Genomic DNA, 55867 nt, shown 5'->3' on the forward strand with positions numbered 1-55867 from the left:
TGGGCGGGCTGCCAAGCAACACTGACATCACTCTCGCGCGTTGAGCCCGTCGCGTTTCCCACCACACTCACCGCCCTGCTTGACGACACCGCCCACGAACTGGGGATGACGGCACCGCGCTTAGTATCGGGTGCCTTTCACGATTCGATTCACCTCGCCAACCACTGCCCAACGGCGATGCTGTTTGTGCCCTGCCGCGATGGCCTGAGTCACCACCCCGATGAGCATACCGAACTCAGTGATGCCGTCGCAGGTACTCAGCTACTGGCCGCCAGCCTGGCGAGCTTAACCCGATAAGTAGAGCCACATGGCCAAGGGCACCGACGGTACTCGCCGCAATGCCGCCACTGGCGAAAGTTACCTACCGCACCAAGAACCACGCTATCGCGAAATAGCCAGCTTCTTGCGTGCACCGCTCGCCGACTCCTTGGAGGAGCTTGATATTGCCCTGGTCGGCATTCCGTTTGATGGCGGCGTCAGCAATCGCCCTGGCACCCGACACGGCCCTCGTGAGATTCGCAACCAGTCGAGCATGATGCGCAGCCTGCACCATATCACCCGGCTGGACCCGTTTGCCCAGGCACGTATTGCCGACATCGGGGATGTGCGCTTTTCATCGATCTACGATCTTAAGCAGGTCTCTGATGATATTGCCGCTTATTACATTGCTATCCACCGAGCAGGGGTTATCCCGCTAAGCGCCGGGGGCGACCATTCAATCACCTACCCTATCCTGCGCGGCTTAGCGGCCGACGGACCGGTAGGCTTGATTCATATCGATGCGCATACCGACACCTGGGACGAGTTTCAGGGCTCGAAATTTCACCACGGCGGCCCCTTCCGGCTCGCCTGCGAAGAGGGCCTTATCGATCCCAAACGCACGGTACAAATCGGCATTCGCGGTGCCCAAAACACCACCCAGGGCTGGGACTACTCCGCGGCTAGCGGCATGCGGGTGATGTGTATGGAGGAAGTGGATGCGCTGGGTATTGAAGCGACGATCGCCGAAGCACGGCGCGTGGTAGGGAATGGCCCGGTTTATCTATCTTTCGATATCGACAGCATCGACCCCGCTTTCGCCCCTGGCACCGGCACACCGGAAGTAGGCGGTCTCACCAGCCTGCAAGCCCTGCAGCTAGTGCGCGGCTTTCGCGGCCTGCCGCTTATCGGTGCCGACGTGGTGGAAGTCTCCCCACCCTTCGACCCCAGCGGCAACACGGCACTGCTTGGCGCTACCATCATGTATGAGCTTTTGTGTTTGATTGCTGAGCAGGTTGGCTCGGAGAGGGATTAATCTCCAGCAAAACGCTATGAGTGAAGTGGCTGAATCGAATAATGGACAGTGTTTTTATCAGTTTGTGCGTATTTAATTTGCGCTAATGGCAGCCGGTGTAGTTGACTATTTATTGTTGATCGCGGTTTTAAGCCAGCGGGCAATCATAGCGGTGACAATAATGGCAAAGAGTAACCGTGCCCATAAGATACCTGCTATATCGGCCCCCAGCATCAAGATCAGCAGTGTGTCTTCTATGACGCTATGACAGAGGCCGAGAAAGCACAGTGCTAACGAGCTATCACGCTTGCTAAGAACTCCGTTTTGCACGTCACGAATCAGCAGCCCTGCGCCGTAGCTTAATCCCAACGTAAAACCAATCACCGTTACATTAGCTGCCGAACGGCCAATGCCTAATAGTTTGAGTAGCGGTAGCAAGCCAAGATGAATCCAGCGCTCCATGCCAAGCTTTTTCAGAAGTTTTAACAAAACAACCAGCGCTAAAATAATCACAAAAATAAGCGCTAACGTTTCAAGCTGTGCCACCGCCCAACCGCTTAACGTTGGGGCTGACGACAAACTTGGCTGCCATACCAATGCTGCTGGCGCTTGTAGCAAGCCAAAATACGAATAAAAGCAGTGTAAGAGCCAAGCAAACAGCAGAGCCCCACCTACACGCAGGACTAGCGTAGCCCACCATGGTACGCCAGCGCGCTTGGCCACAGCCCCTTCAACAGGAATAGAGTGCCCTACCAGCATTAATGCACCCAGCACTGTTACTTGCTCGCCGCTTAAGTGCATATCACCGGCTACTTGAAGAAATACCGCAATAGCGGTGTACAAGTTGGTAAAGAGCGCCGCCGCCCACACAACGCCCAACTGCTCGGGCAAGCCAACTACGCTCATTAATGGAGCTAACACAGTCCCCAGCCAGCCGATAACCCCCAAAAGCTCTAACCCTTTGACGATAAGCAACGCCGGAATCAGGATTTTGAGAAGCGTCACGTACACACGCAACGCGTCTTGTAGTAGAAGAGTTACTCCAGCCAATAAATGGTGAATTTTGACCCGCATTAAGCACCCATTGCCATCGTTTGAACAAACGTTATGATAATGAAAGTGACGCAGAATCTTCTTTTCAATGCAGCGCTAACAATTGATATTCGTTCTTTATAAGCTCAGAAAGAGAATTTTATTTCATGAATGCCATTGATCGACGAATTCTTGACCAGCTTCAACGTGATTCTGGCCTGACCAACCAAGCACTAGCAGATGAGATAGGGCTTTCACCCTCCGCCTGCTTAAAGCGCGTTAATCGATTACGCGACGCTGGAATCATTGAGCGGGAGGTGGCACTAATCAACCCTGACGCCCTAGGGCAGTGCCTGCACATGGTGGTTGAAGTCACCATGGAGCGGGATAACAAATCACTCTACAGGCGTTTTTTAACAACAGCGCTGAGCGCCCCTGAAGTGAAGCAGTGCTATCAGGTAACCGGGGAGTGTGATTTTGTATTGATAGTGACGGTGGCTGATTTAGATGAATACGACTGCTTCTGCGACCGAGTGCTCTATGGCGATGACAACCTGCGCAAGTTTCGTACACTACTGTCGCGTAAGCGGCATAAGTTTGATACATCCGTACAACTCAGTCGTTGAGAAAATAAACTGGCTTTCAGAGCTTAAATTCAGGTAGTGCTGTATTTGAACCCTGTCCCTCAAGCGTTGCCACGACGGTACTAAGCATTGTGGTAAGTTCACGCGACAGAAAGCTAGCGAATCGCGGATTGTCTAGCGTTCGCGCCAACGTGTCAGTAGGTAGAAATCTCGTCATTTCAGCGTGGAAGTCTGTGCCTGAAATGATGCTTGGCAAACGTTCAATCATGCCGCGCGCCTTGGCTGAGTAACCTTCAACGCTGTAGTCCAAAATTTTACGCTTAAGCAAATCAAGGTTAAGCGTTGCGCCCTGCTGTTTTAACCACTGTAGATCCCAGATATCCCGGTGGCGTATATATTTTTTCGTATTTACCAGCGAGACGAGTTTATCTGCCATGATCTCATCGTCACTCTCAGTGACCACCAAAAGATCGCTATAACCATCCGGCAGAAAAGAGTAATTAATCTGTATAGCATGCGCCTCACGGGTGTAAGCAGGAATATTGGCGATCTCCAATTTGATTCGCTGCTTAGGAATGTCTGGGCGCATCGGCGCTGTCACAACGGCAACCTGCCATTTGTCGACACGAACATCAGCGTAACGAGGATCGTCTCTTAGCTCTTTTGGTGCTTTCACCGTGACCTCTAGGCGATAGCGACGACTAACGTACTCTTCAATACACTCTTTTATTCGCATAAAGTCTTCGCGTTTAAAGTCTCGGTCTCCTGCAAAATCAAGATCCTCACTAAATCTGGGTGATCCGCGGCATAGTCGCAAGCAGGTACCGCCCTGGAACGACAGCGCGTCGAGCAAGCCCTCCCGATCAAGGGCATACAAAATATCAAAGTGGAGCAGCTCCTTTTCAATCACCGGACGCATCGCTATACGCGCGGGATCCTCCATTGCTTTCGCCACTAGATTTTCATAATCACCAGGCTCAATCCGGCTCATTTAGCACCTCGATATCAACTAGGTGAGTATTTCTGCCTACGCGTTTAAGGTCAGCCCACGCGGCTTCCGGTGTCGCAATTTTGAGGGGGCGGCCAATGTCCTTCATGCGGTCCATCAGCTCGGTGATTGGACGCCGTGTGTGGGTAAACTCAATGGTGCCATAAGGCGTTCGGTAGGTTCCCTTTCGGCCGGTCGTCATAATAGTCAGCCGATCAACCGGAATCTGTGAGATGGCGCCGTATTCAGATAAAGCAGACTCTAAAGAAACATAGCTGTATTCGCCGCGGCGCATGGCACGGGCGATACGCTCCAGCCGAAAAGCATCTGGGGTTCGAGATAGCGCATAGTGATAGATACCCCGCGCAACGCCTTCAAGCACCCCATGACGGCGGAGGCGGTTCACGCCCTCTTGCAGTGTTTTCGGGCTATCCTCATGGAACAGTTTGGCGAGATCTCGCAGCGTGAAGATATTGCGCCCCTGGCGATCCCAAGCATCCAAGTGGTGACGAGCGATCATTTGATCCATAAGTAGACACCTAGGCTATATATTCATAGTCTACCTGTCTACTTACAAGCTTTCAAGCCATCTTTACCCAGCTAAGCGGTCAACCCAATACCGCGCAAAATCACCGAAGTCACCGACTGCACCGCTTTTTCGAACTGCAGGTCGCTCAGCGGTTGGTCGTCGTTGAGCAGGCAGATTTGGTAGTCGAAATCGGCGTAGTGCTGGGTAGAAGCCCAGATCATATAGAGCAGGTAGGAAGGTTCGACAGGATTGATCTGGCCCGACTCTACCCATTCGCGGATTTTTGACTCTTTCAGCTTGGCCCATTCATAAAGGTTATCGCGCAGACGCTCTTTGAGGATGGGGGCTCCCTGCATCACTTCGGCGGCCCATACTTTTGAGCCGTGGGCGCGGTTGCGGGAGTGGGTCATCTTGGCGCGAATATAGGTGGACAGCACGACACGGGGATCATCGTAAAGCTCGAAACACAGCGCATCCTGTTTCCAGACCTCAAGAAGGGCTAACAGGACATCTTGATACAGCGCTTTTTTGGTCGAGAAGTAATAGTGCACATTGGACTTGGGGAGTTCTGCCAACTGCGCGATTTCGCCCATGGAGGCACCGGCATAGCCTTTTTCAGCAAACAGCTGCTCCGCCGCCTGGAGAATCTTTTTTACGTTGGTTTGCCGAATTTCGTCCTGAGTTCTCGCCACGCTATTCTCGTCCCTATACGCATGAAGTACGCACCAAAAAAAGCACCATCGCAGGGCGACGGTGCTGAGAAGATGTCCTAGTTACCCGAGAACGTCAACTTTGATTGGCAGGAAAGGAGAACTCCGCTCGGGTCGCTTCGCTCACCGACGGCCAGCGCTGGGAAACCGCTTTGCGGCGGGTATAAAAACGCACTGAGTCCGGCCCATAGGCGTGAAGGTCACCAAACAGCGAGCGCTTCCAGCCGCCAAAGCTGTGGTAGGCCACCGGCACGGGCAGCGGTACGTTCACCCCTACCATGCCGACCTCGATAGCGTCGGTGAAGCGACGAGCGGCCTCGCCATCGCGGGTAAATAGACAGGTACCGTTGCCGTATTCGTGATCGTTAATTAATTGCATGGCGTCGTCCAAACTACCGACCCGCACGATGCACAGCACTGGCCCGAAGATCTCTTCCTGATAGATGCGCATCTCGGCGGTCACGTTATCGAACAGGCAGCCACCCACAAAATAGCCCTCTTCATGGCCAGCCACTTTAAGACTGCGGCCATCAGCGACGAGGGTTGCACCGGCGTTAATGCCATCTTCGATGAAGCCTAGCACCTTATCCCGGTGCTCTGCCGTTACCAGCGGGCCCATATCCAGGCCTTTATCAGTGCCAGGGCCCACTTTCAGTTGAGCGATTTTAGGCAACATGGTTTCGACCAAGCGATTGGCCGTTTCATCGCCGACGCATACCGCCACTGAAATCGCCATGCAGCGCTCGCCACAGCTACCGTAAGCCGCGCCCATTAGCGTGTTAGCTGCGTTTTCCAGGTCAGCATCCGGCAGCACCACGGCGTGGTTCTTCGCCCCGCCCAACGCTTGAACCCGCTTACCCGCGGCAGAACCGCGCGAGTAAATCGCTTCCGCCACTGGCGTGGAGCCGACAAACGAAATGGCTTTAACAGCTTTGGCATCCAAGAGTGTTTCCACTGCCTCCCGACCGCCGTGAATGACGTTCATCACGCCTTTAGGCAGCCCCGCTTCCAGCAGCAGTTCGGCCACGGCCATCGAGGCGGACGGATCTTTCTCCGATGGCTTCAATATAAACGTATTCCCGCAGGCAATCGCCATCGGGTACATCCACAGCGGCACCATGGCGGGGAAATTAAACGGGGTAATGCCCGCCACCACACCTAAAGGCTGAAAGTTAGACCATGCATCGATGCCCGGACCTACGTTGTGGGAGTACTCGCCTTTGAGCAGTTCCGGGACACCGCAGGCGTACTCGACGTTCTCAATACCGCGCTTGAGCTCGCCCATTGCATCTTCTGGGGTTTTGCCATGCTCTTCGCTGACCAGTTGCACTAGGCGGTCAGCGTGCTCTTCCAGCAACTGCTTAAAACGGTACATCACCTGGGCGCGCTTGGCAGGTGGCGTATCGCGCCAAGCGGGGAAAGCCTCCTGGGCCGCGCTAATGGCACGCTCTACGTCGGCAGCATCCGCATCAGCGACTTGGCGCATCACTTTGCCCGTTGAGGGATTGGTGACATCCAGTGTGCGCTTGCTCTCGACTAACTCACCGTTAATCAGATGGGAAACAACACTCATGTTTAAACTCCGAAACAGATTAGGCTAACGAATCCAAGGTAGTCGCAACGGCGTCGAACAGGCGCTCAAGTTCAGCCTCAGTGGTGCCAAACGGAGGGCCAAACTGCAGCGTGTCGCCGCCGTAGCGCACGTAGAAACCCGCTTCCCAGAGCGCCATGTGGGCATCCCGTGGGCGAATGATGGGATCGCCGTCACGGGGCGTTAGCTGAATAGCACCGGCCAAGCCGTAGTTGCGGATATCCACAACGTGGTTGCGGCCTTTTAGCGCGTGCAACTTCTGCTCAAAGGCGGGCGCGATGGCGCTCACCTGAGCGGGGAAGTTTTCACGTTCCATCATTTCCAGCGCCGCTAACCCCGCAGCGCAGGCCACCGGGTGGGCGCTATAGGTGTAACCATGGGAGAACTCAACCGCGTGCTGGGGGCCGCCAGCCAGCATAAAGGTGTCAAATATCTCGCTCGAGGCAATCACCGCGCCCATGGGGATAGCGCCGTTGGTGATCTGTTTCGCCACGTTCATGATATCGGGCGTTACGCCAAAGGCTTCCGCGCCGGTAGTCGCACCACAGCGGCCAAAGGCAGTAATGACTTCATCAAAAATCAGCAGAATATCGTGTGCGGTGCAGATTTCGCGCAGCCGATCGAGGTAGCCTTTGGGTGGCACAATCACCCCTGCAGAGCCGGACATCGGCTCGACAATCACCGCCGCAATGGTCGAGGCATCGTGGAGGGCGATTTGATCGAGCAACGCATCGGCAAGATCGGCACCGGTTTCCGCTTGGCCGCGGGTAAAAGCGTGGCCCGCCTGAAGGGTATGCGGCAGATGCGTTACATCCAATAACTGACCGTAGTGTTTCCGGTTGCCACCGATACCGCCCAGGCTGGTGCCGCCGATATTCACCCCGTGATATCCCTTGGCACGGCCAATCATGCGGGTCTTTTCAGGCTTACCTTTTAAGCGCCAATAGGCTTTCGCCATTTTGACCGAGGTATCAGCCGCCTCTGAACCCGAGTTGGTGAAAAACACATGGTCAAGCCCGGTAGGCGTAAGGCTGGCAACCTTTTCCGCCAGCTTGAACGCCAACGGATGGCCAAGCTGAAAGCCTGGTGCAAAGTCGAGGTTACCTAACTGCGCCGCCACGGCTTTTTGAATTTCTTCGCGGTTATGCCCCGCGCCGCAGGTCCATAGCCCGGAAAGCGAATCGAACAACTTTCGGCCCTGGTCGTCGATGTAGTAACGCCCTTCCGCCCCGGCGATAACACGCGGGTTAGCGTGGAAGTCGCGGTTGGCGCTAAACGGCATCCAGTAGTGTTGATTAAGGGCCGTTTTCGAGGGTGAATCCCCCATCGAAGAAGGTGAGGATTGCGTCTTGGTTTTGCTTTTTATTCCAAACATGGTGTCTAGCTCCATCGCTATGAGACATGGTCTCAGCATGCGCCACCACACACGTTTGTAAAATTACACTTTTCTTTTGTTCACGTTAGAGAATGTATACGTATCACCGGCTTTTTTGTCTCTACTCTAGCAATGAGCCAAATAATAAATCGGGGAGTCGCCAGCTTCTTCCGTGCTCAATAAAAGGAATTGATATGAACTCGCTTATTGAACCGAAAATCGCCATCGCTGACTTACGCACTGACAGCGATCGACTTTGGGAATCGCTAATGGAGTTGGCCAAGCTAGGTGCCACCGCCAAAGGTGGCGTTAACCGTCAGGCGCTCACCGATTTAGAACGCCAGGGGCGGGATCTGTTTATTCAATGGTGCCGCACTGAAGGCTGCACTATTCGTATCGATAATATTGGCAACATTTTTGCTCGCCGGGAAGGCAGCGACCCCAACGCCAAAACCGTGATGGCGGGCAGCCACTTGGATAGCCAGCCTACCGGCGGCAAGTACGATGGTTGTTTTGGCGTGCTCTCAGGCTTGGAAGTGATTCGCACCCTTAACCAGCACAGCATTACTACTCAGTCCCCTATCGAAGTCGTCGCCTGGACCAACGAAGAAGGCTGCCGCTTTCCGCCCTGCATGATGGGTTCCGGCGTATTCACCGGTGAGCTGGAGTTTGAAACCATGATGGCCCGCACCGACGCCGATGGCGTGACCGTTAGCGATGCCTTGGACGCCATTCACTACCGCGGCAGCGACAGCGTCTCGCCAAGCGAGATAAAAGCCTACTTTGAGCCGCACATTGAGCAAGGCCCGATCCTGGAAGATACCGACACCACCATTGGCGTTGTTATCGGCGGGCTTGGCCAGAAGTGGTTTGATTTAACCCTGACCGGGCTGGAAGCCCACGCGGGCCCTACGCCGATGAACCTTCGACGCGACGCCATGATGGGTGCTGCGGAAGTTACTCAGGCGCTCAACCGTATTGCCCATGAGCATCAGCCCCACGGGCGCGGCACGGTCGGCTTTATGACGCTGCACCCTGGTTCGCGTAACGTGATTCCCGGCCAAGTCAAAATGACCCTGGATATGCGCCACTGGGAACCAGAAGCGCTGATCACGATGGGCCAGGCTGTCGCCGAGGCAGTCGAAGAGATTTGCCAACGTCATGGGCTGGCGTATGAATTAACGCCCACGGCGGATTTCGCGCCGGAATACTTCAATAAGGAATGTGTTGATGCGGTGCGCCAAGGGGCAGAGAAGCTCGGTCTATCGCACATGGATATCATCAGCGGTGCAGGCCACGATGCGATGTTTGTGGGCCGCGTCGCCCCCGCCGCCATGATCTTTATTCCCTGCAAGGATGGCATCAGCCATAACGAGATCGAAAGCGCCACGCCAGAGCATGTGCATGCAGGCTGTAACGTTCTGCTCCACGCCATGCTGGATGCCGCTGGCCTCGACTAGATTTCACAGAACGCTACCGCACAGGGGCGTGCGGTAGCCGGTGGCTTAAAGCACCACTTCATAACCTTCAAACTTGGGCGGGCCAAGGTAGATACCTTCTGGCGCTTTTGCGTTGGCATGCGCTTTGCGGAACGCGTCTGACTTGGTCCAGTCGCGGAAGGCTTCTTCGGATTCCCATACGCTATGGGAAATAAACACGGTGTGGTCTTCCTGGCTTTCACCTTGCAGCATTTGGAACTGCTTGAAGCCCGGCACTTCATCCAGATGGGAGTCGCGGTTGCGCCACACTTCTAGAAAGTCCTCTTCACGGCCTGGGGCAATCCGAAAACGGTTCATGGCGATATACATGGTGACGCTCCTGTTGGAAGGGTTCTGCTGAATGGATTACGCAAATGCTGGCTTGATGGTAACGTCCTGGGGTGATGACGAACAGGTGTAGCGACGAATAGCCCTCAACCGCCAGGTATCGGTCTTGTTAATGACTAAGGCACCCCTCCAGGTCGTTTGGTTCAAACGCGATTTACGCATTCACGACCATGCGCCGCTGGCTAACGCCGCCGCGGCGGGCCCCGTGTTGCCACTCTTCGCCATCGAGCCCGGCCTGTGGCAGGCACCAGACAGCGCCCTGCGCCACTGGCAGTTTGCCGCTGACTCGCTTATCGACCTTTCAAGCGCGCTGGAAACCCTTGGCCTTCCGCTGTGTATTTGGCAGGGTGATATCGTTGATGGTTTGAACGCCCTCAAAGCGCACTATGGCGAGTTGGTGCTGCATTCCCACGAAGAGACCGGTAACGTCTGGAGCTTTGCCCGCGACCTTCGCGTTAAAGCGTGGTGCCAGCAGCACGACACGCCCTGGCATGAAGCACGCCAGCACGGCTTCGTGCGTGGTTTAAAATCCAGAGTGGCTGACCGCAACGCCTGGGAAAAGCAGTGGGAAACGTTAATGACGGCGCCCACCGCCACTGCCCCGCAAAACGCCCAGGCTGCTGAGGGTTGGCAAGCCTTTCACCACATTGACGCCGAACAGCTTCACGGCCTGACGCTAGGGTTTGATACCACGCCCTGCCCCGAGCGCCAGCCCGGTGGCCGCAGCGAAGGCCGCGCAATATGGCGCAGCTTTATCAACCAGCGCGGGCGGCGCTACCGCGGCTCACTTTCGAAACCGCTGCTGGCTTGGGAATTTGGCTCACGGCTTTCGCCCCACTTGGCCTGGGGCACTCTTTCTATGCGCGAAGTGGTGCAGTCGCTGCGTCGCCAGCGGAAAAAGCATGCGGAAGACACGCCGTGGTCACGCTCGCTGCGCGCCTTCGCCTCCCGGCTCCACTGGCACTGCCACTTTATTCAAAAGCTCGAAAGTGAGCCGAGTATAGAGTCGCAAACACTGCACCCGGCGCTGCGCGGCCTGCGGGAGCGCGACCCGGAACACCACAACCTGATTGCCTGGAAGCAAGGCCAAACCGGCGTGCCGCTGGTCGATGCCTGCATGCGCAGCCTGATTGCCACCGGTTGGATCAACTTTCGCATGCGCGCCATGCTGATCTCCCACGCCACCTTTGGTCTTGGGCTGCACTGGTACGAACCAGCATTACATTTGGCGCGGTTGTTTACCGATTTTGAGCCCGGCATTCACTACCCCCAGGTGCAGATGCAAGCAGGCGCCACGGGCACCAATGCACTACGGGTGTATAACCCCATCAAACAGGCGGAGGATAACGACCCTAGCGGTGAGTTTGTCGCCCGCTGGGTGCCGGAACTAGCGCCACTGCCGTTAGAGTGGCGCGCCAAGCCCTGGGCGCTGCCGGAAAGTCTACGCAAACGGTTCGGCTTTCAGCCCGGCGAGCACTACCCGCTACCCAACGACTTTGAAACCGAAGCTCGCCACTGGAAGAAGATGCTATATGAGCTTCGCCGCACCCCTGAGGCCAGAGAAGCCAGCCAAGCCATCGTGGATAAGCTCGCCAGCCAGCGTCGAACGCCCGCTCAGCGCGCTAAAAAAGCAAAACCCGCCAATCGACAACAGCTTTCGCTGTTTGATGAGGGCGGGTTGGAGGATATGTAGCGGTTACTCTAAGTATGGCTAGCTAGTTTGTTACCAGAAGGTGTGGCCGCATCGGGGAACAATACGGCATGGCATATGCACCATGAGAAGGAGCCTGTTGTTCACCATATTGCTGATATTCGTGGCGAACTGCTTCAGTAATGCTTACTGCAAAGGCCAGATACGAGTCCTATGCTCGTACTTATTAATTGTGGTGCCATCTATCTCTCCACCATTGAAGGTTTTCTAAGCATTCCTCCAACGGCTTTGATCCTTCTTCCTTACTTCTCGTAAGGCTAATAATTGTCGGCATTGACATTGTTCCAGTTGGCTGTTGCTCGTCTGGCTTTCTTGAATTAATAAGATGATTAAAGGTTGCTTGCTGAACTTCCTCAGAATATTCCTCTATCAATCTCGATAGCACAGGATTGATAAGATCCCTTATTGCCTCTCCGAACTGAATTGCTTCCTGCTTGGAGGGAATTACCCCTTTGTGAATTACGCTATTTCGAAATTTAATCTTTGAATTAGATAAAAGGGTCGGCGGTGATTTAAAAGCCATAAGATAAGAAGCAATATAAGCACCTAATTGTCGCTCAGATTGAGAAGACATCATTTTCCATGCTTCGTTAAAAGCACCATCTTCTTGTTTCTCTTGAAGAAATATTACACGGACGAAAAACTCATAGAATCGTTCTAGCGCAGCAGTGAATGATGCAACAGATTCCCTGTAGTAACCGTCAATTAAAGCATATGCACCTATCTCAAAAAGCAACTCAAACTTTTGCTGTTGTAGAATGGTGACTGTTTTGTGGCCTTGAGGGCATGTGAACTCGTATCTTCCATCATCTTTGAGTTCAACATATGTAGGGTATGGAGGAACTGGAAGTTTATCTTCGCCAAATGTGCAATCCATACAAGTAAATGGCAATCTCATTCAGACCTCCTGTGTACAATTAAGGCCAAGCTTTGCGACAATTTTGGAGCCACGAGGCGGTGGATAAATTGTCAGACAACAGCGCATTGTTAGGCGATTCGTTCACACAAGTGACCTACTTCGGGACACTTTAAGAGAAATGGATTTAACCCATTGGCTTCCTTTGGAATCCACAAAAGCCTGAACTCCTTTTGGCTCGCATAAAGGTCAGGCGGCTTTACAAATCCAAGTGGCCCGGGCGGCCGCTCCATGCCGGTGTAGAACCTGTCTTTATAGATCACTTTTCCAGCTGCAGCTTCTCTAATCGAAGCTACCCCTTCAATGACCTCTGATGCGGCAATAAAGAATTGTCTAGGATTGGTTATTTCAACGCAGTACCTGCCAAAAGTTTCGCCCAATTTTTCAGGCGAAAATTCAGTGGTTGTACAGAGCACGTAAGCATCAGTAAGAACTGATTTCCTAGTATTGTTGCTTAATGTAATGTTGCTGCACCCTGGTCCTATATTAATCCCACTTCTTCTCGCGATCTCGACCAAATCCGGATCACTACTGCCACCTACTGCATGACCAGAATTGTAGGTTTCGTGAGCCTCTTCGGAGTCTCCTTGCTCGGGATTCTCATAAGCTCTGCACGTCTCCAATGTACTTAGCCAAACATCACCACACGCGAGCGCATCAGCTTGCCATTCCTCCTGAAAGAACCGATATACCGATTGGTTGTGCTGATGAAGCAGAACAAGCGCCCGAGATGAGTTTTCTGACAGTCCATGATCCTTTAGCTCTCGGCGCTCCCGTTTCAGTCTGCTTTTTCTACCCATGTGTAAGCCCCCATCGCCTAATACCCGTGATCTGGCGCGAAAGTATGTAGGCGTATTTTTTGCGCCCTTTGCTAAAGGCACGCCAACATACTTTTATCGCTCAGGATCGGTTTGTTAGCGCCACCCCGCTGCGTGCCTATGTTGATATACAAACTGAATAGTCCGAAGCAGTGGGTACTGCTCCGGTATTGCGGCCTTAGCAATGCGCATACCACCAATATCAGCGGTAATCTCGGAGAGCAAATCGGCGGACGTCATAATACGCCCGCCAGCCAACGTCTTGACATTGATGTTACTAGCGAAGCCAAGAACAGCTATTTGCTCGATCTCTGTCGGTAAATCTATCCCAGCAAAAATTCCAGGAATATATTTCCTGCCAGCCTCAAACTTCTTTGCATAGCGTGCTTCGCGCACAGCCCATGTATTCGCATCCATAGAGGGTTCAACATGAACTAGGTGTTGGCGCTGCGGGCAAAAGGCGACAACGTCCAGCTCGCATTCATAGCCGCCTTTGACACGCTTTCCAACCTGTACGTTACGACGGACGAAGTACCCTCGAAACTCGTACCATTCCGCTACCAACTGCTCAAGATGATTCATACTCTTTTAAGTCCATTTTCATCCGCCTTTTGATTTCTAACTCATTGCTTAAGTCCGGCGCGCTAAGGGGTATTAGACAGCTCATCCTATGATTGGATAAACGCGCCAGCATGGTGTCCGATAAATGCAGCCAATCACACTCTACCAATCCTTTGATTCTTATAAGTATTAACTTTTTTTATTAGGTGGCAATACAAAACTCGCGCTCCTGCTGCACTTGCCAGCCCCTCCAAGTTGTGAGGCCACCCGTTTTGCTACTTTTCTCACCCATCCTGCCAAACCCACATTAGCACAGGGTGCTTAGGGCAACTGACCATCTCGGCGTTGTGCTTTCAACGCATAAAAAACCCGCCCATCGCCAACAGCTTTCGCTGTTTGACGAGGGCGGGCTTGGTGATGCTTAGGAGAGTATTAGCTAAGCGCTTCCAGTGACTGCTCAATAATGCTCAAGCCCTCTTCCAACACCGCAGAAGAGACGGTTAATGGTACTAAAATCCGGATGCTGTTGCCGTAGAAGCCGCAGGAGAGCAGGATCAAGCCTTTCTCGCGGGCCTTGGCACAGAGCGCACCGGTCATCTGAGTATCTGGCTTGCCGTCGCTATCAAGCAGTTCAAACGCGGCCATGGCGCCGAGCTGGCGGCCGTGGGCGACGGCGGGGAAGCGCTCTTCCCATACGGCGAAACGCTCGGCCAGCATTTTGCCCATCTGCTCGCTGCGGGCCAGGATGTTCTCTTCTTCGATGGCTTCGATCACTGCCAGCGCCGCGGCGCAAGAGAGCGGGTTGCCGCTGTAGGTGCCGCCCAGGGAGTTGGGGCCGGAAGCGTCCATCACTTTGGCGGTGCCGACCACGGCAGAGAGCGGCATGCCGTTGGCGAGGCTCTTGGCGGTGGTCAGAATGTCCGCTTCGATGCCGCTGTGTTCGAGCGCAAACAGCTTGCCGGTGCGGGCAAAGCCCGACTGCACTTCATCGGCGATTAGCAGAATGCCGTGCTCGTCGCACAGCGCGCGCAGCGCTTTCAGGTAGTCCGGCGAGGCGATGTAGAAACCACCTTCGCCTTGTACCGGTTCGATCACGATGGCCGCCGTGCGGTGCGGGGCGATATCGGTCTTGAACAGCGTGCGAATGGCGTTCAGCGAGGCTTCTTCGCTGATGCCGTGCAAAGGGTTGGGGAACGGCGCGCGGAACACATCGCCCGGCATCGGGCCGAAGTCGTTCTTGTAGGGCAGCACCTTGCCGGTCATCGCCAGCGTCATCATGGTGCGGCCGTGGAAGGCACCGTCGAAAGTGATAATGCCGGTACGGCCAGTGGCAGCGCGGGCAATCTTCACGGCATTTTCCAGCGCTTCGGCACCGGTGTTGACCAGCATCGCTTTGCGCTCTGGGCCGCGCACAGGGCTTAGTTCGCAGAGCTTTTGGCACAGCTGCACGTAAGGGGCGTAGGAGATCACCGCCGCGCTGGTGTGCATGACTTTCTTGAGCTGCGCTTCGACCGCCGCGACGATTTTCGGGTGGCGGTGGCCCAGGTTGAGCACGCCAATGCCGCCCGCAAAGTCGATCCAGCGGTTGCCGTCGGCGTCCCACAGCTCGGCGTTTTCCGCGCGCTCGGCAAACTGGGTCGTCGGTGTGGCGGCGCCGTTGGCCACGAAGCGGTTTTTCAGGTCATTCAATTCTTGGTTAGTCATCATCGTTCTCTTTAAAGGCCGCCAACGCAGACGTATTTCAGTTCAGTAAATTCATCGAGACCGTGGTGAGAACCTTCGCGGCCCAGCCCGGACTCTTTTACGCCGCCAAACGGCGCCAGCTCGGTGGAGATCAAGCCTTCATTGACGCCGACCATGCCGTACTCCAACTGCTCCATGGTGCGCCAGATGCGGCGGTAATCCGTGGCGTAGAAGTAGGCGGCCAGGCCGAACGGTGTGTCGTTGGCCATCTGGATGGCTTCTTCGTCTTTCTTGAAGCGGAACACCGGCGCCACGGGGCCGAAGGTCTCTTCATCAGCCACGGTCATCTTGATGGTGACGTCGGCCAGCACAGTGGGTGTATAGAAGCGCTCACCAGCTGCGTGGAGTTTGCCGCCACACATAAGACGTGCGCCCTTGCCTTGGGCGTCGTCTACGTGGCGCTGCACTTTATCGATTGCCGCTTGGTTGATGAGCGGGCCGATAATGCTGCCATCTGCCAGGCCATCGCCCACTTTCAGTGCGTTCACGCGCTCGGTGAGCTTCTCGACAAACGCATCGTAAATGCCGTCCTGCACCAGGAAGCGGTTGGTGCACACGCAGGTTTGCCCGGCGTTGCGGAATTTAGAGGCGATGGCGCCATCAACAGCGGCATCCACATCGGCGTCGTCAAACACGATAAACGGTGCGTTGCCGCCCAGCTCCATGGCGGTTTTCTTCACCGTGCTGGCGCACTGGGCCAGCAGGTGTTTGCCCACCGGGGTAGAACCGGTAAACGAGACTTTGCGCACTCGGGGGTCAGTGGTGAGCACTTCACCCACGGCGGCGGGTTTGGAAGCGGTGACCACGTTAATGGTGCCCGCGGGCAGGCCCGCTTCCAGCGCTAAATAGGCCGCTGCAAGCGCGGTAAGCGGGGTGGCTTCCGCAGGTTTGATAACCACGGTGCAGCCCGCGGCCAGGGCCGGGGCACACTTGCGCGTGATCATCGCCAGCGGGAAGTTCCAGGGTGTGATTGCCGCCACCACACCGACCGGCTCGCGCAGCACCAGCAGGCGCTTGTCCGCGCCGTGGCTGGGCAGGGTTTCCCCCGCCATGCGCTTGGCTTCTTCGGCGAAGAACTCGATAAACGAGGCGCCGTAGGTGACTTCGCCTTTGGCTTCTGCCAGCGGCTTACCCTGCTCTAGGGTCATCAGGCGGGCCAGGTCGTCGGCGTGCTCATTGATCAGTTCAAACCAGCGGCGCAGCAGGGCCGAGCGCTGTTTGACGGGCGTGGCGCGCCAGGCAGCGCCTGCTTCGTAAGCGGCGGCTACAGCGTCGCGAGTGTCATCGGCGCCCATCTCGGCCACGCGGGCAATGGTCTCGCCAGTGGCGGGGTTATCGACGGCAAAGCTCTGCTGACCTTTGCGCCACTCGCTGCCCACCAGGGCAGGTACTGCATCATGTAACCACTGTTCGATAAAGCTCATACATGGCTCCTAGGTAACGAGGTGAAAGACTTACAGATCCATCTTCATATGACGGTCGCTGTAATCACGACCATAGGTGCGCAGTGCATGGATATATAACGCCAAGCCTAAAACCGCCCAGCCGGCAAAAATGGTCCATTCCGCACTGCTCAGGGCCGCCGGGCTACCGGGCAGGTAGAGGCACGCCATACCAAAAGAGAGTAAGACCGCTAAGGTGCCGCACAGCTTGCCGTTGCTAACTTTGAACGGACGTGGCATGTCCGGCTCGCGAACGCGCAGCACCATGAAGGAGATCGCCACAAACAGGTAAGCCAGCACGATGCCCAAGCCACCGGCGTTAACGATCCACACCAGCGCAGGTCGGCCAAAGAAGGGCGCCAGGCAAGAGAGAAAGCCCATCATGAAAATGGCGTTGGTCGGGGTTCTATAGCGCGGGTGCAACTTGGCAAACGGTGCAGGCAGCATGCCGGCTTTAGCGAGGGCATAAATCGCCCGTGAGCCACCAATGTAGAAAGCGTTCCAACTGGTAATAATGCCTGCAATACCCGCCATCACCATTAAGTTGCTGGCCCACGCGGCGTTGAACAGGCTACCCATGGCATCCGGCACGCTCAGTGAGCTTGCCGCCAGCGCGGTGCTATCGAGCGCCAGGCTGGTGGCCAGAATAATCAGCGCGTACCACACCACTGCCAGAATGACCGACATCATCAGCACTTTGCCGATGGCGTTGTAGGGCAAGTTGATCTCTTCCGCTGCCTGGGGGATGACGTCAAAACCCACGAACAGGAACGGCACCATGACCAGCACCGCGACGATGCCCGCGAACACGCCGGTATCCGCCTGAGTAAATAGCGGCAGCATGTTGATGGTTTCACCTTCAAACAGCGAACCGGTAACGAACATCACGCCCACTAGCAGAATCAGCCCGGTCACTACCTTTTGCAGCAATGCGGCGGTCGTTACACCGAAGTAGTTAATCACCATCATGGCCAGTGAACCGCCAACGCCTACCGCTACCCAGGTGGCTTTGACTTCCCAACCGGCAATGGTCCATAGATGACCGACCGCATAGTTGGGCGCGAGGTGCTCAATCACCGTGGGAAGGGCCACCGCTTCAAACGCGACCACACTCAAATAGCCTAAAATGATCGCCCAGGTGCAGAGAAAAGAGGGCCAATGACCCAGAGCGCGGTAGCTGTAAACGTGTTCACCGCCGACTTTGGGCATGGCAGCGGCTAGCTCCGCGTAGGTCAGGCCGACCAACACGATCGCTAAACCACCGATAATAAAGGCTATAATGGCGCCTAGACTGCCAGCGGACTGAATCGCGGTGCCGGTTAATACTATCCAGCCCCAGCCGATCATCGCACCAAAAGCCAACGCTAAAACGTCGCCACGGGCGAGTACCCGGACAAGCCCATCCTGTTCTGATGAAGGAGTCGTCATTATAAAAGTGTCCTGCGAGTTATTAGATGTTGTCGTGGGCGCTGAGGGGCGCGGTATGCTGATTCCAGTGGCGGAATAGTTATACGCTAGCAGGCGGGGGCCATAACGCGAATGCACCACTCTGACGTTCGACTAGACCACTTTCAAAACGCACCATAAGGGTGCGCTTTTTACCTTATGCTTTCGTCTAAACGCCTGGCGATGGCGGGCTTCACGCGAGAAGGAGGCGTTGATATGGATCGCCAGCAGGTCTTGCACCAATTTTTGCAACTTTATGCACTCCAACCGGAGCGGCTAAGTAAGCAGGTGCGAATCGAGCAAGCGCTGCGCCAAGCCATTACCCAGCAGTGGCCGAGCGGGCTGCGCTTGCCCTCGCATCGCGTGTTGGCCGAGGCGATCAACGTCGCCCGTCAAACCCTCGCCCTTGCCATCGGTACGCTGCTGGAAGAGCAACTGCTGAAAACAGCCCACGGCCAAGGCACCTGGACCAGCAGACCGGTTACCCCTTACTCACCCTTGCCCGGCAACGCCGAGCTCTCATCCCGCGCCCAGCGGGTGCTGGATGGCCCTGGTGCCAGCATGATTCAAAGCGGCGCGTTCGTGCCCGGCATTCCTGATATCGCCCAGTTCCCGATGCGTAAGTGGCGCCAGCTCTACTCAAGCGTAACGGTGCCGCAAAATGCCCTGCTGCTCTCTTACTCCACTGGCGGCTACGGCCCGCTAAAGCGCGCCATTCGCGATTTTCTAGCGCGCTGGCGTAACCTTGATTGTGATATTGAGCAGATCATCATTACCGACGGCACCCATAATGGCATTGAGCTGTGTGCCATGGCGCTGGCGGACGTGGGTGACACCATTGCCATGGAATCGCCCTGCTACTGGGGGGCGCGCAACGTATTTGCCGCGGCTGGTTTGAACATTGAAGCAGTGCCGTGGCTGCCAGAGCAGGGGCACAACCTTCCGCCTATTGCTGCCCCGGTGAAGCTGGCCTACCTAACCGGCTCACATCACTACCCACTCAGCGTGCCCACCAGCGCCACCGATAAGCAGCGCTTATGCGATGCCTTATCACCCGCTTATATTGTCGAGGATGATTATGAGTTCAATCGCGACGACCACCCTAACCTGCTCTTTTCGCCCCAATCAGAGCGTCACTTGCTGGTAGGATCGTTTTCCAAGATGATGTTTCCGGGGCTGCGGCTGGGTTATTTAGTGGTTCCACGCCACTTGGCGGCGCCGATGAACCGCCTGCGCAGCGAGCTTTTCCGCGAAGGGCGTATGCTGGATCAAGCCGTACTGGCCCAGTTTATTTTTGATGGCGACCTGGATGCTTGGTGCCGGCGCATCCAGCGCGACTATTTAGGGCGTCAGCAGGTACTGCATGACCAGCTGCGCTCGCTGCCGCAAGTACGCAGCGTTTCACCGCCCAGCAGCGCGATCAGCCTTTGCGTTGAGTTTGCGCCGGGCATCAACGATGTGGGAATAGCCCAATCACTGCTGAAAGAGCACCTAATCGTGCGCCCTTTAAGCCCGGTTTGCGCGCCAATCGATCCGAGGGTCGGTTTGGTGATGGGCGTCGGCATGCTGTCAGGGGAAACGCTAGTACGTGAAGCACAGCGCTTGCGTCGCAGCCTGGAAGCACTACTGCGCTAGGCGTTACTGATAGCTCATTGATGGTGAACAAAGTGCTTTTCAACACCTTATCCACAAGCTTTGAATAGCTTATTCACAAGAGCATATCCACAAGGACATTTATGCGCTGCGCTGTTGATCGTTTTACCGTTGTCTCTTCAAATGCGTTCGCTCGCCTACGCCTTTGGGCATCACTGGCTTTTGTGCTGCTGCTCTCTGGCTGCGCCACTTTCGCCCCCAACCCACCCCAAGATCAAACCAATGTCTGTGAGATATTCCGCGAGCAGCCCAGTTGGTACGACTACGCCCAGGAGTCCGAGCAGAAATGGGGCACGCCGATTGCGACTCAGATGTCGTTTATTCAGCAAGAGTCCTCGTTTCGTAGCCATATCCGTCCGGATCGTAAATACTACCTGGGCTTTATTCCCGGCCCACGCCCTTCATCAGCCAAGGGGTATGCCCAAGCACAGGACCCGGTATGGGGCGAATATGAAGACCAAGCGGGTAGCCTATTTGCACGGCGAACGCATATGAAGCATGCCACCGACTTTATTGGTTGGTACAACCGCCTTTCCCAACAGCAGGCGGGAATATCGCTGAGTAACCCTGAACACCTTTATTACGCGTATCATGAAGGGGCCGGTGGCTATCAACGCGGCACGTATCGGGGCAAACCGCAGGTTTTGAGGGCGGGTCGAGAAGTGGCGGCGCGCGCTAATCGTTACCAAGCCCAACTCAACAGCTGTGAAGCAGAGTTTCAGTGCCGCAAGTTTTACCAGGTTTGGCCATTTTGCCGTAGTTAAGGGATAAACGATGTCACTATGGATGGGTGTGGCGCTGGTCAGCGTGGTGTTTTTCACCTCGATGCTTTCCGGCGTATTTGGGATGGCGGGCGGCTTGGTGCTGCTGTGGTTTCTGCTGTTGGTATTTCCTGCGGGCACGGCGATGGCTGTGCATGGCGTGATACAGCTCACGGCCAATGGGTCGCGCGCTTGGCTCTCGCGGGGCTATATCGTCTGGCGCATCGTCGCTTTCATGGCGCTGGGCGTGTTGAGCGCCGCTGGCCTGCTATTACTGTTCAACTACAGCCCCAATGCCGCCAGCGTCTCGCTACTGATTGGCCTGCTGCCAATACTGGTGTGGCTGCCCAAGCGCTGGTTTCATCTCAATGCCAATCGCGCCAGTCATGCATTTTGCTGCGGCATTGCATCAGGCGGGTTAACCATTGCCGCTGGGGTTTCCGGGCCACTCATCGATATTTTCTTTGTGCGCTCACGCATGGATCGCCGCCAAGTGGTGGCCACCAAGGCGATGATTCAAGTGGTGGCTCATAGCATTAAAATCATCTTCTACCTGGGTGCTGCCATGGCACTTAGCGCGGGCGAATGGGGTATCGTATTGCTAGCCGCCCCGTTTGCCATGCTCGGCACGCAAGCGGGGAACCGCATTTTACACCGCCTCACCGATGCCAACTTCCGCACCTGGACCCGCTGGATCGTGACCGGCATTGGCGTTTTCTACTTTGCACAAGGGATATTCCTGCTCACCCGCTAGCGTTGAGGGCGATAAAAGCGGGCTTGCTGTTGATGCCTATACTGACCATAGCCATCAACGGAGGTCGCTATGGATTATCATCACTATCGCAAAGCCCTGACTGAAACACTTGCCCAGAGTGAAGTGCCCTTTCCGGCTGCCGAATACCAAGCGCGCCTGGACAAGGTGCGTCAGGCGATGTCGGCACAGAGCCTGGATGCATTGCTGCTCACCGATCCTGCGGATATTAACTACCTCACTGGCTACCACACCTTTGAAGTCTCAGTTCATGCCTGTTTGGTCTGCACGCAAGAGCGGTTAGTGCTGCAAGTTGCCTCCATTGAAACCGGTGCGGCGGTGGTCACCGCTCGGGTCGATGAGATTATCGGCTACCGCTGGGAAAACCTGGATGAAATCATCACCCCGCTGGCGGATCTGCTTACCCCTTGTCAGCACATCGGTATAGACGGCTGGAGCAGCGGGCTGCGCTTTGGGGTAATCGATGCGCTCATGCAGGCCATTGGTCGCGAACGCTTCAGCGAAGCAGGCGCGCTAGTCGACGCCATTCGAATTGTGAAAAGCCCTGCTGAACTAGAGATGCTGCAAGAGAGTGCCCGTATCACGGCACTCGGTTTAGAGACGGCGATTCAGAGCATTAAACCAGGCATGACTGACAACGATATTGCGGCTATCGGCGCTAAAGCGCTGCTGGAAAACGGCAGCGAGTTCATGAGCCTGCAGCCGATCGTGACCAGCGGACACCGCATTGGTGTGATACACGTCAATCATAAGCGGCGCGTGATTCAGCCTAACGAACCTGTGTTCTTGGAGTTTGGCGCCGCGTATCAGCGCTACACAGCCCCCATGATGCGTACCGCGGTGACCGGCACTCCCAACGCTGCCCTCTCAGCCACCCGCGACCTTTGCCGTTCTATATTCGAGGCGCTTTGCGACGCCATGCGGCCCGGCAATAGTTTCGATGCCGCCGCCCAGGCGGCTGATGCTTTACTCGCCCCGCAGCGCGACCAGTATTTTTTCTCCGGCGTGTTTGGCTACGCCGTGGGCGCGCAGTTTCCGCCTAGCTGGGTGGAGGGCACTGGCTTTATCGCCAAAGGTCAGTCGCACACCTTTGAAGCGAATATGGTCTTTCATTTACCGCTCTGCCTTCGTGTGCCCGGCCAGTGGGGCGTCGGCATCAGCGATACCGTGGTGGTGACCAAGCAGGGAGCCAAGCCGCTGACTAGTAACGACTGGCAGCTGTTTGAGGCGCACGGCTAACATTAAGCTCGCAGCCCCGATAGCCACAGCATTGACAGGCCTATAGAGGAGCGCTATTGTCGCTAAAGATGCAAATGAGAAACACTCTCTTTATTTTAACGTATAGGTGATGGCCTCTATACCCATCGACAGTCACCAGGTGAGGGACAAGTGGGATGACGAGCGAGCAGCGGCAACTTCGCCAAACAGTCATGTTTTTACGCACCTCGTTTGAAGCGGTGCAGCACTCCATTGCTGGTCGCCTGGAAGACCCGCTGCCCTGCTGGCTGGATACCAGTATGCTCTCCCTGCTATCGCGGGAGCTAACCCGCTGCTGCCAGCAGTCCAAGCCGCTGTTTGCCCTGCCCGTTACCGAACAGCTCTATCTCGCTTCGCAGCAGTGCGACCTGCTGCTAAAGCAGTGCCCCGGGGTGCTGAACAGCGCCGTTTGCTATCGCCAGTTAGGTGCCATTATGTTGCCGCTTTCAAGCGCCATCGGCCAAATCGATACGCCTGCTAAGCGCCGCTGGCCTTGGATGAAGCTGTAATAAACAACCCAAGCTGACCCTAACCCCGCCTATTTGATTGTCGGGGTTTTGTTTTGCCCATCACGTCCCCATCTACAAGGGCATAGCATCGTCGTTGGCGCTTACTAGTAAACTGGTCTATTCTGTTTGCCACGATGATACCCACTGCTTCAAAAGGAGTTTTACTCTATGGCGTATGAAACGCTGTTTACCCCAACCCAGTTGGGCAGCCTATCAATTCCTAACCGCGTCATCATGGCGCCGCTGACCCGTGCGCGTACGCCTGACAGCGTGCCAGGCCAAATACAGGAAGCCTATTATGGGCAGCGCGCTGGCGCTGGGCTGATCATCAGCGAAGCCACCAACATCTCCCCCACTGCGCGTGGCTACGTGTATACGCCGGGCATCTGGACTGACGAGCAGGAAGCGGGCTGGAAAGGCGTGGTTGATGCTGTGCACGCCAAAGGCGGTCGCATGGCGCTACAGCTGTGGCATGTTGGGCGCGTTTCCCACGAAATGGTTCAACCGGACGGCCAACAACCCGTTGCCCCTAGCGCGTTAAAAGGCGAAGGCGCGCAGTGTTTCGTCGAGTTTGAAGACGGCACCGCTGGTCAGCACCCCACCAGCACACCGCGCGCGCTGGAAACCGATGAAATTCCCGGTATCGTCAAGGACTATCGCCAAGCGGCCGAACGCGCCAAGCGCGCGGGATTCGATATGGTCGAAGTCCACGCGGCGAACGCTTACCTGCTTAACCAGTTCCTGGCGACTGGCACCAACAAGCGTACCGACCAGTATGGCGGCTCGCTGGAAAATCGTGCCCGCTTCCCGCTGGAAGTGGTTGATGCGGTGATTGACGTTTACGGTGCTGACCGGGTCGGCATCCGCATGACGCCATTTATCGAGCTATTTGGGTTGACCGATGATGAGCCGGAAGCGATGGCGTTCTACATGGCCGATCAGCTTTCCAAGCGTGGGCTGGCCTACCTACACCTGAACGAGCCCAACTGGGCCGGCGGCGATATCACTTTCCCTGCAGGTTTCCGTGAACAGATGCGCGAACGCTTTAGCGGCAGCCTGATCTACTGCGGCAACTACGACGCCGAGCGCGCCGAGGCCCGCATTAGCGAAAACACCACTGACGCCGTTGCGTTTGGTCGCCCCTATATCGCCAACCCTGACTTACCCGAGCGTTTCCGCGTTAGCGCGCCACTCACCGAGCCAAACCACGAAACGTTCTACGGCGGTGACGAAAAAGGCTATACCGACTACCCATTTATGAATAACGGTTATGATCGTACGAGCTAAACAGCATACGTTTGGCTGACAGCTGAATTATTTTGGCTAAAAAGCATCACTTCGGTGATGCTTTTTTAATACTTAATAGTGAGTTAGCATCAATAGATTGCTGATTATTTCGTTTTAAAAAAAGACGATGGATGCTAAATTAAATTTTGGTGCTAGTGGCCCCCATATTATTAGTAGGTCCTACCGCCAGCACCGGTGTCCGTTTTCGGCCTGATGGCTAATAGTATGCCTTACTAGCTCTGGGTGTTACTTGCGTTAACCATTAACCCACTATTCATCGGTTAATTAGCGTTTAATTACTCATTAAAACAACAAAGGGTTTTTGAGAATATGGATCGTACGACCACCATCATATTACTCTCCTTCGTATCGCTGGTATTGGGTGCTCTCGCGATAGCAATATTTATTTATGTCATTGTTCCCTGGCGTCGACGACGGCGTGCAGCGAAAGAGGCCGCCGCTAACTCAGTCACTTTTCAAACTGAAAGCCCGCCGGAGCAACCTGAATCCACCACACCCGCGAAGCGCAATAGCGGTATAAAGCAGCACTCTCTTTTTATTATTTTCGATCAGCCTAGTGAGCGTTCGGATGAGCGCCTGACCGAATGGTTGCGAGAAAAAGGTGCCCGTTATGACTCAATCAAAAAGATATTTTTGATTGACGGGCAGCAACCCGCCAACCCAATTACCATTACCAACGCCTTTCCACCCGGCGAAATGCCTGACCTACTCCGTGGTGAAACACATGCCCCCCTTAAAGGCATTAGCCTGTTAGTAAAGCCGCCGCTGCACAAGCGACGCAATCAGCAAATGTACGTCTACGTAGAACTCGCCAAGGAAATGCAGACGCACTTTAGCGGTGCCATGCTTAATGCGGAGCGCGAACCCACTACCGATGACACCTTTGAGCGCATTATTGGCTAGCGGCCCTTTTCTGGTTACACGACCCCCTGGCTGCGCAGGTAATCATCGTAGCTGCCGCTGAAATCGACAATGCCTTCCGGCTGCATATCGATAATGCGCGTGGCGAGTGACGAGACGAACTCACGGTCGTGGCTCACAAACAGCAGCGTACCGGGGTAGTTTTCCAGCGCTAGGTTCAACGCCTCAATCGACTCCATATCCAGGTGGTTGGTCGGTTCATCCATCAACATCACGTTAGGCTGAGTAAGGATTAACTTACCAAACAGCATACGCCCCTGCTCACCACCGGAAATCACCTTCACCGATTTACCAATATCGTCGCTGGAAAACAGCATCCGCCCCAGAGCGCCGCGAACCACCTGTTCGCCGCCTTGCGTCCAGGCCGACATCCACTCAAACAGCGTCGCATCGACGGCAAAATCATGGCTGTGATCCTGAGCAAAAACGCCCACCTCTGCAGCTTCGGTCCACTTCACTTCACCCGCGTCCGGGTGTAGCTCGCCTGCCAAGGTTTTCAGCAGCGTGGTTTTACCGATGCCATTGGGGCCGATAATCGCAATGCGTTCACCGGCTTCTACAGTCATGGAAAGACGTTCGAACAGCGGCTTCTCGCCGTCATAGCTTTTAGTGATGCCGTCCACGTTGACGGCATTACGGTGAATCTTCTTAGCCTGATCAAAACGGATAAAGGGGCTTACGCGGCTGGAAGGTTTGATATCTTCCAGCTTGATTTTATCGATCTGACGTGCCCGTGAGGTCGCCTGCTTGGCCTTCGAGGCGTTGGCTGAGAAGCGGCTAACGAACTGCTGCAGCTCGGCAATCTGCGCCTTTTTCTTGGCGTTATCAGAGTGCTGGCGCTCACGAACCGCGGTGGCGGCGGTCATGTAGTCATCGTAATTGCCGGGAAATAGGGTGATTTCACCGTAATCCAGATCCGCCATATGCGTACAGACGCTGTTCAGAAAATGGCGGTCGTGAGAGATGATGATCATGGTGCTGCTGCGCGCTTTAAGAATATCTTCCAGCCAGCGGATGGTGTTGATATCCAGGTGGTTGGTGGGCTCATCCAGCAGCAGTACATCGGGGTCTGAGAACAGCGCCTGGGCCAGCAGTACGCGCAGCTTCCAACCGGGGGAGACTTCGCTCATCGGCCCGGTGTGCTGCTCAATGGGAATGCCTAAACCCAGCAACAGCTCACCCGCACGGGACTCGGCCGTATAACCGTCCAGCTCCGCAAAGCGCACTTCCAGGTCAGCAACGGCCATGCCGTCCTCTTCGCTCATCTCTGCCAACGAGTAGATACGCTCGCGCTCGGCGGCGACCGACCACAGTTCGACATTGCCCATGATAACAGTGTCGATCACCCGCTCATCTTCAAACGCAAACTGATCCTGGCGCAACTTACCCAACCGCGTGCTGCTATCCAGCATCACCTGGCCGGATGAAGGCTCCAAATCGCCACCAAGAATTTTCATGAAGGTGGATTTGCCGCAGCCGTTCGCGCCAATCAGGCCGTAGCGATTGCCGTTATTGAATTTAACGGAGACATTTTCAAACAGGGGCTTAGCCCCAAACTGCATGGTGATATTGGCGGTTGCGATCACAAAAAGAGCCCGGTTAGCATGTCATTGACAGTAATAGAAAGGCTCGCGATTCTACGCGCTATTGGACGGGTATTCACCCATCAGACTTTCGTCATATCAGGCGATTGCCGGGATATCGATTAGAAAGCGTTGATCATCAAGCGCTTGGCGTAAACGAGTTGCCAGAATATCGACGCTAATCGGATGTTCACCCACCAGCTTGGTCGTGGTCACACAAAGCCCTGGATGCTGCTGTTCAGCCGCTGCGCATATTTCAGCGATATCGCCATCCTCGCCCGCATGACGGCCTGGCGAAAGAAACAACATGGCCAGAATAACCGGGCCTGCATTGAACTCAGGTAACGTCAGCAAATTTTCCAACAGTGGCTCGTTAAAACGATACTCATCGCCATCACGGCGCTCCATGGAGGCAGCGGCAACACACGCTACTTCGTCGGCTAGCAACACGCTAAGCTGCCCCGCTAAGCGGTTACGTACGGCGGTGACGTCCGGGATTGGGCTGCCGTGATCCACCAGTGCCACATGCGGCTTAGCACCAGATCGAAGCTTCTCGCGCACGTTGTCGGCCAGCAGGTGGGCTAAACGCAGGTCATTATCACCCAACTCATCCACCAAGGGCTGGGCTACCCGCACCTTCACATGGGGAAAACGCGCTTGCAACGTGGCCATACGTTCAGGCAGGTAGCCGGTCAGGGCCTTACTGGGGCCGAAAAAGAACGGCAGCACGATAATTTCCGTTGCCCCTTGTTCGGCACTGCGTTCAGCGGCAGGACCAAGCGTAGTGGCAGGAATACCATCGACCTCTTCCACAGGGATCTTATTGGAGTGCAGCAGCGAAGCCGCCTGGACGGTTTCGCCTATCAACTCGCTAAGCGAAGCGGCCACGCGGCGTAAATTAAGCGTTGCCTGGGGGCGTAGCGAGCCGTTATCGACCAGAAAAATTGCACGCATGATTGTCTTCGCCCGTTGTGGTGGTGAGAGTGAGCCAATAAGTGATCATGGCTGACATGATAAGATAGCTGTTTTCAAAAATGGGCTGTTCGCTATGCTATTTGACGACGCTATGTTGCTTGATAACCATGCTTGATACCACTGCGCTTAATCAGCAAAGAAATTTCTTCGATGGTCATGAGGCTATTTGGCTATTTGGCTACGGTTCACTGATCTGGAAGGCAGACTTTGCCTATCTAGAGCGTCGCCCGGCGTTTATACACGGCTGGGAACGGCGATTTTGGCAAGGCTCCCACGACCATCGCGGTACGCTTGAATCGCCAGGACGTGTCGTAACCTTGATTCCCGCGGAGGGAGCAGTGTGCCATGGCATGGCCTACCGGATTACGTCGGAAGTACTAGCTCCGCTAGATGTTCGAGAGAAAAACGGCTATCTACGGGAGAAGGTGCCCCTGACGTTTACCGATGGCTGCAGCGAAACGCCTGAACAGAGCGAAGGGCTTATATATCTCGCCAGCGAAGATAACCCGGCCTTTCTGGGTGAGGCGCCGCTGGCCGAAATAGCGTTACAAATCGCTAATGCGCACGGTCCCAGCGGCCCCAATAAAGAGTACCTAATCAACCTAGCGGCTGCTCTACGCGAACTAGACGCAGAGGATGCCCATATCTTCGCGCTGGAGGAGCAACTCAGCCGCGTTTGATATTACCAGTACCGGGGATAACGACGATGCCGGGCAAGGTTATTGACCAGTATGGCGATGACCAGCATGACCACACTCCCGGCCCCTATCGGTAAAAGCGGGTACCACCAGCCTAACTGGTGAACGCTGGCCCCGCCCCCTACCGCAATCAGAGCTGCCGCGGCTCCCGGCGGGTGAACCGTGTGGGTCAGTTGCATGACCAGTATCGACAGTGACACGGCCAATGACATTGAGAGAGGCGTCGCCCCCAGTAATTGATAGCAAGCAACGCCAAGACCCGCCGATAAAACGCTGCCGAACAGCACATGGCTTGGCTGGGCAAAGGGACTTTCCGGCGCCGCATAAATCAACACCGACGTTGCGCCAAAGGAGCCGACAATGAGCAGTTGCTGCGACAGCCACGCCGCGCTGAGCCAGCAAATGACCGCCATCCCGGTGAAAGCACCCACCCATGACCAAAAAGCATCTTGCCAGCCTACTCGGGCACGCTTAACTGGCTGCCCCCGCATCTTGCCAAGATAAGTTTTCATGACACTCGCTTTGCACAAAATGAGTGCAAATGATGCCAAAATGCACCAAATAAGCAAATGACAATCCATCATGCCTTGGATGAAACTAACTCAAGGGCAACGCGATTGATCATCATTAGCGCTATGGGGTGTTAACTAAGATGAGAAACAAGGGCATTGTTTTATGACATTTTTTATAAACAATACCCAGGCCTGTTCTTCATGCTACATAGAGGGATCAAACAGCTTAACTTCGCATATATTGATCTGCTCCCAGACACGCTCAGTCATATAAATTTCTTGCGCCAGCCAAGCCTCTAAATCTTCTCGAGAGGCAAATCTGAAATGTGCATTTGAACCGATCATTTTACCTTCTTCGTTCAGCACTACCCCACCACTTACGAAATTACCCGACCGATACAGACTACGGAGTCCTTCCAGGTGCGGCCCGCGACAAGCCAAACGGCGATCCAAGGCACCTTCATCGGTGTAATCGTAGGCAACCAACGCATATTGCTTCATTTAATACACCTCTCAGTGTGTCTACATCATCAACCACGAAAGAATAAACAACCCCAATAAGGTACGAAATATACCCCCTATCAGCGAGCCGCGCAGAAATGCACGTACGCCGCCAAACAGAATTAATAGGCCAACGACCAGCACGGCAATGCTAAAAAAAGAATCATTGATTCCCAGAGAACGGGTTAGGCCATCGATAAAATCACCAAAGGCACCAAAGAAATTGGTGAAAATACCTAACAGAAACTCCACCACCACGCGGATGGCTTCGCCGATAGTTTCGCCGATTTCGTCAAAAAAGCCGTTTGCCTGCATCGCGTTTGATTGCATTGATCATACCTAGGGCTGAGAAGGAATAAGCAGCATTGTCGGTTAAATGCAGTGGCTGAGCAAAGCAGAACGCACGCCCCTCCTCTGGCCGCTGAATTTTTCGCACCCTTTATATCAAGCGACTAGTATAAAAGGCACCAAACGATCGTTTAAATAATCACCATTATCGACGCCACGCCTCAGGTGTTCCTCATGACTCATCACTATCCCCTTGCCGACCGGCTCCAAGCCAGCACGCACCGAGTAGAGAACCAGCCTCCGCCGCTGGAGAACTATAATAGCTACACCACTGATCGCGCGCTGCAAGAGGGTGTCAAACGCGAAAGCGAGGCGAATGACGATAGTGCGCTCAAAACCTTTGGCCAGTGGGCAGGGTCTGCCCAGGCGATTGCCTTGGGTTTTGAAGCCAATCGCCACCCACCGCAGTTGTTAACCCATGACCGGCAAGGCCACCGGGTCGATTTGATCGAGTTTCATCCCGCCTACCATCAGCTTATGCAATCGGCGGTTGAGCACGGTTTGCACGCCAGTCCCTGGCAAAATCCTCAGGCCGGTGCCCACGTTGCCCGAGCCGCCCGCTACTTTCTCCAAACACAGGTGGAAGCAGCGCATGGCTGCCCGATTACCATGACCTTTGCCGCTCTGCCTGCGCTTCGCCACCAGCCCAATCTGCTCAAAGAATGGGGAGATAAGATTACCGCCCCGCATTATGACCCGCGCAACGTGCCCTATTTCGAGAAACAGGGCGTCACTGTTGGTATGGCCATGACTGAAAAACAAGGCGGCTCCGATGTGCGCCTTAACACCACTCGCGCCTACCCGATTGATCAAGGCGGGCCGGGCGAGGCCTACGAGCTGGTAGGGCATAAATGGTTTGTCTCGGCGCCGATGTGCGACGCTTTTCTGGTACTCGCTCAGGCGCCCGGCGGCTTGAGCTGTTTTCTACTGCCACGCTGGCGACCCGATGGCAGCAAGAATCCGCTCCATATACAGCAGCTAAAACGCAAAATGGGCAATGTGGCGAATGCCTCCAGCGAAACGGAACTGCGCGGCGCCTTTGCCTGGATGGTGGGCGAAGAAGGCCGCGGCGTGCGTACCATCATTGAGATGGTCGCCATGACTCGCTACGACTGCATGATTGGTTCAGCCGCTGGAATGCGCCAGGCCACCGCTCAAGCGATTCATCACGCGACCCATCGCCAGGCGTTTGGGGCGCGCCTAAGCGAACAGCCGCTGATGCAGAACGTGCTCGCCGATCTTGCCATCGAGAGCGAAGCCGCCACCACCCTGATGCTGCGCATGGCCCGCGCCATGGATCATCAAGACGATGAGCACGAGCGCCTGCTGTCGCGAATCGCCACCCCGGTGGGCAAGTACTGGATCTGCAAGCGCACGCCCCACCACGCTTACGAGGCAATGGAAGTGATTGGTGGTAGCGGCGTCATGGAGACCCATATAATGGCGCGCCTGTTCCGAGAATCGCCCATCAACGCCATCTGGGAAGGCAGTGGCAATGTGCAGTGTCTAGATATCCTGCGCGCGATTGAAAAGCAGCCCGAGGTGCTCGATGCCTTCTTTGCCGAAATTGCCCTTTCAAAGGGCGCTAATGAACATCTTGACCGCTTTATTGGCCAATTAAAGCGTGAGATGCAGGATAATCAAGCGCTCCAGTACCGCGCCCGCCAACTAGCGGATGGCATGGCCATCGCGTTACAGGGCGCCCTGCTGGTGCAGCACGCCCCTTCTTATGTGGCCGATGCATTCTGCGCTGGCCGGCTGACTGATCGCAGTGGCCTCAATACAGGCACGCTACCTACTGGACTCGATTGCGCGGCGATTATTGAGCGTGCCCGACCCGTGGAATAAACGCCTTGGAGTGAGCCGCGTAGAATAAGCATTCGCGACCTTGGTCGGATTTCATGCTAAAACTAATCACGTTAAAACTGTTCGCGTTAAAATTGCTAGTCTTAAAATAAGAAGCAGCAAAGTAGTAGCGGGAGAGCTTGGCGCATCTCACAAGGATGACGCCAGCGCCGAAGGAGCAACTGCCCCGGAAACTCTCAGGCAACCGGACCGCTATTACCCTCACTTTCCGAAGAGCGGCTGATGACTGCGTCACTCAGCCCACCGAAGGAGCAAGCGCGCCCAACGGGCACGTGAATCTCTCAGGTTCCATGACGGAAGGGGTACGCCCAGCAGCAGCTACGCCGTTAGGCGGGTATCCCCGACGCTCATACAATCTGGAGAAACTCATGCAACGCATTGCCGTTATCGGTGGCGGTATCACCGGCATTACCAGCGCTTACGCCCTGGCCAAACGTGGCTATCACGTCACCGTGTTTGAAAAGCATCGTTACGCCGCCATGGAAACCTCGTTCGCCAACGGCGGTCAGCTCTCGGCCTCGAATGCCGAGGTATGGAACCACTGGCCCACCGTGATCAAAGGCCTGCGCTGGATGCTCAGAAACGACGCCCCGCTGCTGGTCAATCCCCGCCCGAGCTGGCACAAACTTAGTTGGTTTGGCGAATTTATCGCCTCGATCCCCCGCTACTCTGCCAACACCACCGAGACCGCGCGGCTGGCCATTGCAGCACGCGAGCATCTGTTTCAGTGGGCGCAGGAAGAGCAAATCGATTTTGATTTAAAGCAGAAAGGCATTCTGCATATTTACCGCGATAAAGCGGGGTATGACCACGCCGCCAAGGTCTCCAGACTGCTCAGCAAAGGAGGCCTAGAACGCCGCGCGGTAACGCCTGACGAAATGCGTACCATCGAGCCGACGCTAGCAGGCAACTACTACGGCGGCTTCTTTACTGAAAGCGACGCCACCGGGGATATCCATAAGTTTACCCACGGCTTGGCGCAAGCCGCCGAGCGCCGCGGCGTAACGCTTAAGTATGGCCACAGCGTGCAGGATCTCGGCGCGGACGAACAACACGCCTGGATCACCGCCACCATTGAAGGCGAGGCTGACGCTGAACCGGTGCGGGAAACGTTCGATAGCGTGGTGGTCTGCGCCGGGGTGGGCAGTCGCGCCCTGGCTGCCAAGCTGGGTGATCGAGTCAATATCTACCCGGTCAAAGGCTACTCGATTACCGTGCAGCTTGATGACGCTGCCTCTCAGCAGGCAGCGCCTACCGTGAGCCTACTCGATGATGAAACCAAACTGGTGACCAGCCGCCTGGGCAATGAACGCTTTCGCATCGCGGGTACCGCCGAATTCAACGGCTTCAATCGCGATATCCGCGACAACCGCATCCGCCCGCTAATCCGCTGGGTGGAAGAGTGTTTCCCCGGCGTTAGCACCCGCCGCGTAGTGCCCTGGGCGGGCCTACGCCCGATGCTTCCCAACATGCTGCCTAAGGTCGGCCCCGGCAAATTACCCACGGTGTTCTATAACACCGGCCACGGCCATCTGGGCTGGACACTCTCTGCGATTACCGCCGATATGCTGGCGGATGCGGTGGAGGATAAAAACAGCACTCAGCAAGCCACCCAGCCGCGGCCCCTGTAGCCTCCAATCCACACCTTAACGGCAGCCAGTGATAGCCCCACCGAGCTAGTCACCATGAAAAATCGCTGGCGCCGACAGTTGGGATAGGGTTCCAATGGTTATTATAAATATGGTCTATTAATAAAGGTCCAATACCTTTCTAACAACCAAGGAAGTTTCACTATGCCTAGCGTACTTATTACAGGAGCTACTTCGGGGTTTGGTAAAGCGGCGGCACAGCGCTTCGCCAAAGCAGGCTGGTCATTGATTCTTACCGGACGCCGCAAGGAGCGATTAGAGGCGCTGGAAAAAGAGTTGAGCCAGCAGGTACCCGTACTCACCTTGGCGCTGGACGTCCGCGATAGCGACGCCGTCACTGACAGTATTAGCAACCTGCCGGAAAAATTCCTGCCGCTGACCTGCCTCATTAACAATGCCGGTTTGGCGTTAGCGCCGGAGCCCGCGCAAAAGGTGGCGCTGCAGGATTGGCACACCATGATCGATACCAATATCACCGGGTTAGTTAACGTCACCCACGCAGCATTACCGCTGTTACTCAAAAACAGCGAAGGCGCGAGCATTCTTAATCTCGGCTCAGTCGCGGGCCAGTGGCCCTATCCGGGCGGGCATGTGTATGGGGCGTCAAAAGCGTTTGTTCAGCAGTTTAGCTATAACTTGCGCTGCGACCTACTGGGAACAGGCGTGCGCGTGACGGACCTAGCCCCTGGCATGGCGGAAACCGAGTTTACGCTGGTGAGAACCAAGGGGAATCAGACCGCGTCAGACGCACTGTATAGAGGTACAACGCCGCTCCAAGCGGAAGATATTGCAGAGCAGCTTTACTACCTAGCCACCTTGCCACCCCATATCAATATCAATCGCTTGGAAATTATGTCGGTACGTCAAGCATGGTCAGCCTTCGCCATTGATCGCGACCCTGCTTAAGCCTGCTTCGCAGAGGACAACAAACCGCCTGAGGATACTCGGTCACGCCCTTTATCTTTCGCAAAGTACAGGGCGTTATCGGCGCGTTTCATAACACTTTTGAGCGACTCTTGCGGATGCACCTCGACCACACCAAAACTTGCGGTAACGCTGCCTTGAATGGGAAAAACAGCGTGCTTAATGGTACTGCGGATTTTATCGGCTAGCCTTACCGCTTGCTCAAGCGAAGTTTCAGGGGCTAATAACATAAACTCCTCACCGCCCCAGCGCGCGCAGCAGTCTGCTTTACGCAAGTTACGCTTAAGCAGGTGGGTAAGTTCTATCAACACTTGATCACCGACGTCGTGACCATAGTTATCGTTTATATCTTTAAAATAATCCAGGTCAAGCATGATTAAGGAAAGCGGACGTGAGTAGCGATCGTGGCGATTTAGCTCGCTTTTCAGCACGGTATCGAACTGCGATCGGTTAACCAGCCCGGTCAGCATATCGGTCGTCGCCAAGCGCTCGAGCTGAGCCTCTTTTTCCATTTGTTCCGTAACATCACGCTGAGTTAACACCAGCGTACACTGCCCGTTGTGGCATGCCCCCATGGCCGTAATCCGCCACTCGATATGGCGACGCTTGCCGTCATTATGGCGGGATACTTCACCACCACTAATGCCTTCAAAGGTACCGTCGGAGCTGTCTTTTAGCGGATGGAGTGCTTCATGCAACTGAGCAAAAATCTGGCGGTTAGCGGCCTCCTGTTGAACGATAACAGGCGGAGAGCCCAACCACGACTCGCGGCTGCCACCCCATAAACGCTGATAATCAGTATTAACATCAACGATGTGGATCTCTGGCGAGCCTTCCTGCACGCTCAGAATCGCCACTGCGTGGCCAGGCCGCTCGCCATCTGCGTCCGACCGTGGACGCGCATAGTGCTGGTACATTCTATTTCCTCATCCCTGTGGAATAGCCGCGCGGACATATGCCTGCATGGAAGCCAGCATATTGACAGGTATCAGCACCGATGACACGTCTACAGGGGTGCTCACCCTTCCCACCGCGAGATTTAACACTGTGTTTAACACCAAAATTACGCTAATACTATTATTTATTACAGTTTGTTAACATAACTCAGGCTATCTAGGCAGACCTAACTGTGATCAGCCCACGCTCTGATCACAATTCTCGCCATTAGTTGCAAAGCGCCAGAAAATAGCAGTCGATGATTAACCTCGCTGCTCCAGCACGCCTATCATTTCGGGCACTGCCAAGGTCGTGTCATCAACGGAGCTATAAAGAGCATGGACGGCCCCGGCAACGCCGCGCTCCACCCCCAACTCATTGGTCATGGTGTGGTAGTAACCGAGATCCTTGCTGGCATTAGCTACTGTAAATTTGAAACCCGAAGGGTCGTTTTCAGCAATATAAGGACGCAAGCGCTCAAGCACCACGCCGCCACCGCCACCTGCGCCAAGCACTTCAAGCAAGGCGGTATCGCTAATACCTGCTTTACGAGAAGCCGCTGTGGCCTCGGCCAATACCGCCGAAAATCCAAGTGACACGAAGTTATGCAACAATTTGAGGGTATGCCCCGCGCCTACATCGCCCGCATGGGCAATATTTTCGGCAAACCCCTCCAGCAGAGGTAACGTTTCATCGAACAGTGCCTTGGGCGCACCGACAATCAAGTTGAGCCGCCCTTCTGCCGCTTCTTTCGGCGTGCGCGTCATGGCGGCATCCATAAAGCGCCCACCTGCGTCAGTCACTCTGGCAGCAACTTTTTCGGTTGAGCTGGGCAAGGCGGTAGAGCAATCCACCACAACACAACCGGGCTTCAACCCATCCAAAACACCGTCAGGCTCGAATAGCACCGCTTCTACTTGAGGCGACCCCGTGACGCATAAAATCATCACGTCAGCGCTTTGTGCCACTTCGCTACCGGTACTCAGCGCGGTAGCACCGGCTGCCAGTAAGTCATCTACTGGCTGGTTACCCGAGTGATTCAGAAAACTGACCTGATGGCCTGCACGTAGTAGGCTACTGGCAATTCCATGGCCCATCAGGCCAACGCCGACGATGCCTACCTGGCGAGATGTTGTCATTGTGATAGCTCCTTTTAAGTAGATATCGTGCTAGCCGTGCTTGATAGCGACGGTCTTGATCCGTGTATAGCTTCTCAGCCCTTCAAAGCCCTTTTCCCGGCCGTGCCCGGAGCGCCCAACGCCACCAAAAGGTAGTTCAACACCACCGGCGGCGCCGTAGTTATTGATGAACACCTGACCGCTACGAATAGCCTTGGCAAGGCGTAGCTGACGACCGCCATCCCGCGTCCAAACCCCCGCACACAAACCAAAGTCTGTCGCATTAGCGATTGCAAGCGCTTCAGCTTCGTCCACAAACACTTGCACCACCAGTACTGGGCCAAACAGCTCTTCGCGCAGCACTTCATGTCCATCAGGAATATCGGTCAGCAGTTGAGGCAGTACAAAGTGACCACCAGCCGGTGCGCTAGACGCTAGCTCTCCTATCGCCGCGACGCGAATGCCGTCGGCTTTGGCCGCCGACAAACGCTCTTCCAGCTTGGCCTTTTGACGCGCATTGATCAGCGGGCCACAGTCGGCATCGGCTTCGCCTGCATCACAGCGCAAAGCAGCAAAGCGCTCACAAAGGTTGTCCACCACACTATCGGCGATTTCACGCTGCACCAACAGGCGGCTACCCGCTGAACAGGTCTGGCCGGCGTTCTGAACAATACCGCGCACTACTGCCGGTAGCGCTGCATCAAGATCTGCATCGGCAAACACGAGCTGGGGCGATTTACCTCCTAACTCTAAGGTAACGGGCACATGGTGCTGTGCGGCGGCTTGGGCAACATGGGTACCGGTCTCAGGTGAACCGGTGAAAGAAAGATGATCAATTTCGGCATGGGCGGCGAGCGCTGCGCCTGCTTCATAACCAAGCCCTGGCACAACATTGAGTGCTCCCGCCGGAAGCCCATGACTCACCGCCAGTTCTGCCAAGCGCAGCACGCTCAAACAGGCATCTTCGGCGGGCTTAAGCACCACGCAGTTACCTGCCGCCAGCGCTGCTGCCACACAGCGTCCGAATATCTGAGAGGGATAATTCCAAGGGATAATCTGGGCACATACGCCGTAAGGCTCGCGCAGTGTCATTACCGCGAAGTCGTTTTCAAACGGAATGGTTTCACCATGCAGCTTGTCCGCCGCCCCACCATAAAAGCGGAAGTAGCGTGCGCAGGCTGATATATCCCCCTTGGCCTGGGTCATGGGCTTGCCGGTATCGGCACACTCGAGCTGGGCCAACTGTTCATGATGTGTCTCGATCACATCGGCAAAACTCAGCAGCCATTCGCTGCGCTGCCGGGCAGGCCAGCGAGCCCATTCGCCTAACTGGCCGGAAAAGGCCTGCCGTGCGGCCTGCACTGCTGCATTGACCTCTTCCCCTTGGCTACGCGCAATGCGCGCCAGTGGCTCTCCTGTGGCGGGGGCTTCTACCTGAAGCGTAGCGGCGGTATCTACCCACTCTCCACCAATCAGCGCCTGCTGCGGTGGCAACGTTAATGCTTGAGACATACAGCACTCCTTTTATTGTGTTTTTTAATCTTAAACATGCGTTGCTTAACCGTAGAAGATGTTCACCAGCCCCATGGAGATCCACGGCATATAGGTAATTGCCATTAAGCAGGCCATCACCACCAGCACAAAGCGCACCAACCAGGGCAACATCTGATCAATCGATATTTTGGCAACCGCACAGGCAGCAAACAGATTTACGCCCAACGGCGGGGTGATCATGCCAAGGGCCAGATTAACCACCATCACCAACCCAAAATGAACGGGGTGGATACCGAACTGAATGGCGATCGGTGTCAAGATCGGTGCCAGCACTAAAATAGCGGCGGAAGTTTCGATAAACATGCCGACAACCAACAGCAATGCATTGACCACCAGCAGAAACATCAGCGGGTCATTGATGGTGTTGGTGACGAGAGTGGCGATTTGTGCCGGCAGCCCCGTTCGGCTGAGTAGAAAGCTAAAGAGCGAGGCGGCGGCGATGATCAGCATGACCGCAGCGGTAGAGACAACGCTCTGGCGCATAATCGGCCAGAGGTCGTCGACCTTTAGTTCCCGGTAGTAGAAACCACCCACGATCAGCGCAAAAAACACGGCCACGGCGGAGGCTTCAGTCGGGGTAAATACCCCACCATAGATACCGCCAATCACGACCACCGGCATCAGCATCGCGACCCAAGCACGCTTCACCGAGATCATAAAGCCAGTGCTGTCTTTATAGTCGTCCTTTCCGTAACCTCGCACCTTACAGAACAGGTAGAGAAAGAGGATTAGCGCGCTGCCAATCAGTATGCCGGGACCGATGCCCGCCAGAAACAGCTGCCCGATAGAGGTATCGGTACTCACGCCGTAAAGGATCAATGGGATCGAGGGTGGGATCAGTACCCCAAGCTCTGCTGATGAGGCCTGTATGGAGGCGGCCAACGGCTTGGGATAGCCATGCTTGACCATGGCGGGAATCAAGATAGCCCCGATCGCAAACGTAGTGGCCACGCTGGAGCCGGACACCGCTGCGAACATCATGCAGGTCAGTACGCAGGACATGGCCAGCCCGCCCTGCACGCGGCCAACGATGGATTTCGCCAGGTCCACCAAGCGCTGGGAGATACCCCCAGCAGCCATCAGATTGCCGGCGAGTATAAAAAAGGGAATTGCCATTAGCGGAAACTTATCGATGCCGATAAACATCTGCTGTGGCACCAGCAGCAGTGGCAGGCGCGTGAAGAATTCGATACCGATAATCGATGCCAAGATAATCGAAATCGCAATCGGCACCCCGAAGGTAAACAGGATGATCAGCGATAGACCAATAACCATGTTCATGGCTGTACCTCCCGCTCTGGTCGTGATGCACCCTGGGATGTTTCAGCCTCCGGCACGATCTCGCTATGTTCAGGGCCTACCTTTTCCCGGCCAGCAAGCTGTGCGAGCAGCCTCGCCACCACGGCGACAATAGCAAAGCTGGAGCCTGTCGGAATCGCCGCATAAGCCCATGACATCGAGATATTCATTCCCGACATGGTTTGACTGCTCACCCGCAGGGTCATTTGAATGCCGTAGTGAATCAGCACCCCCAGTACCAGCAGGCAGCACACCACAATGGCGACTTCCAATAAGGTCAGAAAGCGCGCGGGCACTAGCTTATAAACAACCTCCACCGCCATCATGTAGCCACCCCGAAACGTGGCAGCCGCCGCCAGGAAGACACACCAAATCATTGCCGCACGGGAGGCCACTTCCGTCCAGGTCGAGGGTGCATTGAAGACAAAACGGGTGAGCACCTGATAAAAACTGAGTGTCACCGAGATCGCCAGCATCGCCACGGCAAGCAGCATAGCGAGCCGGGTTAACTGGTGCTCAAAACGAAGAAAGACCGCTAGCATAAGAAGTCACCATGCCAATGCGGCCTCCGAGATGCCGGAGGCCGAGGTGGGGAAGCGCTCGACAGGGTTACTTAACAACCGCTGGCTGTTTCCTGAACGCGCTCAAGCATTTCAGTGCCGTATTCTGAAGTGAATATCTCGTAGGCAGGCTGTACCGCTGCCTGGAAGGGGGCAATATCGATATCAGTTTTTACCGTCATACCATTCTCTTCCAGAAGGGCCACCCCGTCACGCTCCAGACGCGACACCTCTTCACGGGTCGCTTCGGCAGACGCCGCAGCTGCCTCCATAAACCAGCCACGCTCCTCATCACTCAAACCATCCAGCAGTATGGGCGACCCCAGCACGATAGCCGGTGAGTAGACGTGCCCGGTGAGCGAGAGGTAGTCCTGCACTTCCCAGAAGTTAGTGGCGACGATGACGGTAATCGGGTTTTCCTGACCATCGACGGTGCCCTGCTGAAGCGCGGTGAACAGCTCAGGGAACGCCATTGGCGTTGGGCGGGCGCCCATCTGGCGGAACGCTTCCTGGTGCACGGCATTTTCCATGGTGCGTACGCGCAGCCCCTCGGCATCCGCGGGCGTGGCGATCTCGCGCTGGCTATTGGTTAGGTGGCGAAAGCCATTTTCAGACCACGCCAAACCCACCAAGTCGTGCTCGCCCATTTTTTCCAACAGTTCATCGCCCAGTTCGCTATCCAACACGCAGCGAGCCTGGTCGTAGTTTTCAAATAGGAACGGCAGGTCGAGTACATAGCTTTCCGGTACGAAGTTACCCAGCGGGCCAGTGGAGGTAATCACCACATCGACGGTACCGATCTGCAGGCCTTCGATCATCTCCCGCTCGCCGCCCAGCGACCCAGAAGTGTGCTCGGTGACCGTGAACTCGCCATCGGATAATCGCTCAAGCGTCTCTTTAAACGCATCAGCACCTACCGAGTAGTGCGAAGTCGTGGAGAGTGTATGGCCTAGGTTCACTTCCGTCGCGGCGTGGGCTTGAAGTGCGATACCTGCCGTGGCGATACCGCTAATCGCTGCCACCAGAACATGGCGCTTGAGCATTGGTGTCATGTGTTGCTTCGTCATTGTAGTGCCCTCTTTATATTGTTGTGAGGGTGGTCATTGAGGCAACTTACCCGACTGCGGGGGTTGCCCAGGCAGTTTCCTACCGTTGCGGGTAGGTGAGGAAGTCACGACGATTCAGAAACGAACGCGTCGATAATCTGCTTAAAGTTGTCATCACCTACAAAGCCAAGCTGCTTGGCTTTCGTGGTTTCAAACCGGGCGGGCCAGCTCGTCACAATGGCTTTAATGCGTGGGTCGGGTTCATGGCGTACCAGTGAAAGCGCTTTTTCTCCCGCGACGTCACGCAACGCTTCCAGCATCTCAGCCACGGTGACGGTAATACCTGGCAGCATAAAGGCCCGAAAAGGCGCCAGCGCTTCACTCGGCACCTCAGCACCATGAATCAGTGCATCCACCACCTTGCCTGGCGACATCACAAACATCGGCAGCTCAACGGGCACCGGGCACACCGCCTCTTCGCCATTGAGCGGCTCGCGCAGAATACTCGAAGCAAAGCTAGAGGCCGCGGCATTCGGCCGACCAGGGCGAATCACGATCGTAGGCAGGCGCAGCACTAGGCCGTCGATAAGCCCTCGGCGGCTGTAATCGTTGATGAGCAGCTCGCACATGGCTTTCTGGGCGCCGTAGGAGTTTTGCGGGTGAAGGGCCGTCCTATCATCCAGCACTTCCGGTAACTCACCCCCGTAGGCCGCCACGGAGCTTGCCATAATCAAGCGAGTATCGGTCAGTGACTGCTTTCGGCAGCCTTCCAACAGCGCCCGCGTGGCATCGAAATTAACCCGCAGGCCAAGCTCCAAATCGGCTTCTGCGGCAGAACTCACTACCGCCGCGAGGTGATAAACAACGTCAGGGCGTTGCTCCAGTACGCTATCCAGCGCGCCGGACTCGGTAATATCCAGCGCCCTTGATGACACGGCGACCTTGCCCGCATCAGGCAACGGTGCTTCTATCTGATCAATCAGCGTTAGCCGAGTAATCGGCTGCTGGCGAAGCTCTCCTCTAGTCAGCAGCTGTTGCACTAACCGCTGGCCTAGAAAGCCTGCCGCGCCGGTAATGGCAATATGCATCGCTTTGCTCCTATGCACTGTTGTTATTGTTTGTGTATTTCTCGTTTTTATTTGGCTTGGCGGATATCAGTGGGTGGTTAGCCCCCAAGCTTCGCCCCACCCTAGCCCAGCACGGGTTTCTGCCTTGGGCCTGTACTCACAGCCGATCCAACCGGGGTAGCCCAGCGCACTTAATCGCTCAAAAATGGCGGGGTAGTGCACTTCTCCAACATTCGGCTCGTGGCGCTCTGGCACACCTGCGACCTGGATATGGCCGATGACGCTGAACTGGCGTTCAAGGTGGCGAATCAAGTCGCCATCCATGATCTGGCAGTGGTAGAGATCAAACTGTAGCTTGAGATTTTCCGCCCCAACCTGTTCCAATACCGCCATGGCCTGCGCTTGGCGAGAGAGAAAAAAGCCGGGCATATCGCGCGTATTAATCGGCTCGATCAGTATGTCTCGACCAACCTTGGCTGCTTCACTCGCCGCAAAGCGCAGATTGCGGATATAGGTGGCGTGGTGTTCAGCCTGGGTCGCGGCATCGGCACCTCCCGGGAGCAGTCCCGCCATGGCATGCACCCGAGGGCAGTTGAGCGCCTCGGCGTATCGTAATCCTTCAACCACCGAGTCACGAAACTCCCCTTCTCGGCCTGGCAGGCTCGCCAAACCTCGCTCACCAGCATCCCAATCGCCTGGCGGCAGATTAAACAGCACTTGCTCCAGTTGGTGCTTGTTCAGCGCATCGCTTAACTCATCGGCGCCATAGGCGTACGGGAACAGGTACTCAACGCCTTTAAAGCCCGCGTCCGCAGCGGCGCTAAAGCGATCCATAAAGGCGTACTCGTTAAACAGCATGCTGAGGTTGGCGGCTAATCGAATCATCGTGGTGCTCTTGTTGTCCTGTTTCTTGTTGTTAAGTACGTCATTGTGAAGTGCGTCGTTAATCCCGTGGAAAACGCGCTTCCAGCTCCGCCACCTGCTCAGGTGTTAATCCTCTTGGGTTCTCGCCCCGCAGCAACAGGTAAAGCTTGGCGGTCTCTTCCAGTTCTTCGGTGGCGTAGACCGCTGCTTCGAGGTTTTTGCCCGCCACCACTGGGCCGTGGTTAGCCAGCAGCACCGCGCTATGCTGGCCCGCCAAGCCCCGCACGGCATCGCCCAGCTTGGGGTCGCCGGGAATGTGATACGGCACCAGCGGCAGCTTGCCCACCCGCATCACGTAGTAGGCAGTGAGTGGTGGTATGCAGTCGCAGGGATTCACATCGGGCAGGCAAGAGACCGCTACCGAATGAGTGGAGTGCAGGTGCACAATCGCACCGGATTGCGGGCGCTCCTCGTACATCGCCATATGCAAAAACTGCTCTTTGGTAGGCTTATCACCACTCAGCAGTTGGCCGTTGTTATCCAGATGAGAGATGCGCGCCGGGTCTAACCTTCCCAAGCAAGCATTGGTCGGCGTCATCAGCCAGCCGCCATCGTCTAGCCGTACGCTGATATTGCCGCTGGCGCCCATGGTCAGGCCGCGATCAAACAGCGATTTACCCAGGGTGCTGATCTGCTCCCGCAAGCTGTTCTGGGGATGGCGATGCAGGTGGATGCTCATGCCAGCACCTTAAACGCCCGGGTAAAAAAATCGACGCCACCGAAGTTGCCGGATTTCAGCGCCAGCGACAGCGGCGCATCACGAACCGCCAGCGGGGCTTGGGTCCAGGGCACGCCGGGGTCGATCTGCTCGCCGATGCGAAGGGTGGTAATGCCCAGCGCCGAAACCACCGCGCCGGAGGTTTCGCCCCCCGCCACCAGTAACCGGCCTACGCCTTCGTTAACCAGCTTGACTGCCAGTTGGCTCAGTGCCTCTTCCACCAGCGCGCCCGCACGTTCTACCCCCAAGGCTTGCTGGGCGGTACTCACCTTGTCAGGATCAGTTGAGGCGTAAAGCAGTACCGGCGCCTGTTTAGATAGGCGTTGCCGTGCGAACGCTAGCGCCTGCCTTTGCTGTTGTTCGCCTTCTGCCAGCGATAAAGGCTCCAGAGCAAAGCCACCATCAGGGTGCTTGGCCAAAAAATCTGCCACCTGGGCGAGCGTGGCTCGTGAGCAACTGCCGGAGAGTACCAACGCCCCACCGGAGGCAGGCGATAAACGCCCCGGCTCAGTAATGGTGGCTAACCAGCCCTGGGCACGGTACTGGGCAGGCAGCGCCTGCCCTAGACCAGAGCCACCGGTGACCAAGGGCAGTAAAACCGTCGCTTCGGCCAGTACGTCCAGATCCTGCTCATCCAGGGAATCACAGATCACATGGCGAACGCCTTGTGCTTCCAGCGCCGATAAATGAGCGCGGGTGGCCGTTGACCCTTGGGCAAGCACAGCGCGGTTGGCTAAGCCCACCGGGTGCGGCGTTTGGCGAGTAAGTACGCGCACTAAATCCGCGTCCTGCATGGGGTTCAAGGGGTGGTGCTGCATGCCGCTGTCGTTGAGCAAGCGGTCGCCCACGAACAGATGGCCTTGGAAAACCGTGCGGCCATTGATCGGGAAGGCGGGCACCATCACCGTCTGGGAAGCGCCCAACGCTTCCAACAAAGCATCCGCCACCGGGCCGATATTGCCCCGGTCGGTGGAATCAAAGGTGGAGCAGTACTTGAAGAACAACTGCCTGGCACCCTGCTTTTGCAGCCAATCTAACGCAGCGAGGGAATCATTAACTGCTTCCTCTACCGGGCAGGAGCGGGATTTGAGTGCCACCACGACCGCATCAATTTCTTGCAGATCAATCTCTTCTTGCGGTACGCCAATCACCTGCAGGCAGCGCATGCCGCCGCGCACCAGATTATTAGCAAGGTCGGTGGCCCCGGTGAAGTCGTCGGCGATGGCACCTAATACAATGTTCGATCCCATACCCATTATTATCAGGCTCCCTGGGCATCGTTGGCGGCTTCCGGCAAGGCGATGCCGGAGAGCCGCTGATAAACCTTGATCACCGCTGAATCATCTTCTCGGCCAAAGCCTGCGCCACTGGCAGCGGTAAACTGCTGCAGTGCGCTGGACGCCACCGGTGTGGCCAACGCCAGCTCGCGTCCGGTCTGATGCACGATATTGAGATCCTTGACGAAGATATCCACCGCGGAAAGCGGCGTGTAGTCGCCACTAAGAATATGCGGCACGCGGTTTTCGAACATCCAGGAATTACCCGCCGAGTGGGTAATGACGTCATAAATAACCTCAGGGTCGAGCCCCATACGAATCCCCAGCGCCATGGCTTCGGCGGCGGTGGCAATATGTACACCCGCTAGCAATTGGTTGACTAACTTCATGCTGGAGCCAACCCCAGGTGCATCGCCCAGCTGATAAACTTTAGCGGCCATGGCATCAAGCGCTGGCTGGGCAAAGCTGAACGCCTCAGGTGTACCAGACGCCATGACCGATAGCTCACCGCTTTTCGCTTTCGCCGCACCGCCGCTAATCGGCGCATCCAGCATCATTAAACCCTGTGCCAACAAGCGCTCACCCAGCTGTTTGGCTTGACTGGGCGCCACCGTGGCACACTGCATAATCAGGCTGCCCGGCGCCAATTGGCTGGCGACGCCTTGCTCTCCGAACAACACCTGCTCAACCTGTAATCCGTTTACGACAACCACCAACACAATGTGGCAGTGAGCAAGCTCAGCAGGCGTTTCAACACTGCGGCCCCCTGCCGCCACGAAGGCATCGCGCGCCTCTACAGAAATATCGCAGCCCGTGACGTTAAACCCCTGTTGGAGCAATACGGTAGCAGTACCCATGCCCATGGCACCCAGGCCAATAACGCCTACTTGAAGTGATTGTTGATTGTATTGACTCACCTGCCGACACCTCGCTTTGTTGAAAGTGTTGTTGCTTTTGTTGCTATCGTCGCGGTGTTGTTCTCCTCTCTAGCCCATTGCTGAAAGTCAAATGGTAGCGCTGTCATGATAGCGCTACCATTCGTTTTAGATTATTCTCTGCGTAACGACAAGCTGAACATTAGGGCCCTGCGACCAATGTCTAAAGACTCGCCTAACGCTGACTTGCCCACCACCGCTAGGCAACGGCGAAGCTCCGACCAAGTTACGCTCAGCCAAGTGGCGCAAGCGGCGGGGGTATCACCGATCACCGCATCGCGGGCACTGAACTACCCCGATAAAGTGAGCGATAGCGCAAGGCGCAGTGTTCTCCAGACCGTGGAGCGCTTGGGGTACGTACCCAACCTGGTGGCCGGTAGCTTGGCCTCCTCCCGATCACGGCTGATTGCCGTGATCGTACCGTCACTGGTCAATAGCGTGTTTGTGGAAGTCATCAAGGGGCTGCAGGAGACGCTGGAAGCCGAGGGCTACCAGATACTGCTGGGTAACACCGACTACGATCTAGACCGTGAGTATCAGTTGGTGCGCACGTTTTTAGGCTGGTCATGCTCTGCACTGGTCACGGCTGGGCTACGCCACAACACAGCATGTCATACGCTGCTAGCGAACTGGGATCACCCCATTATGGAGGTAATGGAGCTAGGTAAAGGCATGGATCTTAACGTCGGGCTGGATCACGTGGCCGCCGGCCGCTGTATGGCTACCCATCTGATCGGCAAAGGTTACCGCCATATTGTTTATGTGGGCGCCCGTCTATCACAAGATTATCGCGCCAGCATGCGCTATGAAGGCCATAAAGCGGTGCTAAAGGAGAAAGGAGTCGACGCCCCACTGTTGGAGCTAGACACCCTGGGCAGCCTACAGGCGGGCGCTGAAGGGTTGGCTCAAGTGCTCGCGCAATACCCTCATACCCAGGCCATTCACTTTGCCAACGACGACTTGGCGGTAGGCGCCCTGCTGGCTGCTCAACGTCAAGGTCTAAACGTGCCAGAGGATATCGCCATTGCTGGGTTTAACGGCCTGCCGCTTGGACAGCATGTAACCCCTCAGCTCACGACCATTCTTTCACCCAGAGAAGAAATGGGCCGTTTAGCCGCCAAAGAACTTATTCGGCGCCTAAGCGGTAAAAATGTCTACCGCCGCCAGCACGATGTGGGCTTTACGCTCCAAACCGGCGGGAGTACTTAGGCCGCCTGAGTGCTCATATCGCTGGCGGTTGACCAAGAATCTCCAAGCCTGATCCCAGCTCGTTTTCAATTGCTTGGCCGATTGCCAACAGGTTGGCGTCTTGCCATGGCCCGGCCAGCACTTGCAGGCCAACGGGCATGCCTGCGGCGTCTTTTCCCACCGGCAGCGTCAAGGCACATAAACCGAGAAAATTAGCGATCACGGTGTTGCGCAGGGCATGCATATTGGCTTTGGGATAGGCGCCTTCTGGCTCGAGGCTTTCGATAGTGGGCGGGGTAATGGCTACCGTGGGAGTTAGCACCGCATCGACATCGGCCATGCGAGCGGCAGCAGAGGCGGCCAGCGATTCCAGCACCGTGCGACGACGCACATACTCCCAGGCAGGCATGTCATCTGCCGCTTTAACGCGGGCGGCGACGTTAGGATCCAGGGAGTCAATCATCTCGGGTAGCTCGGTGTTTAGAAACGCTGCGAGCTCTGCCGCGGCCACGCCGCCGAGTTTGAACAACTCATACGCTTCCTCAATCCCAGGCAACTCGAGGGTCACTATTCGCGTCCCGGCGGCTTCTAGCTGCTTAATGGCAGCACGTACAGTTTCTGCGATACCTGGACTGCAGTCGTCCCAGAAAAATGTTTCAGGCACCCCAAAGGTCAATCCGGCAAGCATTGGTGTTGCGGGCACTCGATCATCCTGACCGCTAAGGCCGCCATCCAACGCATCGAACGCAAAGGCGAGATCATCGACCCGCCGTGCCAGCAACCCTGGGGTATCCAGCTTGCTTGAAAGCGGCACAATCTGCTCGGTCGACCAGCGCCCGGCGGTGGTTTTCAATCCCACTACGCCGGTCATCGAGGCAGGAATACGTACTGAACCTGCGGTGTCAGTACCCAATGCCAGGCTTGCCGTGCCGCTCACTAACGAAACACCCGCGCCGGAGCTGGAGCCACCAGGCGTGCGGTGCTGCTGAACATCCCACGGATTGCGCGGTGCGCCCCAGTGTGTATTGGTGCCCAAGCCGCCAAAGGCAAACTCAACGGAGTGGGTTTTACCCATCACAGAGGGCAACTGCTTCAATAAAGCGCTCACCACCGGGCCAGGACGCTCCCAGCGCTTAGGCAGGCGCTGGGAAGAGCCCGCATACGTGGGCAACCCCGTCACGGCGTAGATATCTTTAATCGATACCGCCATGCCCATTAGCGCCCCCGCATCACCACCTTGGGCGAGCACCGCATCGGCCGCTTTTGCCATGGCCAGTGCCTGTTCACCGTTCCAGGTGAGATAGGCGTGGTCGTATTTTCCGCGCTGCTGATAAGCAGCGTTTGCCGCTTCGGCCAGCGCGGTAGCTGTCAACGTGCCCGCCCGGAGCCGCTCGCGCTGCTCACGTAACGGGAGAAAAATGGGTGAGTCCTGCATGCTTTACGTACCTCTGTGGATGCTTAACGCACTTCAAAAATCGCTTCGACTTCTACCGCCGCATTGCCGGGCAGTGTCGCCACCCCAATGGCGGTTCTAGCGTGGCGCCCCGCATCGCCAAATAGCGCGACAAAAAGCTCTGATGCACCGTTGATCACCAGCGGCACATCGTGAAAGCCCGGCGCCACATTGACGAAGCCATTCATGCGCACGCAGCGCACCACCCGAGAGAAGTCGCCATCGACAGCATCGCTCAATTCAGCCAAGAGGTTCAAAGCACACGCCTGGGCCGCCAATTTGCCGGTTTCAAGATCGAACTCACCCCCCCACCTTGCCAGGATAGAGAACATCCCCGCCACGTTCGCAAATCTGGCCGGCTAAAAACAGCTGGCTACCCAACCGGGACCAAGGCAGAAACAGGCCGCGCGGCGTTGGAATAGCCGGTAACGTAAGGCCCTGCTCCGCCACCGCTTGTTCAATCGTTTTGCTCATGGTTCGTTGTCCTTATTGATTAACGTCTTAAAGCGATTCATTAATAAATCAGTGAGGGCAGCCAGGTACTTAGCCATGGAACATAGGTGATGATAATCAGCGCTAACAGCATCAAACCAATCAACGGCAAGCAGGCCTTAAACACTTCCTGCAGCGACATCTTGGATATCGCCATGGCAACGAACAGGTTCAGCCCAACAGGCGGTGTAATCATCCCTACCGAGAAGTTGATCAGCGTGATCACCCCAAAATGCACCGGATCCACACCTACCTGGGCGGCAATAGGCTGCAGCAGTGGCGAGAGCACGATGATGGCCGAGGCGCTATCAAGGAAGAAACCAGCAACGATCATCACGACATTAAACAGCGCCATGACCTGAAACGGATCGTCTGTCCACGACAACACCTCGCCAGCCAACTGGCTAGGCGTGCCGGTAATGGCGAGCAGCCAAGAAAAAGCAGATGCCCCCGCGGTAATCAGCAGCAGCGTCGCGGAAATCAACCCAGAGCTTCTTAGCGTTCCCACCAGTTCCGTTACATTAATGGTGCGATAAACCACCATGCCGACAAACAAGCCATATACACAGGCGACCGCCGCTGATTCGGTCGGGGTGAAGACACCACTGTAGATACCCCCGAGCAGAATCACCGGCAGCCCAAGGCCCCAGGCAGCATCTTTAAAGGCGACTAAAATTTGCCGCAGCGAAGGGAAAGGAGCACGTTCATAGCCTTTTATGCTGCTAAAGACGATGCAGTAGGCGATGAGAATAGAAGCAATCACAATGGCGGGCAGCAGGCCCGCTGCAAACAGCCGTCCCACCGAAGTACCGGTCACTGAGCCGTAGATAATCAGCGCAATACTCGGCGGCACGATCGGCCCCAAGGTGCCAGCGGTGGCGATCAAGCCAATCGCAAAGCGCTTATCGTAGCCAGCAGCAACAAGTGCCGGGAACATGATCGAGCCAATCGCCACCACCGTGGCGGGGCTCGAACCGGAAATGGCTCCAAAGAAGAGGCATGACAGCACGGTAGCCGCTGCCAAGCCCCCTGGCACCCACCCGACCAGCGCCTTGGCAAGATTGATCAATCGGTCGGAAAGCCCGCCAATCCGCATCAACTCCGCCGCCAGGATAAAGAACGGGATCGCCATCAGCGAAAAGTTGTTCATGCCGGTAAACATGCGCATCGGCACGATGACCGGATTGGTAGTACCAAAGAACTCAATGGCAAGAAACACCGCCAATGCCAAGGAAGCAAAGATGGGCAGTCCGAGCAGTAGAACGGCAAAAAAGATCGGTAATAATGCAGTAATCATGGTCGCTCTCCAGGGGTTAAATGAGCTTATCCGAACCGGCTACAAGCTCTTCGGAGAGTCCTACCGGAGGCTTTTTCCAGACTTCATTGATGACCCATAGATAACGCAGAATCAGCAGCACACCGGATATGCCAATCGGTAGATAAAACCACGCCATTGGCAGGCGGAGTGCCGCAGTCAATTGGCCTCGATCCAGCGTACTGAAATAGAGCACAAAGCCGTAATAGGTCATAAAAAGTGCGAACACGATACCGATCAGTGCGGCGATCATATGCAGCCAGCGGTTCACTGCGGGTGAGGCAATGGCATTCAGCACATCGACCGAAATATGCGTGCCATGTCGCACTCCCATACTGGCACCTACAAAACTCATACAGATAATGGAGTAAATAACGACTTCTTCAGCCCAAAATAGCGAACCGCTAAAGCCGTAGCGATACACGACTTGGATGGTAGTGAGGATGGTCGCAATCGACATGAAAACGACCATCGCCACGCTTTCCAAGCGATCAAGACATTTGTTGAGCGCTTCGAACATGAGATACCCACACCCTGAAAGGGGTAAGAAGAGAAAAGACAGGTCTTAGCCGACCCGTTGGATCAATACTCGATACCTACCGCGTCATATACTTTATGCAGCAACTCGGTAGTGACGATTTCCTCATACTCTTCGTGCACCGGCATGCTGGCTTCAATAAAGGCGTCGCGCTGCTCAGGGGTGAGTTCGTTAATCGCTATCTCGTCTTTGATCTCTTCCATGATGGTCTCTTCGTCCTGCAGCGTTAGCGCACGGGACGTATCTCGACCGTTATCGAAGGCTTCCAGCATGACCGCTTGCAGATCTTCCGGCAGCGAGTCCCAAGAGTCCTGGTTCATAACCGCCGCATAGGCGTGGTAGGCGTGATTGGTCAGCGAGAGATAATCCTGCACCTCATGGAAACGCATGGTGTAGATGTTGGCCAGTGGGTTCTCCTGTCCCGACACCACGCCCTGCTGGAGGCCGTTGTAAACCTCGGTGAAAGCCATAGCGGTGGCGTTAGCGCCCAGGTTTTCATAGGTGGAGATGATGATCGGCGCCTGCATGGTGCGCATGCGGATGCTGTCCATATCTTCGGGAGTTTCGATCGGGCGGTCATTGTTGGTGATATGGCGGAAACCTGCACCCCAGAAATTGACGCCAACCATGTTATGGCCATTCAGGGTATCGAGGATTTCGCGACCCACTTCACCGTCCAGGGTTTCCACCATGGTATCGTAATCGGCAATCAAGAACGGCAGATCCAAAATCTGCATACGCGGCTCAAAGTTGCCCAGAGTGGCCGTTGGCGGGATACCGATATCGACCAGACCCATCTGAATCTGCTCAATGATTTCAACATCGCCCCCCACTTGAGCAGCGGGCAGTACGTTAATCTCGATACGCCCGTCAGACTTCTCCTCTACCTCCTCTTTAAAGCGCAGCGCCGCCTGGCCGTTCGGTGTTTCTTCAATCAACACGTGGGCGAAGCTGAAGGTATAGTCGGCCGCATGGAGTTGAGCCGCACTTAGAGAAGCGACAGCAATAGCCGCAGAGAGAGTGGCTTTTGTCAGCGTTAGTTTCATGTCCAGCACCTTATTTAGTTATGGTGAGTTGCTTTTTAGTTTCCTGTTACTGCCGTTGAGCAAGGTTGAAAGGCCGCTCACGCCATCAGGCGTTCCATCGCATCCCCCAGCACTTCGCGCGGGGTACTACTCAGCAGCAGGGCAAGGGCAAGCCTTGCCTTGCGTGCACTGATATCGTTGAGCGCAATCACCCCAGCCGAAATCAAATCGGCCAGGCTGCCGCTAAATTCATAACTGGTGTTTACCGGCCCTTGAGCACAGCTACTCACGACCGCAATAGGGACACCTGCGCTAACCAATGCTCGTATGGCGTTCATCCAGCCAGGTGGCACATGGCCCCGGCCCAAGCCATCAATCACTACTCCCTTCGCCCCACTCTCCACACAGGCTTTCAGCACTGCTGGCGAGGCATCCAGGTAAGCGGGCAAAAGGTCGACACGCGGCAAAGGGGTATCCCACCCTTCAAGGGGGGGCGCTATGGCGGTTGCTGCGTGATAAAGCTTGAGGCGCTCCCCGTCGATATATCCCAACGAACCGACACCGGGGGCGTCAAACCCATGCAACTGGAAACTACTCACCTTGCGGGCATGACGCGCCGCAAATAGCGACTCGTTGAACACCACGACACAGCCAAGCTGACTCAGTTGGGGACTTACCGCCGCCACAATAGCATCGCAGATATTTTTAAAGGCGTCGGTACCTAACTGGTGAGGCGCCCGCTGAGAACCGGTGATGACACAAGGTTTATCCGCTGGCAGCGTGAGCGATAGAAAGTAAGCGGTCTCTTCCAAAGTATCGGTGCCATGGGTGATTACCAGTCCGTCCACATCCGCACGCGACAATGCTCTCCGCCCGTGGCGATGGAGTTCAGCAAGATCGTCGAGGGTGACGGCATTACTGGGCTTTTGCAGGATCGATATCACTTCTAACGTAACGTCGACGCCCTGCGGCAGCGCCACCTGCTCTAACAACTGCTCGCCGCTTAAAGCCCCTGACTGGCTTCGACCGGAGTCACTGGGCTTGCTGGCAATCGTGCCGCCCGTGGTCAATACCACGATGTGCTTTTGGGTCATTCAGGCTCTCATGTTTTATATCTTTCTGAACAAACAACAGACATCAGATGTCTGATTTCAGACTAGACTAAAAATCAATCCATTAGCAAGGCAGCCGCATAAAACAATGGAGAATAAACCTATTTCTTTTAAGTATATTCAAGCGAGTGTGTTAAGCCGCTAGGCTTAGAACATTGATAAAATGCAGAAAATACCGATGCGCCACGCGAGGCCCACATGAGTTTTAAACGCCAGCCAGAGATGAATTCGATCAGCAATACAACGTCATTTGGGGATTCGATGGAGCGCAGCTCAGTTGCACTGCAACTATTGGAGCGTATTAAAAGTGCGCTAATACGAGGCGACCTCAAGCCAGGGGATTACCTGCCTTCGGAAACGGAGCTCACTCATACCCTGGGCATTGGTAAATCCAGCGTGCGTGAAGCCATCAAGATGCTGCAAGCGATAGGGATTGTCGAAGTCAAACGAGGCCAAGGCACCATGATTCGCCGCGAACCAGGCACGCCGCTCGTCGACCCAATGGCATTCGGAATGATTCTGGCGCGGGGCATGACAAGGGACGTATTGGAATTCCGTCTTATGTTTGAACCAGCGTATACCCTTCAAGCCATGCATACCGCCACAGCAGAGGATCACCAACGCATTCAGCAGAGTATCGACGCTATGGAAGAAGCTATCCGCGAGGGTGCTCAAACCTCCAAGCACGATATCGCCTTCCATCGCGCCATTCTGCACAGCACCCATAACCCCATGACCATCCGCGTCGGGGAGACCTTACTGCAACTGATCGAAGCCGCGCTGGAAACCTCCATGCGCTCGCTACCGGAAACCGCCTTGAAAGACCACAAAGCGATCTATGCTGCCTTTAAAGCAGGCGACACCGCCGGTATTCATACAGCGATAGCCGTTAGCAGCGAAAGCTGGGAAACCAACCTTACCTATGAAGGCGACAGCGAACTGAGTGCAGCACCACGTTAGCCGACTTGGCAATCTCTTAGGTTGACTGATGATGTGGGCTCACCCCTCACGAAACGCCTCCACCACCCGCTCAGCCAATACCTCGCTGGCATCACCACTGCCAGCCCGTTTAACCAGCGCAACTTGGTAATCACCGAGTGGGGGCAGTGAATCATTGTGGAGCCGCTTGAGCGGCGGCCGAATCAGGCTTCTTGGGAAAGGTGAAATAGCCAGGTCTGCCAACATGGCGGCTTCCTGACCGGCACAGTGGTCGCAGGAGTAGGCAATTCGGTAATTCACCCCGGCGCTATCCAGCGCATGGAGTGCAATTCTTCGCCATGCACACCCCTGTTGCGCCAGTGTCACCGGCAGCGGCGTGCGCTGTACGGCAACCCCATCCTCACGGCCCACCCATACTAGCGGCTCGCTATGCACGATTTCGCCACGCGCCGCCTGCCCAGGTTCACCAGCCATTACCAAGGCTAAATCGAGCTCCCCCTCATCTAGCCTAGCGAGCAGCTCGACACTACGACCAACGATGACATCGACCTGCACCGCTGGATGGGAGCGGGCGAATTGTGCCAGCACAGAGGGCAGTACACGCCAGACAACGTCGTCAGTAATGCCCAGCCCTACACGCCCTTCCAAGGTGGGCGCCAGGAATTGTGTCACCGCCTCGGCATTGAGCTTCAGCAACCGTCGGCCATAGCCGAGCAGCATTTCCCCCTCTGCCGTCAGTCGCACATGGCGCGCTTCGCGTATAAACAGGGTTTGGCCCAACGTCTCTTCCAGGCGTTTAATCTGCATACTTAACGCGGAGGGGGTGCGAAAAAGCTGCTGGGCAGCGCGAGTGAAGCTGCCACTTTCCGCAATCGTTACAAAGCTACGCAGCACTTCACTATCCAGTAGTGGTAAGACCGCCCGACTATCCACCACATTCGTTAGCTGATTCATCACGCCACCTTTCATAAAAACTTAAGGCATAGTGTAGTTCTTTTCGTTTGATTGATCCAAAGCTGTGCACCAAGCTATTCATCAGAGGTCGCGATCCTCCTTCTTAGTAACGACAGATAGCACCTAACCAGCAGGCGCGCAGGCGCCGTGGCTGGGCAGCAGGTGCACGATGGAGGTGTGTAATGAATCACGACAACCCGAACCGCCAGGCGAAGTATGCTTGGCGCCAAGCCCGCCGACTGACTCCGCCGCCTGAACCGCCACGGCTGGAGTTTTATATGCCAGCGATGCCACCGTTGACCTTGATCCACAAGCTTGAAATGCGCTGGTGGCGCTATCGGCGCCGACAGCTTTTTCGCCGCCATGTAGTGCCTCTATTGGCCTACGATGACCACGTCCTGCAAGATATTGGTCATTGCCGTGAAGATATTCACTGGGCCAATCAGCTGCCACTGAGTATCGATGCTGTGCAAGCGTTAGAAGAAAGGGCCAACATTGGCGATAAAACTTAACTTATATATATTTATCAACCCTACTTTCCTTGCTAGCTTTAAACCGTTGCATGGAGTTGCGACGGTTTTATTTTTAACGGCATGGAGCAAATCATGGTTATTAAAAACGCTAACGAGCTTTTT

At 55.7% G+C, this 55867-nt stretch carries 57 protein-coding genes and 1 riboswitch (2 of these 58 cut by a window edge); of the genes, 20 read left to right on the forward strand and 37 right to left on the reverse strand.

What is annotated here, in order from left to right; all coding sequences use genetic code 11:
• Together ACUN8H_RS09400 and speB are read left to right on the forward strand one after the other, a co-directional pair.
• Positions 1 to 297 carry the final stretch of a M20 family metallo-hydrolase gene (locus ACUN8H_RS09400; RefSeq protein ID WP_445531881.1) on the forward strand. The gene continues 993 nt to the left of window position 1, outside the view, so only the last 297 of its 1290 coding nucleotides appear in the window; the start codon falls outside the window, past its left edge; the stop codon is at positions 295 to 297.
• Between the two features lie 10 nt (positions 298 to 307).
• Entirely contained in the window at positions 308 to 1294 is a 987-nt protein-coding gene (gene speB / locus ACUN8H_RS09405) for an agmatinase (protein ID WP_445531882.1), read from the forward strand.
• Between the two features lie 105 nt (positions 1295 to 1399).
• Here speB and ACUN8H_RS09410 read toward each other — a convergent pair whose 3' ends face one another.
• The gene (locus tag ACUN8H_RS09410) at positions 1400 to 2347 is read right to left on the reverse strand and encodes a hypothetical protein (RefSeq protein ID WP_445531883.1); all 948 of its coding nucleotides are present in this window, start codon (positions 2345 to 2347) and stop codon (positions 1400 to 1402) included.
• A 125-nt stretch (positions 2348 to 2472) separates the two neighbouring features.
• Here ACUN8H_RS09410 and ACUN8H_RS09415 point away from each other — a divergent pair, with 125 nt between their 5' ends.
• The gene (locus ACUN8H_RS09415) at positions 2473 to 2931 is read left to right on the forward strand and encodes an Lrp/AsnC family transcriptional regulator (RefSeq protein ID WP_445531884.1); all 459 of its coding nucleotides are present in this window, start codon (positions 2473 to 2475) and stop codon (positions 2929 to 2931) included.
• A 16-nt stretch (positions 2932 to 2947) separates the two neighbouring features.
• Here the strand turns inward: ACUN8H_RS09415 and ACUN8H_RS09420 are convergent, their stop codons facing one another.
• The 5 genes from ACUN8H_RS09420 to ACUN8H_RS09440 all read right to left on the reverse strand — a co-directional run bounded on the left by ACUN8H_RS09420 (position 2948) and on the right by ACUN8H_RS09440 (position 8082).
• On the reverse strand, positions 2948 to 3880 hold the full coding sequence (locus ACUN8H_RS09420; protein WP_445531885.1) for a nucleotidyl transferase AbiEii/AbiGii toxin family protein: 933 nt from the start codon (positions 3878 to 3880) through the stop codon (positions 2948 to 2950).
• Complete coding sequence (gene abiEi / locus ACUN8H_RS09425) at positions 3867 to 4406, reverse strand: type IV toxin-antitoxin system AbiEi family antitoxin (protein WP_445531886.1); 540 nt, start codon at positions 4404 to 4406, stop codon at positions 3867 to 3869. Before abiEi ends, ACUN8H_RS09420 begins: the two co-directional genes overlap by 14 nt.
• A 71-nt stretch (positions 4407 to 4477) precedes the next feature.
• Positions 4478 to 5098, reverse strand: a complete 621-nt coding sequence (locus ACUN8H_RS09430) for a TetR/AcrR family transcriptional regulator (RefSeq protein ID WP_290702230.1) — start codon at positions 5096 to 5098, stop codon at positions 4478 to 4480.
• Between the two features lie 94 nt (positions 5099 to 5192).
• Positions 5193 to 6689, reverse strand: a complete 1497-nt coding sequence (locus ACUN8H_RS09435) for a CoA-acylating methylmalonate-semialdehyde dehydrogenase (RefSeq protein ID WP_445531887.1) — start codon at positions 6687 to 6689, stop codon at positions 5193 to 5195.
• Between the two features lie 19 nt (positions 6690 to 6708).
• Positions 6709 to 8082, reverse strand: coding sequence for an aspartate aminotransferase family protein (locus ACUN8H_RS09440; protein ID WP_445531888.1), 1374 nt, complete (start codon positions 8080 to 8082; stop codon positions 6709 to 6711).
• Positions 8083 to 8276: 194 nt separating this feature from the next.
• On the opposite strand from ACUN8H_RS09440, the gene ACUN8H_RS09445 reads away from it, so the two are divergent.
• Positions 8277 to 9542, forward strand: a complete 1266-nt coding sequence (locus ACUN8H_RS09445; protein ID WP_445531889.1) for a Zn-dependent hydrolase — start codon at positions 8277 to 8279, stop codon at positions 9540 to 9542.
• A gap of 45 nt (positions 9543 to 9587) precedes the next feature.
• On the opposite strand, the gene ACUN8H_RS09450 is transcribed toward ACUN8H_RS09445, so the two are convergent.
• On the reverse strand, positions 9588 to 9890 hold the full coding sequence (locus tag ACUN8H_RS09450) for an antibiotic biosynthesis monooxygenase family protein (RefSeq protein WP_027336982.1): 303 nt from the start codon (positions 9888 to 9890) through the stop codon (positions 9588 to 9590).
• A 130-nt stretch (positions 9891 to 10020) separates the two neighbouring features.
• Here ACUN8H_RS09450 and ACUN8H_RS09455 point away from each other — a divergent pair, with 130 nt between their 5' ends.
• Positions 10021 to 11601: a deoxyribodipyrimidine photo-lyase/cryptochrome family protein gene (locus ACUN8H_RS09455; protein WP_445531890.1), complete on the forward strand. Its 1581-nt coding sequence runs from the start codon at positions 10021 to 10023 to the stop codon at positions 11599 to 11601.
• 184 nt (positions 11602 to 11785) lie between these two features.
• Here ACUN8H_RS09455 and ACUN8H_RS09460 read toward each other — a convergent pair whose 3' ends face one another.
• From ACUN8H_RS09460 to ACUN8H_RS09485, 6 genes are all read right to left on the reverse strand, one after another.
• The gene (locus ACUN8H_RS09460) at positions 11786 to 12517 is read right to left on the reverse strand and encodes a hypothetical protein (protein WP_445531891.1); all 732 of its coding nucleotides are present in this window, start codon (positions 12515 to 12517) and stop codon (positions 11786 to 11788) included.
• 89 nt (positions 12518 to 12606) lie between these two features.
• Positions 12607 to 13335 carry a hypothetical protein gene (locus ACUN8H_RS09465; RefSeq protein WP_445531892.1) on the reverse strand — a complete coding sequence of 243 codons (729 nt, stop codon included), beginning with the start codon at positions 13333 to 13335 and terminating at the stop codon, positions 12607 to 12609.
• Between the two features lie 114 nt (positions 13336 to 13449).
• Complete coding sequence (locus tag ACUN8H_RS09470) at positions 13450 to 13935, reverse strand: hypothetical protein (protein WP_445531893.1); 486 nt, start codon at positions 13933 to 13935, stop codon at positions 13450 to 13452.
• A 411-nt stretch (positions 13936 to 14346) separates the two neighbouring features.
• Entirely contained in the window at positions 14347 to 15618 is a 1272-nt protein-coding gene (gabT, locus tag ACUN8H_RS09475) for a 4-aminobutyrate--2-oxoglutarate transaminase (RefSeq protein WP_445531894.1), read from the reverse strand.
• A gap of 11 nt (positions 15619 to 15629) precedes the next feature.
• On the reverse strand, positions 15630 to 17081 hold the full coding sequence (locus ACUN8H_RS09480; protein WP_445531895.1) for an NAD-dependent succinate-semialdehyde dehydrogenase: 1452 nt from the start codon (positions 17079 to 17081) through the stop codon (positions 15630 to 15632).
• 30 nt (positions 17082 to 17111) lie between these two features.
• The gene (locus ACUN8H_RS09485; RefSeq protein ID WP_445531896.1) at positions 17112 to 18527 is read right to left on the reverse strand and encodes an APC family permease; all 1416 of its coding nucleotides are present in this window, start codon (positions 18525 to 18527) and stop codon (positions 17112 to 17114) included.
• Positions 18528 to 18761: 234 nt separating this feature from the next.
• Here ACUN8H_RS09485 and ACUN8H_RS09490 point away from each other — a divergent pair, with 234 nt between their 5' ends.
• The 7 genes from ACUN8H_RS09490 to ACUN8H_RS09520 all read left to right on the forward strand — a co-directional run bounded on the left by ACUN8H_RS09490 (position 18762) and on the right by ACUN8H_RS09520 (position 25708).
• Positions 18762 to 20180: an aminotransferase-like domain-containing protein gene (locus ACUN8H_RS09490; protein ID WP_445532176.1), complete on the forward strand. Its 1419-nt coding sequence runs from the start codon at positions 18762 to 18764 to the stop codon at positions 20178 to 20180.
• Positions 20181 to 20281: 101 nt separating this feature from the next.
• A complete protein-coding gene (locus ACUN8H_RS09495; RefSeq protein WP_445531897.1) occupies positions 20282 to 20962 on the forward strand; it encodes a transglycosylase SLT domain-containing protein in 681 nt (226 codons plus the stop codon).
• A gap of 10 nt (positions 20963 to 20972) precedes the next feature.
• Positions 20973 to 21713: a TSUP family transporter gene (locus ACUN8H_RS09500; protein ID WP_445531898.1), complete on the forward strand. Its 741-nt coding sequence runs from the start codon at positions 20973 to 20975 to the stop codon at positions 21711 to 21713.
• A 69-nt stretch (positions 21714 to 21782) separates the two neighbouring features.
• Positions 21783 to 22970, forward strand: coding sequence for a M24 family metallopeptidase (locus ACUN8H_RS09505; RefSeq protein ID WP_445531899.1), 1188 nt, complete (start codon positions 21783 to 21785; stop codon positions 22968 to 22970).
• Between the two features lie 155 nt (positions 22971 to 23125).
• On the forward strand, positions 23126 to 23497 hold the full coding sequence (locus ACUN8H_RS09510) for a hypothetical protein (RefSeq protein ID WP_445531900.1): 372 nt from the start codon (positions 23126 to 23128) through the stop codon (positions 23495 to 23497).
• A 168-nt stretch (positions 23498 to 23665) separates the two neighbouring features.
• Positions 23666 to 24784 carry an alkene reductase gene (locus ACUN8H_RS09515; RefSeq protein ID WP_445531901.1) on the forward strand — a complete coding sequence of 373 codons (1119 nt, stop codon included), beginning with the start codon at positions 23666 to 23668 and terminating at the stop codon, positions 24782 to 24784.
• 330 nt (positions 24785 to 25114) lie between these two features.
• Positions 25115 to 25708: a cell division protein ZipA C-terminal FtsZ-binding domain-containing protein gene (locus ACUN8H_RS09520; RefSeq protein ID WP_445531902.1), complete on the forward strand. Its 594-nt coding sequence runs from the start codon at positions 25115 to 25117 to the stop codon at positions 25706 to 25708.
• 14 nt (positions 25709 to 25722) lie between these two features.
• Here the strand turns inward: ACUN8H_RS09520 and ACUN8H_RS09525 are convergent, their stop codons facing one another.
• Together ACUN8H_RS09525 and ACUN8H_RS09530 are read right to left on the reverse strand one after the other, a co-directional pair.
• Positions 25723 to 27312: an ABC-F family ATPase gene (locus ACUN8H_RS09525; protein ID WP_445531903.1), complete on the reverse strand. Its 1590-nt coding sequence runs from the start codon at positions 27310 to 27312 to the stop codon at positions 25723 to 25725.
• 96 nt (positions 27313 to 27408) lie between these two features.
• A complete protein-coding gene (locus ACUN8H_RS09530; RefSeq protein ID WP_445531904.1) occupies positions 27409 to 28263 on the reverse strand; it encodes a sirohydrochlorin chelatase in 855 nt (284 codons plus the stop codon).
• A gap of 128 nt (positions 28264 to 28391) precedes the next feature.
• Between ACUN8H_RS09530 and ACUN8H_RS09535 the strand changes: the two genes are divergently transcribed.
• Positions 28392 to 28964, forward strand: a complete 573-nt coding sequence (locus ACUN8H_RS09535) for a gamma-glutamylcyclotransferase (protein WP_445531905.1) — start codon at positions 28392 to 28394, stop codon at positions 28962 to 28964.
• A 2-nt stretch (positions 28965 to 28966) separates the two neighbouring features.
• On the opposite strand, the gene ACUN8H_RS09540 is transcribed toward ACUN8H_RS09535, so the two are convergent.
• The 3 genes from ACUN8H_RS09540 to ACUN8H_RS09550 all read right to left on the reverse strand — a co-directional run bounded on the left by ACUN8H_RS09540 (position 28967) and on the right by ACUN8H_RS09550 (position 30310).
• Positions 28967 to 29494 carry an HPP family protein gene (locus ACUN8H_RS09540; protein WP_445531906.1) on the reverse strand — a complete coding sequence of 176 codons (528 nt, stop codon included), beginning with the start codon at positions 29492 to 29494 and terminating at the stop codon, positions 28967 to 28969.
• A 204-nt stretch (positions 29495 to 29698) separates the two neighbouring features.
• Complete coding sequence (locus tag ACUN8H_RS09545) at positions 29699 to 29995, reverse strand: YciI family protein (RefSeq protein ID WP_445531907.1); 297 nt, start codon at positions 29993 to 29995, stop codon at positions 29699 to 29701.
• 21 nt (positions 29996 to 30016) lie between these two features.
• Entirely contained in the window at positions 30017 to 30310 is a 294-nt protein-coding gene (locus ACUN8H_RS09550) for a hypothetical protein (protein ID WP_008959277.1), read from the reverse strand.
• A gap of 207 nt (positions 30311 to 30517) precedes the next feature.
• On the opposite strand from ACUN8H_RS09550, the gene ACUN8H_RS09555 reads away from it, so the two are divergent.
• From ACUN8H_RS09555 to ACUN8H_RS09565, 3 genes are all read left to right on the forward strand, one after another.
• Complete coding sequence (locus ACUN8H_RS09555) at positions 30518 to 32191, forward strand: isovaleryl-CoA dehydrogenase (protein WP_445531908.1); 1674 nt, start codon at positions 30518 to 30520, stop codon at positions 32189 to 32191.
• Positions 32192 to 32309: 118 nt separating this feature from the next.
• Positions 32310 to 32411, forward strand: a riboswitch (glycine riboswitch).
• Positions 32412 to 32577: 166 nt separating this feature from the next.
• Positions 32578 to 33840, forward strand: a complete 1263-nt coding sequence (locus ACUN8H_RS09560) for a D-amino acid dehydrogenase (protein WP_445531909.1) — start codon at positions 32578 to 32580, stop codon at positions 33838 to 33840.
• 162 nt (positions 33841 to 34002) lie between these two features.
• A complete protein-coding gene (locus ACUN8H_RS09565; RefSeq protein WP_445531910.1) occupies positions 34003 to 34764 on the forward strand; it encodes an SDR family NAD(P)-dependent oxidoreductase in 762 nt (253 codons plus the stop codon).
• On the opposite strand, the gene ACUN8H_RS09570 is transcribed toward ACUN8H_RS09565, so the two are convergent.
• The 11 genes from ACUN8H_RS09570 to ltnD all read right to left on the reverse strand — a co-directional run bounded on the left by ACUN8H_RS09570 (position 34761) and on the right by ltnD (position 46198).
• On the reverse strand, positions 34761 to 35699 hold the full coding sequence (locus ACUN8H_RS09570; RefSeq protein WP_445531911.1) for a diguanylate cyclase: 939 nt from the start codon (positions 35697 to 35699) through the stop codon (positions 34761 to 34763). The genes ACUN8H_RS09565 and ACUN8H_RS09570 overlap by 4 nt on opposite strands.
• 282 nt (positions 35700 to 35981) lie before the next feature.
• On the reverse strand, positions 35982 to 36857 hold the full coding sequence (locus ACUN8H_RS09575) for an NAD(P)-dependent oxidoreductase (protein WP_445531912.1): 876 nt from the start codon (positions 36855 to 36857) through the stop codon (positions 35982 to 35984).
• Positions 36858 to 36887: 30 nt separating this feature from the next.
• Positions 36888 to 38348, reverse strand: coding sequence for an aldehyde dehydrogenase family protein (locus ACUN8H_RS09580; protein WP_445531913.1), 1461 nt, complete (start codon positions 38346 to 38348; stop codon positions 36888 to 36890).
• Between the two features lie 45 nt (positions 38349 to 38393).
• The gene (locus tag ACUN8H_RS09585; RefSeq protein WP_445531914.1) at positions 38394 to 39671 is read right to left on the reverse strand and encodes a TRAP transporter large permease; all 1278 of its coding nucleotides are present in this window, start codon (positions 39669 to 39671) and stop codon (positions 38394 to 38396) included.
• Positions 39668 to 40231 (reverse strand): TRAP transporter small permease, encoded by a 564-nt coding sequence (locus ACUN8H_RS09590; protein ID WP_445531915.1) that lies wholly within the window; start codon positions 40229 to 40231, stop codon positions 39668 to 39670. The genes ACUN8H_RS09585 and ACUN8H_RS09590 overlap by 4 nt, the downstream gene beginning before the upstream one ends.
• A gap of 71 nt (positions 40232 to 40302) precedes the next feature.
• Positions 40303 to 41316: a TRAP transporter substrate-binding protein gene (locus tag ACUN8H_RS09595; protein ID WP_445531916.1), complete on the reverse strand. Its 1014-nt coding sequence runs from the start codon at positions 41314 to 41316 to the stop codon at positions 40303 to 40305.
• A gap of 104 nt (positions 41317 to 41420) precedes the next feature.
• Entirely contained in the window at positions 41421 to 42383 is a 963-nt protein-coding gene (gene denD, locus ACUN8H_RS09600) for a D-erythronate dehydrogenase (RefSeq protein ID WP_445531917.1), read from the reverse strand.
• Between the two features lie 66 nt (positions 42384 to 42449).
• Positions 42450 to 43247 carry a 2-oxo-tetronate isomerase gene (gene otnI, locus ACUN8H_RS09605; protein ID WP_445531918.1) on the reverse strand — a complete coding sequence of 266 codons (798 nt, stop codon included), beginning with the start codon at positions 43245 to 43247 and terminating at the stop codon, positions 42450 to 42452.
• Between the two features lie 58 nt (positions 43248 to 43305).
• Complete coding sequence (gene otnC / locus ACUN8H_RS09610; protein WP_445531919.1) at positions 43306 to 43965, reverse strand: 3-oxo-tetronate 4-phosphate decarboxylase; 660 nt, start codon at positions 43963 to 43965, stop codon at positions 43306 to 43308.
• Positions 43962 to 45260 carry a 3-oxo-tetronate kinase gene (gene otnK / locus ACUN8H_RS09615; RefSeq protein WP_445531920.1) on the reverse strand — a complete coding sequence of 433 codons (1299 nt, stop codon included), beginning with the start codon at positions 45258 to 45260 and terminating at the stop codon, positions 43962 to 43964. Before otnK ends, otnC begins: the two co-directional genes overlap by 4 nt.
• Before the next feature lie 5 nt (positions 45261 to 45265).
• Positions 45266 to 46198: an L-threonate dehydrogenase gene (gene ltnD / locus ACUN8H_RS09620; protein WP_445531921.1), complete on the reverse strand. Its 933-nt coding sequence runs from the start codon at positions 46196 to 46198 to the stop codon at positions 45266 to 45268.
• A 177-nt stretch (positions 46199 to 46375) separates the two neighbouring features.
• Between ltnD and ACUN8H_RS09625 the strand changes: the two genes are divergently transcribed.
• Positions 46376 to 47425, forward strand: coding sequence for a LacI family DNA-binding transcriptional regulator (locus tag ACUN8H_RS09625; RefSeq protein WP_445531922.1), 1050 nt, complete (start codon positions 46376 to 46378; stop codon positions 47423 to 47425).
• 13 nt (positions 47426 to 47438) lie between these two features.
• Here ACUN8H_RS09625 and ACUN8H_RS09630 read toward each other — a convergent pair whose 3' ends face one another.
• The 7 genes from ACUN8H_RS09630 to ACUN8H_RS09660 form a co-directional block, all read right to left on the reverse strand.
• On the reverse strand, positions 47439 to 48839 hold the full coding sequence (locus tag ACUN8H_RS09630) for an amidase (protein WP_445531923.1): 1401 nt from the start codon (positions 48837 to 48839) through the stop codon (positions 47439 to 47441).
• A gap of 23 nt (positions 48840 to 48862) precedes the next feature.
• On the reverse strand, positions 48863 to 49189 hold the full coding sequence (locus ACUN8H_RS09635) for a RidA family protein (protein WP_445531924.1): 327 nt from the start codon (positions 49187 to 49189) through the stop codon (positions 48863 to 48865).
• Positions 49158 to 49331: a hypothetical protein gene (locus ACUN8H_RS09640; protein WP_445531925.1), complete on the reverse strand. Its 174-nt coding sequence runs from the start codon at positions 49329 to 49331 to the stop codon at positions 49158 to 49160. The genes ACUN8H_RS09635 and ACUN8H_RS09640 overlap by 32 nt, the downstream gene beginning before the upstream one ends.
• Before the next feature lie 40 nt (positions 49332 to 49371).
• Complete coding sequence (locus ACUN8H_RS09645) at positions 49372 to 50646, reverse strand: TRAP transporter large permease (RefSeq protein WP_445531926.1); 1275 nt, start codon at positions 50644 to 50646, stop codon at positions 49372 to 49374.
• Positions 50647 to 50662: 16 nt separating this feature from the next.
• Positions 50663 to 51184 (reverse strand): TRAP transporter small permease, encoded by a 522-nt coding sequence (locus ACUN8H_RS09650; RefSeq protein ID WP_445531927.1) that lies wholly within the window; start codon positions 51182 to 51184, stop codon positions 50663 to 50665.
• Positions 51185 to 51246: 62 nt separating this feature from the next.
• Positions 51247 to 52248: a TRAP transporter substrate-binding protein gene (locus tag ACUN8H_RS09655; protein ID WP_445531928.1), complete on the reverse strand. Its 1002-nt coding sequence runs from the start codon at positions 52246 to 52248 to the stop codon at positions 51247 to 51249.
• 77 nt (positions 52249 to 52325) lie between these two features.
• A complete protein-coding gene (locus ACUN8H_RS09660; protein ID WP_445531929.1) occupies positions 52326 to 53321 on the reverse strand; it encodes an asparaginase in 996 nt (331 codons plus the stop codon).
• A gap of 216 nt (positions 53322 to 53537) precedes the next feature.
• Between ACUN8H_RS09660 and ACUN8H_RS09665 the strand changes: the two genes are divergently transcribed.
• Complete coding sequence (locus tag ACUN8H_RS09665) at positions 53538 to 54299, forward strand: FadR/GntR family transcriptional regulator (protein WP_445531930.1); 762 nt, start codon at positions 53538 to 53540, stop codon at positions 54297 to 54299.
• A 39-nt stretch (positions 54300 to 54338) separates the two neighbouring features.
• On the opposite strand, the gene ACUN8H_RS09670 is transcribed toward ACUN8H_RS09665, so the two are convergent.
• Complete coding sequence (locus ACUN8H_RS09670) at positions 54339 to 55232, reverse strand: LysR family transcriptional regulator (protein WP_445531931.1); 894 nt, start codon at positions 55230 to 55232, stop codon at positions 54339 to 54341.
• Positions 55233 to 55414: 182 nt separating this feature from the next.
• On the opposite strand from ACUN8H_RS09670, the gene ACUN8H_RS09675 reads away from it, so the two are divergent.
• Together ACUN8H_RS09675 and ACUN8H_RS09680 are read left to right on the forward strand one after the other, a co-directional pair.
• Positions 55415 to 55744: a hypothetical protein gene (locus tag ACUN8H_RS09675; RefSeq protein WP_445531932.1), complete on the forward strand. Its 330-nt coding sequence runs from the start codon at positions 55415 to 55417 to the stop codon at positions 55742 to 55744.
• Between the two features lie 93 nt (positions 55745 to 55837).
• Positions 55838 to 55867, forward strand: partial view of a YciE/YciF ferroxidase family protein gene (locus tag ACUN8H_RS09680; RefSeq protein WP_445531933.1) — the start only. 462 nt of this gene lie beyond the right edge of the window; 30 of the gene's 492 nt are visible here — the first part of the coding sequence; it begins with the start codon at positions 55838 to 55840; the stop codon falls past the right edge of the window.

This window comes from Vreelandella sp. V005, from assembly GCF_052645115.1.

What these genes read in the sequence shown, in the direction of transcription:
- speB (WP_445531882.1), top strand. Translation starts at nt 308, where the DNA reads ATGGCCAAGGGCACCGACGGTACTCGCCGCAATGCCGCCACTGGCGAA.
- ACUN8H_RS09410 (WP_445531883.1), bottom strand. Translation starts at nt 2,347, where the DNA reads ATGCGGGTCAAAATTCACCATTTATTGGCTGGAGTAACTCTTCTACTA.
- ACUN8H_RS09415 (WP_445531884.1), top strand. Translation starts at nt 2,473, where the DNA reads ATGAATGCCATTGATCGACGAATTCTTGACCAGCTTCAACGTGATTCT.
- ACUN8H_RS09420 (WP_445531885.1), bottom strand. Translation starts at nt 3,880, where the DNA reads ATGAGCCGGATTGAGCCTGGTGATTATGAAAATCTAGTGGCGAAAGCA.
- abiEi (WP_445531886.1), bottom strand. Translation starts at nt 4,406, where the DNA reads ATGGATCAAATGATCGCTCGTCACCACTTGGATGCTTGGGATCGCCAG.
- ACUN8H_RS09435 (WP_445531887.1), bottom strand. Translation starts at nt 6,689, where the DNA reads ATGAGTGTTGTTTCCCATCTGATTAACGGTGAGTTAGTCGAGAGCAAG.
- ACUN8H_RS09440 (WP_445531888.1), bottom strand. Translation starts at nt 8,082, where the DNA reads ATGTTTGGAATAAAAAGCAAAACCAAGACGCAATCCTCACCTTCTTCG.
- ACUN8H_RS09445 (WP_445531889.1), top strand. Translation starts at nt 8,277, where the DNA reads ATGAACTCGCTTATTGAACCGAAAATCGCCATCGCTGACTTACGCACT.
- ACUN8H_RS09450 (WP_027336982.1), bottom strand. Translation starts at nt 9,890, where the DNA reads ATGTATATCGCCATGAACCGTTTTCGGATTGCCCCAGGCCGTGAAGAG.
- ACUN8H_RS09455 (WP_445531890.1), top strand. Translation starts at nt 10,021, where the DNA reads ATGACTAAGGCACCCCTCCAGGTCGTTTGGTTCAAACGCGATTTACGC.
- ACUN8H_RS09460 (WP_445531891.1), bottom strand. Translation starts at nt 12,517, where the DNA reads ATGAGATTGCCATTTACTTGTATGGATTGCACATTTGGCGAAGATAAA.
- ACUN8H_RS09465 (WP_445531892.1), bottom strand. Translation starts at nt 13,335, where the DNA reads ATGGGTAGAAAAAGCAGACTGAAACGGGAGCGCCGAGAGCTAAAGGAT.
- ACUN8H_RS09470 (WP_445531893.1), bottom strand. Translation starts at nt 13,935, where the DNA reads ATGAATCATCTTGAGCAGTTGGTAGCGGAATGGTACGAGTTTCGAGGG.
- gabT (WP_445531894.1), bottom strand. Translation starts at nt 15,618, where the DNA reads ATGACTAACCAAGAATTGAATGACCTGAAAAACCGCTTCGTGGCCAAC.
- ACUN8H_RS09480 (WP_445531895.1), bottom strand. Translation starts at nt 17,081, where the DNA reads ATGAGCTTTATCGAACAGTGGTTACATGATGCAGTACCTGCCCTGGTG.
- ACUN8H_RS09485 (WP_445531896.1), bottom strand. Translation starts at nt 18,527, where the DNA reads ATGACGACTCCTTCATCAGAACAGGATGGGCTTGTCCGGGTACTCGCC.
- ACUN8H_RS09490 (WP_445532176.1), top strand. Translation starts at nt 18,762, where the DNA reads ATGGATCGCCAGCAGGTCTTGCACCAATTTTTGCAACTTTATGCACTC.
- ACUN8H_RS09495 (WP_445531897.1), top strand. Translation starts at nt 20,282, where the DNA reads ATGCGCTGCGCTGTTGATCGTTTTACCGTTGTCTCTTCAAATGCGTTC.
- ACUN8H_RS09500 (WP_445531898.1), top strand. Translation starts at nt 20,973, where the DNA reads ATGTCACTATGGATGGGTGTGGCGCTGGTCAGCGTGGTGTTTTTCACC.
- ACUN8H_RS09505 (WP_445531899.1), top strand. Translation starts at nt 21,783, where the DNA reads ATGGATTATCATCACTATCGCAAAGCCCTGACTGAAACACTTGCCCAG.
- ACUN8H_RS09510 (WP_445531900.1), top strand. Translation starts at nt 23,126, where the DNA reads ATGACGAGCGAGCAGCGGCAACTTCGCCAAACAGTCATGTTTTTACGC.
- ACUN8H_RS09515 (WP_445531901.1), top strand. Translation starts at nt 23,666, where the DNA reads ATGGCGTATGAAACGCTGTTTACCCCAACCCAGTTGGGCAGCCTATCA.
- ACUN8H_RS09520 (WP_445531902.1), top strand. Translation starts at nt 25,115, where the DNA reads ATGGATCGTACGACCACCATCATATTACTCTCCTTCGTATCGCTGGTA.
- ACUN8H_RS09530 (WP_445531904.1), bottom strand. Translation starts at nt 28,263, where the DNA reads ATGCGTGCAATTTTTCTGGTCGATAACGGCTCGCTACGCCCCCAGGCA.
- ACUN8H_RS09535 (WP_445531905.1), top strand. Translation starts at nt 28,392, where the DNA reads ATGCTTGATACCACTGCGCTTAATCAGCAAAGAAATTTCTTCGATGGT.
- ACUN8H_RS09540 (WP_445531906.1), bottom strand. Translation starts at nt 29,494, where the DNA reads ATGAAAACTTATCTTGGCAAGATGCGGGGGCAGCCAGTTAAGCGTGCC.
- ACUN8H_RS09545 (WP_445531907.1), bottom strand. Translation starts at nt 29,995, where the DNA reads ATGAAGCAATATGCGTTGGTTGCCTACGATTACACCGATGAAGGTGCC.
- ACUN8H_RS09550 (WP_008959277.1), bottom strand. Translation starts at nt 30,310, where the DNA reads ATGCAGGCAAACGGCTTTTTTGACGAAATCGGCGAAACTATCGGCGAA.
- ACUN8H_RS09555 (WP_445531908.1), top strand. Translation starts at nt 30,518, where the DNA reads ATGACTCATCACTATCCCCTTGCCGACCGGCTCCAAGCCAGCACGCAC.
- ACUN8H_RS09560 (WP_445531909.1), top strand. Translation starts at nt 32,578, where the DNA reads ATGCAACGCATTGCCGTTATCGGTGGCGGTATCACCGGCATTACCAGC.
- ACUN8H_RS09565 (WP_445531910.1), top strand. Translation starts at nt 34,003, where the DNA reads ATGCCTAGCGTACTTATTACAGGAGCTACTTCGGGGTTTGGTAAAGCG.
- ACUN8H_RS09570 (WP_445531911.1), bottom strand. Translation starts at nt 35,699, where the DNA reads ATGTACCAGCACTATGCGCGTCCACGGTCGGACGCAGATGGCGAGCGG.
- ACUN8H_RS09575 (WP_445531912.1), bottom strand. Translation starts at nt 36,857, where the DNA reads ATGACAACATCTCGCCAGGTAGGCATCGTCGGCGTTGGCCTGATGGGC.
- ACUN8H_RS09580 (WP_445531913.1), bottom strand. Translation starts at nt 38,348, where the DNA reads ATGTCTCAAGCATTAACGTTGCCACCGCAGCAGGCGCTGATTGGTGGA.
- ACUN8H_RS09585 (WP_445531914.1), bottom strand. Translation starts at nt 39,671, where the DNA reads ATGAACATGGTTATTGGTCTATCGCTGATCATCCTGTTTACCTTCGGG.
- ACUN8H_RS09590 (WP_445531915.1), bottom strand. Translation starts at nt 40,231, where the DNA reads ATGCTAGCGGTCTTTCTTCGTTTTGAGCACCAGTTAACCCGGCTCGCT.
- ACUN8H_RS09595 (WP_445531916.1), bottom strand. Translation starts at nt 41,316, where the DNA reads ATGACGAAGCAACACATGACACCAATGCTCAAGCGCCATGTTCTGGTG.
- denD (WP_445531917.1), bottom strand. Translation starts at nt 42,383, where the DNA reads ATGCATATTGCCATTACCGGCGCGGCAGGCTTTCTAGGCCAGCGGTTA.
- otnI (WP_445531918.1), bottom strand. Translation starts at nt 43,247, where the DNA reads ATGATTCGATTAGCCGCCAACCTCAGCATGCTGTTTAACGAGTACGCC.
- otnC (WP_445531919.1), bottom strand. Translation starts at nt 43,965, where the DNA reads ATGAGCATCCACCTGCATCGCCATCCCCAGAACAGCTTGCGGGAGCAG.
- otnK (WP_445531920.1), bottom strand. Translation starts at nt 45,260, where the DNA reads ATGGGTATGGGATCGAACATTGTATTAGGTGCCATCGCCGACGACTTC.
- ACUN8H_RS09625 (WP_445531922.1), top strand. Translation starts at nt 46,376, where the DNA reads ATGTCTAAAGACTCGCCTAACGCTGACTTGCCCACCACCGCTAGGCAA.
- ACUN8H_RS09630 (WP_445531923.1), bottom strand. Translation starts at nt 48,839, where the DNA reads ATGCAGGACTCACCCATTTTTCTCCCGTTACGTGAGCAGCGCGAGCGG.
- ACUN8H_RS09635 (WP_445531924.1), bottom strand. Translation starts at nt 49,189, where the DNA reads ATGTTCTCTATCCTGGCAAGGTGGGGGGGTGAGTTCGATCTTGAAACC.
- ACUN8H_RS09640 (WP_445531925.1), bottom strand. Translation starts at nt 49,331, where the DNA reads ATGAGCAAAACGATTGAACAAGCGGTGGCGGAGCAGGGCCTTACGTTA.
- ACUN8H_RS09645 (WP_445531926.1), bottom strand. Translation starts at nt 50,646, where the DNA reads ATGATTACTGCATTATTACCGATCTTTTTTGCCGTTCTACTGCTCGGA.
- ACUN8H_RS09650 (WP_445531927.1), bottom strand. Translation starts at nt 51,184, where the DNA reads ATGTTCGAAGCGCTCAACAAATGTCTTGATCGCTTGGAAAGCGTGGCG.
- ACUN8H_RS09655 (WP_445531928.1), bottom strand. Translation starts at nt 52,248, where the DNA reads ATGAAACTAACGCTGACAAAAGCCACTCTCTCTGCGGCTATTGCTGTC.
- ACUN8H_RS09660 (WP_445531929.1), bottom strand. Translation starts at nt 53,321, where the DNA reads ATGACCCAAAAGCACATCGTGGTATTGACCACGGGCGGCACGATTGCC.
- ACUN8H_RS09665 (WP_445531930.1), top strand. Translation starts at nt 53,538, where the DNA reads ATGAGTTTTAAACGCCAGCCAGAGATGAATTCGATCAGCAATACAACG.
- ACUN8H_RS09670 (WP_445531931.1), bottom strand. Translation starts at nt 55,232, where the DNA reads ATGAATCAGCTAACGAATGTGGTGGATAGTCGGGCGGTCTTACCACTA.
- ACUN8H_RS09675 (WP_445531932.1), top strand. Translation starts at nt 55,415, where the DNA reads ATGAATCACGACAACCCGAACCGCCAGGCGAAGTATGCTTGGCGCCAA.